The sequence below is a fragment of the Duganella sp. Root1480D1 genome (assembly GCF_001427305.1).
GTDB lineage: Bacteria > Pseudomonadota > Gammaproteobacteria > Burkholderiales > Burkholderiaceae_D > Rugamonas.
The window spans coordinates 111,652-169,322 of record NZ_LMFZ01000003.1; the positions used below are offsets into that span (position 1 = coordinate 111,652).

At 63.2% G+C, this 57,671-nt stretch carries 46 protein-coding genes and 1 pseudogene (1 of these 47 running past the window's edge); 26 read left to right on the forward strand and 21 right to left on the reverse strand.

Annotated elements, in window-relative coordinates:
• The 3 genes from ASD58_RS05160 to ASD58_RS05170 all read left to right on the forward strand — a co-directional run.
• On the forward strand, positions 1 to 471 hold the 3' portion of the coding sequence (locus ASD58_RS05160; protein WP_057260035.1) for a hypothetical protein. Its footprint begins 21 nt before the window's first position; 471 of the gene's 492 nt are visible here — the last part of the coding sequence; its start codon lies beyond the left edge, outside the window; the stop codon is at positions 469 to 471.
• A 165-nt stretch (positions 472 to 636) separates the two neighbouring features.
• A complete protein-coding gene (locus tag ASD58_RS05165) occupies positions 637 to 1,716 on the forward strand; it encodes a hypothetical protein (protein ID WP_057260036.1) in 1,080 nt (359 codons plus the stop codon).
• Between the two features lie 18 nt (positions 1,717 to 1,734).
• On the forward strand, positions 1,735 to 2,238 hold the full coding sequence (locus tag ASD58_RS05170; RefSeq protein WP_057260037.1) for a hypothetical protein: 504 nt from the start codon (positions 1,735 to 1,737) through the stop codon (positions 2,236 to 2,238).
• On the opposite strand, the pseudogene ASD58_RS05175 reads toward ASD58_RS05170, so the two are convergent.
• A pseudogene (locus tag ASD58_RS05175) lies at positions 2,235 to 4,304 on the reverse strand (TonB-dependent receptor). The gene ASD58_RS05170 and the pseudogene ASD58_RS05175 sit on opposite strands and share 4 nt — an antisense overlap.
• 273 nt (positions 4,305 to 4,577) lie before the next feature.
• Between ASD58_RS05175 and ASD58_RS05180 the strand changes: the two are divergent.
• From ASD58_RS05180 to ASD58_RS05200, 5 genes are all read left to right on the forward strand, one after another.
• Positions 4,578 to 6,245 (forward strand): sodium/solute symporter, encoded by a 1,668-nt coding sequence (locus tag ASD58_RS05180; RefSeq protein ID WP_057260038.1) that lies wholly within the window; start codon positions 4,578 to 4,580, stop codon positions 6,243 to 6,245.
• A 44-nt stretch (positions 6,246 to 6,289) separates the two neighbouring features.
• A complete protein-coding gene (locus ASD58_RS05185; protein WP_057260039.1) occupies positions 6,290 to 8,875 on the forward strand; it encodes a TonB-dependent receptor in 2,586 nt (861 codons plus the stop codon).
• 43 nt (positions 8,876 to 8,918) lie between these two features.
• Complete coding sequence (locus tag ASD58_RS05190) at positions 8,919 to 11,336, forward strand: beta-galactosidase (protein WP_229209898.1); 2,418 nt, start codon at positions 8,919 to 8,921, stop codon at positions 11,334 to 11,336.
• A gap of 12 nt (positions 11,337 to 11,348) precedes the next feature.
• Positions 11,349 to 12,275: a Gfo/Idh/MocA family protein gene (locus ASD58_RS05195; RefSeq protein ID WP_057260040.1), complete on the forward strand. Its 927-nt coding sequence runs from the start codon at positions 11,349 to 11,351 to the stop codon at positions 12,273 to 12,275.
• A gap of 112 nt (positions 12,276 to 12,387) precedes the next feature.
• Entirely contained in the window at positions 12,388 to 12,699 is a 312-nt protein-coding gene (locus tag ASD58_RS05200) for a hypothetical protein (protein WP_156401168.1), read from the forward strand.
• Here the strand turns inward: ASD58_RS05200 and ASD58_RS05205 are convergent.
• Positions 12,645 to 13,280 carry a cysteine hydrolase family protein gene (locus ASD58_RS05205; protein ID WP_057260042.1) on the reverse strand — a complete coding sequence of 212 codons (636 nt, stop codon included), beginning with the start codon at positions 13,278 to 13,280 and terminating at the stop codon, positions 12,645 to 12,647. The two genes, ASD58_RS05200 and ASD58_RS05205, sit on opposite strands and share 55 nt — an antisense overlap.
• Positions 13,281 to 13,378: 98 nt before the next feature.
• Here ASD58_RS05205 and ASD58_RS05210 point away from each other — a divergent pair, with 98 nt between their 5' ends.
• Positions 13,379 to 14,320, forward strand: a complete 942-nt coding sequence (locus ASD58_RS05210) for a GlxA family transcriptional regulator (protein ID WP_057260043.1) — start codon at positions 13,379 to 13,381, stop codon at positions 14,318 to 14,320.
• Here the strand turns inward: ASD58_RS05210 and ASD58_RS05215 are convergent.
• The 14 genes from ASD58_RS05215 to ccmA all read right to left on the reverse strand — a co-directional run bounded on the left by ASD58_RS05215 (position 14,306) and on the right by ccmA (position 24,939).
• Complete coding sequence (locus ASD58_RS05215) at positions 14,306 to 14,887, reverse strand: cytochrome c3 family protein (protein ID WP_057260044.1); 582 nt, start codon at positions 14,885 to 14,887, stop codon at positions 14,306 to 14,308. The genes ASD58_RS05210 and ASD58_RS05215 overlap by 15 nt on opposite strands.
• Positions 14,888 to 14,898: 11 nt before the next feature.
• The gene (locus ASD58_RS05220) at positions 14,899 to 15,378 is read right to left on the reverse strand and encodes a nitrate reductase cytochrome c-type subunit (protein ID WP_057260045.1); all 480 of its coding nucleotides are present in this window, start codon (positions 15,376 to 15,378) and stop codon (positions 14,899 to 14,901) included.
• A 5-nt stretch (positions 15,379 to 15,383) separates the two neighbouring features.
• A complete protein-coding gene (napA, locus tag ASD58_RS05225) occupies positions 15,384 to 17,879 on the reverse strand; it encodes a periplasmic nitrate reductase subunit alpha (RefSeq protein ID WP_057260046.1) in 2,496 nt (831 codons plus the stop codon).
• Positions 17,876 to 18,145 carry a chaperone NapD gene (locus tag ASD58_RS05230; protein WP_162252986.1) on the reverse strand — a complete coding sequence of 90 codons (270 nt, stop codon included), beginning with the start codon at positions 18,143 to 18,145 and terminating at the stop codon, positions 17,876 to 17,878. The genes napA and ASD58_RS05230 overlap by 4 nt, the downstream gene beginning before the upstream one ends.
• 2 nt (positions 18,146 to 18,147) lie before the next feature.
• Positions 18,148 to 18,309: a periplasmic nitrate reductase, NapE protein gene (locus ASD58_RS30395; RefSeq protein ID WP_082565240.1), complete on the reverse strand. Its 162-nt coding sequence runs from the start codon at positions 18,307 to 18,309 to the stop codon at positions 18,148 to 18,150.
• Positions 18,310 to 18,380: 71 nt separating this feature from the next.
• Entirely contained in the window at positions 18,381 to 19,448 is a 1,068-nt protein-coding gene (locus tag ASD58_RS05235) for a hypothetical protein (protein ID WP_057260048.1), read from the reverse strand.
• Positions 19,445 to 19,768, reverse strand: coding sequence for a cytochrome c-type biogenesis protein (locus tag ASD58_RS05240; RefSeq protein WP_057260049.1), 324 nt, complete (start codon positions 19,766 to 19,768; stop codon positions 19,445 to 19,447). Before ASD58_RS05240 ends, ASD58_RS05235 begins: the two co-directional genes overlap by 4 nt.
• The gene (locus tag ASD58_RS05245; protein WP_057260050.1) at positions 19,761 to 20,288 is read right to left on the reverse strand and encodes a DsbE family thiol:disulfide interchange protein; all 528 of its coding nucleotides are present in this window, start codon (positions 20,286 to 20,288) and stop codon (positions 19,761 to 19,763) included. The genes ASD58_RS05240 and ASD58_RS05245 overlap by 8 nt, the downstream gene beginning before the upstream one ends.
• The gene (locus ASD58_RS05250) at positions 20,285 to 22,258 is read right to left on the reverse strand and encodes a heme lyase CcmF/NrfE family subunit (protein ID WP_057260051.1); all 1,974 of its coding nucleotides are present in this window, start codon (positions 22,256 to 22,258) and stop codon (positions 20,285 to 20,287) included. The genes ASD58_RS05245 and ASD58_RS05250 overlap by 4 nt, the downstream gene beginning before the upstream one ends.
• Entirely contained in the window at positions 22,255 to 22,704 is a 450-nt protein-coding gene (ccmE, locus tag ASD58_RS05255) for a cytochrome c maturation protein CcmE (RefSeq protein ID WP_057260052.1), read from the reverse strand. The genes ASD58_RS05250 and ccmE overlap by 4 nt, the downstream gene beginning before the upstream one ends.
• Positions 22,701 to 22,874: a heme exporter protein CcmD gene (gene ccmD, locus ASD58_RS05260; RefSeq protein ID WP_082565249.1), complete on the reverse strand. Its 174-nt coding sequence runs from the start codon at positions 22,872 to 22,874 to the stop codon at positions 22,701 to 22,703. The genes ccmE and ccmD overlap by 4 nt, the downstream gene beginning before the upstream one ends.
• Entirely contained in the window at positions 22,871 to 23,641 is a 771-nt protein-coding gene (gene ccmC / locus ASD58_RS05265; RefSeq protein WP_057260054.1) for a heme ABC transporter permease CcmC, read from the reverse strand. Before ccmC ends, ccmD begins: the two co-directional genes overlap by 4 nt.
• Before the next feature lie 15 nt (positions 23,642 to 23,656).
• The gene (gene ccmB / locus ASD58_RS05270; protein ID WP_057260055.1) at positions 23,657 to 24,325 is read right to left on the reverse strand and encodes a heme exporter protein CcmB; all 669 of its coding nucleotides are present in this window, start codon (positions 24,323 to 24,325) and stop codon (positions 23,657 to 23,659) included.
• Positions 24,319 to 24,939, reverse strand: coding sequence for a cytochrome c biogenesis heme-transporting ATPase CcmA (gene ccmA, locus ASD58_RS05275; protein ID WP_229209899.1), 621 nt, complete (start codon positions 24,937 to 24,939; stop codon positions 24,319 to 24,321). The genes ccmB and ccmA overlap by 7 nt, the downstream gene beginning before the upstream one ends.
• Positions 24,940 to 25,083: 144 nt before the next feature.
• On the opposite strand from ccmA, the gene ASD58_RS05280 reads away from it, so the two are divergent.
• A complete protein-coding gene (locus ASD58_RS05280; protein ID WP_156401169.1) occupies positions 25,084 to 27,282 on the forward strand; it encodes a carbohydrate binding family 9 domain-containing protein in 2,199 nt (732 codons plus the stop codon).
• 175 nt (positions 27,283 to 27,457) lie between these two features.
• Here the strand turns inward: ASD58_RS05280 and ASD58_RS05285 are convergent, their stop codons facing one another.
• Positions 27,458 to 29,584, reverse strand: a complete 2,127-nt coding sequence (locus tag ASD58_RS05285) for a TonB-dependent receptor (RefSeq protein ID WP_229209900.1) — start codon at positions 29,582 to 29,584, stop codon at positions 27,458 to 27,460.
• Positions 29,585 to 29,680: 96 nt separating this feature from the next.
• On the opposite strand from ASD58_RS05285, the gene ASD58_RS05290 reads away from it, so the two are divergent.
• The 5 genes from ASD58_RS05290 to ASD58_RS05310 all read left to right on the forward strand — a co-directional run bounded on the left by ASD58_RS05290 (position 29,681) and on the right by ASD58_RS05310 (position 35,172).
• A complete protein-coding gene (locus ASD58_RS05290; protein ID WP_057260058.1) occupies positions 29,681 to 30,937 on the forward strand; it encodes a PepSY domain-containing protein in 1,257 nt (418 codons plus the stop codon).
• 20 nt (positions 30,938 to 30,957) lie between these two features.
• Positions 30,958 to 31,962 (forward strand): sensor domain-containing diguanylate cyclase, encoded by a 1,005-nt coding sequence (locus tag ASD58_RS05295; RefSeq protein ID WP_057260059.1) that lies wholly within the window; start codon positions 30,958 to 30,960, stop codon positions 31,960 to 31,962.
• A gap of 75 nt (positions 31,963 to 32,037) precedes the next feature.
• Positions 32,038 to 32,802, forward strand: a complete 765-nt coding sequence (locus ASD58_RS05300) for a TorF family putative porin (RefSeq protein ID WP_057260060.1) — start codon at positions 32,038 to 32,040, stop codon at positions 32,800 to 32,802.
• 10 nt (positions 32,803 to 32,812) lie between these two features.
• Complete coding sequence (locus tag ASD58_RS05305) at positions 32,813 to 34,801, forward strand: methyl-accepting chemotaxis protein (RefSeq protein WP_082565241.1); 1,989 nt, start codon at positions 32,813 to 32,815, stop codon at positions 34,799 to 34,801.
• Positions 34,798 to 35,172, forward strand: a complete 375-nt coding sequence (locus ASD58_RS05310; protein WP_057260061.1) for a four-helix bundle copper-binding protein — start codon at positions 34,798 to 34,800, stop codon at positions 35,170 to 35,172. The genes ASD58_RS05305 and ASD58_RS05310 overlap by 4 nt, the downstream gene beginning before the upstream one ends.
• Here the strand turns inward: ASD58_RS05310 and ASD58_RS05315 are convergent, their stop codons facing one another.
• Positions 35,173 to 36,852 (reverse strand): sensor domain-containing diguanylate cyclase, encoded by a 1,680-nt coding sequence (locus ASD58_RS05315; RefSeq protein ID WP_229209901.1) that lies wholly within the window; start codon positions 36,850 to 36,852, stop codon positions 35,173 to 35,175.
• Between the two features lie 263 nt (positions 36,853 to 37,115).
• On the opposite strand from ASD58_RS05315, the gene ASD58_RS05320 reads away from it, so the two are divergent.
• The gene (locus tag ASD58_RS05320) at positions 37,116 to 39,422 is read left to right on the forward strand and encodes an FdhF/YdeP family oxidoreductase (protein WP_057260062.1); all 2,307 of its coding nucleotides are present in this window, start codon (positions 37,116 to 37,118) and stop codon (positions 39,420 to 39,422) included.
• On the opposite strand, the gene ASD58_RS05325 is transcribed toward ASD58_RS05320, so the two are convergent.
• Positions 39,406 to 41,022 carry a sensor histidine kinase gene (locus ASD58_RS05325; RefSeq protein ID WP_057260063.1) on the reverse strand — a complete coding sequence of 539 codons (1,617 nt, stop codon included), beginning with the start codon at positions 41,020 to 41,022 and terminating at the stop codon, positions 39,406 to 39,408. The two genes, ASD58_RS05320 and ASD58_RS05325, sit on opposite strands and share 17 nt — an antisense overlap.
• The gene (locus tag ASD58_RS05330) at positions 41,019 to 41,762 is read right to left on the reverse strand and encodes an ABC transporter substrate-binding protein (RefSeq protein ID WP_057260064.1); all 744 of its coding nucleotides are present in this window, start codon (positions 41,760 to 41,762) and stop codon (positions 41,019 to 41,021) included. The genes ASD58_RS05325 and ASD58_RS05330 overlap by 4 nt, the downstream gene beginning before the upstream one ends.
• Before the next feature lie 227 nt (positions 41,763 to 41,989).
• Here ASD58_RS05330 and ASD58_RS05335 point away from each other — a divergent pair, with 227 nt between their 5' ends.
• The 10 genes from ASD58_RS05335 (at position 41,990) to ASD58_RS05380 (ending at position 57,303) form a co-directional block, all read left to right on the forward strand.
• A complete protein-coding gene (locus tag ASD58_RS05335) occupies positions 41,990 to 42,256 on the forward strand; it encodes a hypothetical protein (protein ID WP_057260065.1) in 267 nt (88 codons plus the stop codon).
• 18 nt (positions 42,257 to 42,274) lie between these two features.
• The gene (locus ASD58_RS05340) at positions 42,275 to 42,781 is read left to right on the forward strand and encodes a phage tail protein (protein ID WP_057260066.1); all 507 of its coding nucleotides are present in this window, start codon (positions 42,275 to 42,277) and stop codon (positions 42,779 to 42,781) included.
• Between the two features lie 12 nt (positions 42,782 to 42,793).
• Positions 42,794 to 43,321 carry a phage tail protein gene (locus tag ASD58_RS05345; RefSeq protein ID WP_057260067.1) on the forward strand — a complete coding sequence of 176 codons (528 nt, stop codon included), beginning with the start codon at positions 42,794 to 42,796 and terminating at the stop codon, positions 43,319 to 43,321.
• Positions 43,322 to 43,331: 10 nt separating this feature from the next.
• The gene (locus tag ASD58_RS05350) at positions 43,332 to 43,859 is read left to right on the forward strand and encodes a phage tail protein (protein WP_057260068.1); all 528 of its coding nucleotides are present in this window, start codon (positions 43,332 to 43,334) and stop codon (positions 43,857 to 43,859) included.
• Complete coding sequence (locus ASD58_RS05355; RefSeq protein ID WP_057260069.1) at positions 43,859 to 44,332, forward strand: N-acetyltransferase; 474 nt, start codon at positions 43,859 to 43,861, stop codon at positions 44,330 to 44,332. The genes ASD58_RS05350 and ASD58_RS05355 overlap by 1 nt, the downstream gene beginning before the upstream one ends.
• Positions 44,325 to 44,741, forward strand: coding sequence for a hypothetical protein (locus ASD58_RS05360; protein ID WP_156401170.1), 417 nt, complete (start codon positions 44,325 to 44,327; stop codon positions 44,739 to 44,741). The genes ASD58_RS05355 and ASD58_RS05360 overlap by 8 nt, the downstream gene beginning before the upstream one ends.
• 9 nt (positions 44,742 to 44,750) lie before the next feature.
• Positions 44,751 to 52,505, forward strand: coding sequence for a YDG domain-containing protein (locus ASD58_RS05365; RefSeq protein ID WP_057260071.1), 7,755 nt, complete (start codon positions 44,751 to 44,753; stop codon positions 52,503 to 52,505).
• Between the two features lie 19 nt (positions 52,506 to 52,524).
• The gene (locus ASD58_RS05370) at positions 52,525 to 54,231 is read left to right on the forward strand and encodes a ShlB/FhaC/HecB family hemolysin secretion/activation protein (RefSeq protein WP_057260072.1); all 1,707 of its coding nucleotides are present in this window, start codon (positions 52,525 to 52,527) and stop codon (positions 54,229 to 54,231) included.
• Between the two features lie 120 nt (positions 54,232 to 54,351).
• Positions 54,352 to 56,541 (forward strand): NHL repeat-containing protein, encoded by a 2,190-nt coding sequence (locus ASD58_RS05375; protein ID WP_156401171.1) that lies wholly within the window; start codon positions 54,352 to 54,354, stop codon positions 56,539 to 56,541.
• Between the two features lie 27 nt (positions 56,542 to 56,568).
• The gene (locus ASD58_RS05380) at positions 56,569 to 57,303 is read left to right on the forward strand and encodes an ABC transporter substrate-binding protein (RefSeq protein WP_162252987.1); all 735 of its coding nucleotides are present in this window, start codon (positions 56,569 to 56,571) and stop codon (positions 57,301 to 57,303) included.
• Here ASD58_RS05380 and ASD58_RS05385 read toward each other — a convergent pair whose 3' ends face one another.
• Entirely contained in the window at positions 57,304 to 57,603 is a 300-nt protein-coding gene (locus tag ASD58_RS05385; protein ID WP_057260075.1) for a putative quinol monooxygenase, read from the reverse strand.
• Positions 57,604 to 57,671 lie beyond the last annotated feature (68 nt).

Consider the following 57,671-nt stretch of genomic DNA (forward strand, 5'->3'; position numbering starts at 1 on the left):
GAGGAAGTGCTGGTACAGGAAGACCGCGTCTGGCAAGACAATGGCTGGACCGCGCGCGTCATCAAGAATGAAGACGATGATGGCTGGGCCGTTGCGATGATCAAGGATGGCGAGGCGGAACCTGCGTTGGTTGGTCCCTGGACCATGGGCCGCGACAAGAAGAATCCCAAGCCGCTGGACGTGAATGCCTTCAACACCCTGGTCAAGACCGCCAGCGAAGTCATTCGTCGCCATGAGCAGCAGCTGCACGCGCAATTGCACCGCAGCGTGCGCGTTCATACCGAAGGCGCCGCCTACATCACCGTCAACCTCGACATCACCCCGGACGAGGACGATCCCTATGCGACCCTGACTGCTTTCGATCCGTTTGGCGAAGAACAGGCGCAAGTGCGCGTGGCGCCAAATTTCAAGCTGAGCGTCGCCAGCGCGACTGCGTGGATGGAAGCAGGCTACCGCAAGCCGTCGACGTGAAAAAAGATCATGTGCACATAAGGTCAATCGTGACAAAGTGCGCACTTTGCAGGGCCTTGCACGGCTAAGCTGAAAGGGTTTGCGCGAACTCAATTGCAGACGATCTTCGTGACGATATAGTCGCCTGACGCCAGCGTGGCGTTCCCTTTCAATAGGAGGCACAGCATGATCGCAAGCTCCAGCAGCAAGGTCGTCCAACTCGGTTCGTACAAGGCTTCAAGGCGCAACAACTCGATCTCCGGCCTTTCATCCGGGGCGTTCATGACAGTGCAGCTTCACCTGGCCCATTCGGCCAGCTTTGCGGGAGCGGGCATCATAGCCGGAGGACCGTTTCGCTGCGCTGAAATTTTCCGGCCGGACGATGTGATGACCGCGGAAGACGCTTGCATCGAGAATTCGCTGTATATCTGCATGAATCCACTGATCCCGCAGGTTTCACCGGACGCGCAAACGCTGGCGGCCATGGCCCAGGAGACCGCCAGGGCAGGGCGGATCGATGCGGTGACCAACCTGGCCGACGACCGCCTTTACATCTTCACCGGCAGCGCGGACGACGTGGTGGATTCGGACGTGGTAGCGCGGACCCGCAAGTTCTATGAGCTGCTGGGTGTGAACCCGGCCAATATCCATTATGTCGACAGCGTGCCGGCAGGGCATAGCATCATTACCGACAATCCCGAAGATTCGGAACTGGCCACCAACCAGCCGCCGTACATCAACAACGGTGGCTTCATGCAATCGCACGACATCCTGCGCCACATCTACAGCGACCTGCAGCCGGCGGCGGAAAGCCTGGCGGGGCAGTTGCTGCGTTTCGACCAGAGCGAATTTTTTGCCGATGCGAAGGACCGGGCCAGCATGAGCCAGTTTGGCTACATCTATATCCCTTCCAACGTGGCCGCGGGTCGCGTGAAAGAGCCGCGCGTGCACATCGCACTGCACGGCTGCAAGCAAGGCTACAACTACACCGACTACGTCAACGGACGCGCCGACATCGCCAACCAGCCGCCCTACGGCAACCGCTATTTCACCACCACAGGCTACAACCACATTGCAGAGAGCAATGACATCATCGTGCTCTATCCCCAGGCGGAAGGAATGGACAATGACACTGTCCAGAACCCCGACGGGTGCTGGGACTGGTGGGGCTATACCAGCCAGGATCCGCAAGCTCCCGACTATTATTCGCACGAAGCGGTCCAGATCAAGGCGATCCATGCCATGCTCGACCGGCTGTGCGCCTGAGTTCCATTGGAGGACGATATGAGCAAACTCCCCGTTTCTGTCGGCTTGAAGACCATTGATAAACCAGGCGTTCCAGCCTTGCGCGAGGCGCCGGCCAGTGCGCTGGCACCGCTGGAAAATGCGATGAAGGCAAATACGCTGGTGCAGCGGCAGGCCGCGCGCATGCTGCATAACAGTGTGCTGTCGGCTGGCCTGGCGAGCCGCCTCGCCGATCCGCAAGTCTGGGGCGAGTGGATCCAGCTTCAGGCGGCGGTCATGCAGCGCCTGCACCAGCAACATCTCGACTGGCGCCAGGGTTGCGCGATCCTGGCCGAGGATTTCGCCCTGATCCGCAATGCCAACACCATGTCCAAGATGGCGGAAAAGCAGGGCAACTTCTTTTCGCAATGGATGCTTTTGTTGACCAACCAGGGAACCAGCCTGTTCGAACTCATGGAAAACATCCATGTCGATTACGGTTACTGGGCCAGCCAGAAGATTCCAGTCGAAGCGAGTTTGCCTGTCCCGGCGCGCACTGCTTAGAGGTCGAGCGAATAGCCCAGCGTGACGCTGCGTCCGCGGCCCGCGAAATAGCGGGCCGGTTCAACCAGGGCGCTTTGCGAGTAGTAAGTGATGTAGTCCTTGTCGAACAAGTTGCCTATGCCGATACGCAGTGCGCCTTTGCCCAGCTTGTAGCTGAGGGATGCGTCGGCCAGCGTATAGCCGCTGAACTCCTTGGCTGGATCGTCAAAATCCTGGCTGAAGGCGTGCTGCACCTGGATGAAGGAAGAAAGCTTGTCGCTCCAGTTGGCGTTCCAGCTTGCGATCAGCCGGTTCGGCGCCACGTTCAAGCCATCGAGCCTGGCATCCAGGCTGCCGTCGCCATTGCTGTCGTAGCGGCCCTTGGTATAGGCATAGGCCAGGCTGGCGCGGTGCGCCTTGCTGATGCGATAAGTTGCACTGGCATCGTAACCCTCCAGGCGGGTCTTCTCCCGCGCCATCATGAACACGCCGTTGGCCGATATTACGCGCGCCCCGAAATCCGAATCGGAGCGGTAGTAGGCGGCGTCCAGGGCTCAGTCGCCCTTGCGCACGCGGGTGCCGAGTTCCATCCCTTCGGTCAGTATCGGCTCCAGGTTGCGCATATTGCCAATGCTCTGCCCCGGCGTATTGATGGAGCGCAGGGTGCGGCCGATGTCAGGCAGGCCGAAGCCTTCGGAATAACTGGCGTACACGGTGACGTCTTTGACGGGCGTGAATACCAGGCCGGCATTGGCCAGCGTTTCGTTGAACTTGGTCTTGCCGCCTTCGACCAGGGTGTTGTTGTATGCCGCCAGCGTGCGGTAGCTGTCCACCTTCAGGTCGGCCTTTTCGCGGCGCACGCCGGCGTGCAGGGTCAGCTCGTCGAATACCTTGTACTCGCCCTGCGTGAACAAGGAGAGGTTGCGGTATTTCGACTCGGGTACAAAAGTGCGCCCGGTCAGGTACATATCCTGTTTGCCTTTATCTGATAGCGCGTCGAAGCCCGCGGTCAGTTTCAGGCGGCCATCCAGCAGGCCCGCCTTGGTCAGGCCGACTTTGCTGCCGAACTTGGAAGCGACCGCGCGCGACTGGTCGTACAGGGTGCCGCGCGGGGCGATTTTCACGTCCTGGAAGGTGGCCGATTTGTCGGCGCCGAACAGGCCCACGAATTCCTGGTTGAACACCATGGCAGACAATTCCATCCCCGCCAGGTCGTAATGGTTGTAGCTGGCACTACTGGTCCACACATCGTTCCAGGCCGGTACGCCGGGCGGCGTGCCTTCGATCGAGGTGGAGGGGATGCCGCGCGTGCGGTCGCCCGCCACGCCTAAGTAGTTGGCTTTGGACTTGATGCGGTAGCGGTTGACGGAAAGCTGCAGTTTTTGCTGGTCGTCCGGCCGGTAGCCGATCTTGGCCAGCATATCGTAGCTGCGCGAGTCCATCAGGTCGCCCTGGGTCACGTCGACGCCGATGGCGCGGCCTTTGCCATCCAGGTAGAGGCCCTGGTCTTCATAGGAAACGGCAAGCAGGTAGTCCAGCTTGTCCAGGCGGCCGTCCATGCGGTAGCTGGTCTTGTAGCTCAGGGTGTCGCCCTTTGTGCCGGTGGTAGGCGCGGTGACCTGCATGTCGGCGTGCTGGTTCATCGTTCCTTTTTCCGGACGGCGGGTGATGATGTTGATGGTGCCGCCGGTGGCGCCCAGGCCGTTGATGGCATTCGGACCCTGCACGATCTCAATGCGCTCCACCATCGAGTAGTCGATGGTGTGTGCTTCGCGCCCGGTCGGCCGCACCGGATTCGATTGCGGCACGCCGTCGACCAGGATCACGGGTGTGCGGCCGCGCAGCGTTTCGCCGGAACCGTTCATCTTGCCGCGGCTGGGCGTGTAGGAGGGCAGGATGCTGCTCAATACATCGGATGAATTGCCCGAGATGGCCAGTTGCCGTTCGATGGCTTTTTTGTCGATCACGAGCACCGTCAGTGGCGCCCGGTCCGCTTCGATATTCGAACGCGATGCCTGGATGATGACTGGTTCGATCACCAGCCCCACCTGTTCCTGGGCTTGCGATTGCGCCGATATGCCCAGCATGAGGGCTGCTAACTGATATGACTGCACGGAGAGCTCCTTGATTGACCGGGGCTGGCTCTCCACGCATCGGGTGCACGACTGGCTGGCTAGTTGAGAATGCTTCGCATTATCATTGTGTGAGGTGCCAGTGTCAACGATGTCCCGCCTCAGCTATTCCATAAAATCATAGCTCAATGGTTATTCCTCATAACTACGGAATAGCCAATTCGTTAATCTACCCGTATTAATGATAAGCAAATGTTTCCCGTGCATTTGCAAACCGAGACACACGTCATGAAAATCACATCGCTGGACTCTATCGTCTTCCTTATTTATTTCGCCGTGGTCGCGGCTTACGGCGTCTGGGTCTACCGCCGCAAGAACAGCAGCTCCGGCTCTGCCTCGCGCGACTACTTCCTGGCTGAAGGCTCGCTGACCTGGTGGGCGATCGGCGCCTCGCTGATCGCCTCCAATATCTCCGCCGAGCAGTTCATCGGCATGAGCGGCTCCGGCTTCAAGATCGGCATGGCCATTGCAGTGTATGAATTGATGGCGGCGGCAACGCTGATCATCGTGGCGGTGTTCTTCATGCCGGTCTACCTGAAGAACCACATCTACACCATGCCGCAGTTCCTGGAGCAGCGTTACGGCAAGGGCGTGGCGATGACCATGGCGCTGTTCTGGCTCGGGCTGTACATCGTGGTCAACCTGACCTCGATCCTCTACCTCGGTGCGATTGCGATCAGCAGCATTTCCGGCTTGAGCGTGGGCGCCTGCATGCTGTTCCTGGCGGTGTTCGCGACGGTCATCACGCTGGGCGGCATGAAGGTTATCGGTTACACCGACGTGATCCAGGTGGTATGCCTGGTGATTGGCGGCCTGGTGACGACCTGGATCGCGCTCGACCTGGTGGCGAGCCTGGGCGGAGGCAAGGGCGCGTTGCACGGCACGACCGAACTGTTCGCCCGTGCCCGAGGCCATTTCGACATGGTGCTGACGCGCGACCATCCAAGCTATATGGACTTGCCGGGCCTGAGCATCCTCCTGGGCGGCATCTGGATCGCCAACCTGAATTACTGGGGCTGCAACCAGTACATCACGCAGCGTGCGCTGGGCGCGGACCTGCCGACTGCGCGCAAAGGCCTGCTGTTTGCCGCCTTCCTGAAATTGCTGATGCCTGTGATCGTGGTGTTGCCGGGCATCGCTGCCTTCGCACTGGACCAGGCAGGCGCACTCGGCGGAGCCCTGCGCCAGGGCGGCGAGCTGAATCCCGACCGCGCTTATCCAACGCTGCTGGCATTGCTGCCGGATGGCTTGCGCGGCGTGGCGTTTGCGGCCCTTACCGCCGCGGTGGTGGCCTCGCTGGCCGGCAAGGCAAACAGCATCGCCACCATCTTCACGCTGGATATCTATCGTAAAAAATTTGCACCCGCAGCGAGCGAAGAGCGCATGGTGTGGGTCGGCCGCCTTACCGTGGTGGCGTCGATGGCAATTGCGGTGCTGATCGCGCCGATGCTGGGCATCGACAAGAAGGGCGGTTTCCAGTACATCCAGGAATACACCGGCTTTGTCTCGCCGGGCATCCTGGCCATGTTCCTGCTTGGTTTCTTCTGGAAGAAAGCGACCAACGCAGCCGCCATGTTTGCAACCGTGGGCGGGCTGGTGTTCTCGATCGTCCTCAAGTTCCTGCCAACGATGATGGACCTGCACTTCCTGGCACCTATCGGTTTTGCTGCCGACAACGGCAGCGGTGTCTACGAAATCCCGTTCATTGACCGCATGTTCCTGGTGTTCTGGGCTGTGGTGGCCGGCATGGTGCTGATCAGCCTTATGGGAAGGCGTGATGGCGAGGCGAAGGCCATGGTAGTGGATCGTCAACTGTTCCGCGTAGACCGTGGCTTTGCCATCGGATCGGCAGTGGTGTGCGTGATGCTGGCCGTGATCTACGGGGCACTCTGGTAACACAACGAATCACATAAAAAAACTACGGAGAAAATGAAAGAATCATGAAGCAGAAGAAAATCAGTTTGCTGGTGAAGTCGCTGTTCCTGCTCCCTGCAATCCCTGCCGCCTTTGCGCAGCAAGCGGAGGAGCCATCGGTCCAGAAGGTTACCGTTTCCGGCATCCGCGCTTCGGTGCGCAGTGCCCTGAGCGTCAAGGAAAACTCGAACAGCATGGTGGAAGTCGTGGCGTCCGAAGACATCGGCAAGCTGCCGGATACCACTATCGCCGAATCGCTGGCCCGGCTGCCAGGCCTGGCAGCCGGCCTGGATCGCGGCAATGCCAGCCAGATCGTGGCGCGCGGCATGGGCGAGCGCTTTATCGGCGCCACCCTGAACGGACGCGAACTGGCGTCGTCCGAGCCGAATCGTGCGGTGCGCTTCGAGCAGTTTCCGTCGGAATCGCTGTCCGGCGCCATCGTCTACAAGACCCAGAATGCCGACCTGGTGGAAGGCGGCGTCGCCTCCAGCATCGACCTGCAAACCGTGTCTCCGCTCAAATACAACGGCCGCCAGGCTTCGCTGAAGGCCGATGCCCTGTACTATCCGGAAGCGCGCGACCTCGATGCCAAGGCAGTTCGTCCCCGCCTGGGCGGCATCTATATCGACCAATACGCGGACAAGAACGTTGGCGTGGCGCTGGCCTTCAGCTACCAGAAGCAGCCCTCGGTGGAAAAGCGCAAGAACCACTGGGGCTTCAACGAAGACCATTCGGCCGACATCGATGGCGACGGCAAGGTGGACAAGACTCCGTGGGGCTTCGAAACTGAACTCAAACGCGGCACCAATGAGCGCGGCAGCGTGCTGGGCAAGGTGGAATGGAAGGCCAGCCCGGATGCGCTGATCACCGCCGACGTGTACTACGCCAAGAACAAGATCCGCGAACCGGCCATGTCGCACTGGACCGGCGACCTCGGTAACTGGGATGGCTGGCAGAGCGCGAACTATTCGAACCTCGACATCCGCAACGGCTACGTAGTCGGCGCTACCGTGAACAACGTCGGCCTGACCACCAACAGCACGCTGTGGACGCAGGACATGGACAACCTGGCTGCGGGCCTGAACGGCAAGTTCAATGTCGGCGAATGGAAAATCGATGCCGACATCGCTACTTCGTCGGCTGGCCGCGACAGCGCCTGGCGCGACGTGCGACAGTTCTCGCTGAACCCCGGCACCATCAAGTGGGCCTTCACCGGCGATGAAACGCAGGACTTCAGCTTCAGCCACGATTCGGGCAACCCGGCCGCCTTCGGCAATCCGACCCTGTACGTGGATACCGACGGCCATGTCGACGACCGCCTGAGCTCTGCGCAACTGAGCGCCTGGCGTCCACTGGATGCCGGCATGGTAAGCCGCATCAAGTTCGGCGCGCGCTTTGCCGACCGCGAGAAAAAGTACCACCAGACGACGTGGAACCTGCCTTCCAATAGCGCCATCCCGGCCTCGGCATATGAAACGGTGAACGTATCGGGCTTTGCACCGTTCATCGTGCTGAAAGACTTCATGGGCGCTGCCACCGCGCTGTGGGGCGCCGACGCCTTCAGTCCGGATGGCCGTACCCCGACCGCGAACGACCTGCTGGCCGGCTGGAAGGTCAAGGAAAAGAACAGCAGCGTCTACGCCCAGGCCGACCTGGAAGGCGAATTGTTCGGCAAGACCTTCCGCGGCAATGCCGGCGTGCGCGTGGTGCATACCAAACAGACCGGCAGCGGCATGGAGTCGATCAACGGCGCGGCGCCAACCCCGGCGGAGGGCGGTGCATCGTACACCCGCGTGCTGCCTAGCGTGAACCTGATCTTCAACCTGGACCAGGCACAAAAGCAGCAGGTGCGCTTCAGCGTGGCGCGCGCCATGTCGCGTGCGCCGATGGATGAAATGCGCGCATCGCGCCAACTGGCGATCGATACCAACCCGGGCTCGCAGCAGCCGATCACCGGCAGCGCAGGCAATCCTGGCCTGTTGCCGATGATGTCGAACCAGGTTGACCTGTCGTGGCAGTATTACTTCGACAAGGGTTCGCTGCTGTCGGCCGGCGTGTTCTACAAGAAGGTGTCGGACTATATCGGCATCACCACCGACAACACCACCGTCAACGGCCGCGCCGCAACGCTGACCCGTTCCGTGAACGGCAAGGGCGGCAACGTGCGCGGCCTGGAACTGGTGGCGCAGCACGCCTTCACCAGCCTGCCGGCGCCGTTCGACGGCTTGGGCGTGGCGGCGAACTTCTCGTACAACGACAGCGACATCAAGGAGTACACCAACGACTACCCGATGGTGGGCCTGATGAAGCGTAATGGCGGCCTGACCCTCTGGTACGAAAAGGCAGGTTACGAAGCGCGCCTGTCGGCCAACTACCACAGCGCCTTCGTGCGCATGCCGCGCTGGACCGCCGGCTACATGATCGAGAACCCAGCCGAGACCTATGTCTCCGCCAATTTCTCGAAGTGGCTGACCCCGCAGTTGCAACTGCGCCTCGGCCTGGACAACATCACCAACCAGAAAGTGGTGGAAACCCAGTCCAATAATCCATACATGCAGAATGTGATGGAATATGGCCGCCGCTACAACCTGGGCCTGAGCTACAAGTTCTGATTGGGGCATGCCGATGATCCGTAACACACTTTGCCTAACTGCGATGGCGTTTGCCCACGCTGCCCAGGCCGGGCAAGTGCTGGCAGTCGATGCCAGCGCGCCCGCACCGGCGCCTTTGTCCGGTCATATCAAGATGGGAACGGCCGTGGCCCCCGGCGGCCATGTCCTTGGCATCAATAGCCAATACCTGACGCGTGACGGCCAGCCCTGGCTGCCTGTGATGGGCGAATTCCATTATTCGCGCAGCCCGGCCGAAAGCTGGGAATCCGAACTGGCCAAGATGAAGTCGGCCGGCATCAATGTGGTGGCCAGCTACATTATCTGGAACCACCACGAGGAAAAGGAAGGTAAGTTCAACTGGAGCGGCAACCGCGACCTGCGGCGCTTCATCCAGTTGGCCAACAAGGCCGGGCTGGAGGTGTGGATACGCGTTGGCCCCTGGTCGCACGCGGAAGTGCGTTACGGCGGCATTCCGGACTGGGTGGTCGACGCCATGCCGACCCGCCAGGACGACCCGCAATACCTGAAATACGTGGACCGCTTCTACCGCGAGATCGCGAAGCAGGTGGACGGCTTGCAGTGGAAGCAGGGCGGCCCTGTGATCGGCGCGCAGATCGAAAACGAGTACAACCTGGCCGGGCCGGGGCGCGGCGCGCAGCACATCGCCACGCTGAAGGGCATGGCGGTGAAGGCAGGCATCGACGTGCCGTTCTACACCGTCACCGGCTGGGACCAGACCTTGTATCCGTCGGGCGAAGTAGTACCGGTGTTTGGCGGCTACCAGGACGAACCCTGGGCCACCAGTACTGGCGAGCTGCCGCCGAAGGAAACCTACGCTTTCCGCTTCGACACCCGTGTCAGCGGCGACCTCGGTGCTCAAACGCGCGCCACGCAGCAGGGTACGGCGGAAACCGATATGGACCGCACGCCTTTCCTCGGCGCGGAATACGGCGCCGGCCTGCCGGCCATGTATCGCCGCCGCACGCTGGTGTCGCCCGACGATATCGCCTCGACCCTGCCGGTGCAGCTGGGCTCCGGCGTGAACCTGATGGGCTATTACATGTTCCATGGCGGCCGTAACCCGGCCGGCATGACGACGATGGAAGAGAGCACGCGCACTGGCGGTTACAACGATACGCCCGCCATCAACTACGACTTCAACGCGCCGCTTGGCCCGGATGGGCAGCAGCGGGAAGTACTGGCCTACCTGCGGCCGTTCCATTACTTCATGAACGACTTCGGGACGCGCCTGGCGCCAATGACCGTGCGCAAGCCGGCCGTGGTGCCAGCCGATCCAGGCGACCTGTCGGCGCCGCGCTGGTCGGTGCGCAGCAAGGGCGATCAGGCCTTCCTGTTCTATAACGGCCATATCCGGCAGTATGCGCTGCCGGCGCAAAAGCAGGTGCAGTTTGCGGTAAAGCTGGCCGGGCAGACCGTTACGCTGCCGCGCCAGCCGGTGGATATCGCGGCGGGCAGCTATTTCTTCTGGCCGATCAATTTCGACCTGGACGGCTACCGCCTGCAATACGCTACCGTGCAACCGGTGGCGCGGCTGGAGCGCGGCAAGGCAGGCAGTGTGTACGTGTTCGCTGCGCAGGATGGCGTTGCCCCCGAATTCGCGCTGGACGGCGCGGTACGCGGCTGCGTGAAGGCGCCGCAGGGGCGGGTGTCCGATGCGGCGGCAGGCTTGCTGGTGGACGGCATCCAGCCTGGCCTTGACGCCGCGCTCACGCTGGACTGTGCCGGCAAGCGGCCGGTAACGGTGCTGGTCCTGTCGCAGCAGCAGGCGCGCCGACTGGCGATCGGCCAACTGCAGGGCGAGCGCCGGCTGGTCGTCAGCGACAGCCAGGCGCACTTTGCCAATGGCAAGCTGGTGTTACGCTCGGCGGGCAAGCCGGCCTTCCGTGCCGCCGTGTTCCCGGCTTTGCCGTTGCCGCTGAAGGGCAGTGCGGCGCTGAAAGCGAGCGGCAAGGATGGCCTGTTCCAGGTGGTTGAGGCAACGCTGCCGGAGCAGCCGCTCGCAGTTTCGGTCCGCGAGCTGCGCGCCGCACAGCCCGTGCCACCGATTAAAATTGGCGGCAACGCCAAGGCTGCAATCCTGCCGGATGCGGAAGTCTTCGGCAATTCCGCTGCGTGGGAGTTGTCGCTCGGCCCAACCCGTCCGAAAGGCGTGGATGCAGCACTGCTGGAGATCGATTTCACCGGCGACGTGGCGCGCCTGTTCGATGGCACCCGGATGGTGGATGACTGGTATTACAACGGCCAGCGCTGGCAGTTCGGCCTGAACAACCTGCCTGCCCGCGAGCATGGCGCGTTGACACTGACCGTGCTGCCCTTGCGTGCGGACGCGCCGATCTACCTTCCGAAGGAACATCGTCCGGCATTCAACGGGCAGGCGCAGGTGGCCGAACTGCGCGGCGTAAAAGTAACGCCGGTGTATCGTGTCGACATTGGCCGCTAAACGGAGTTTGAAATGGCATTGAAAATTGGATTGGTTGGCCTGGGCAAGATCGCAGTCGACCAGCACATCCCCGCAATTCGCGGCAACAAGGGCCTGGAACTGGTGGCGGGCTGCTCGCCAGCCAGTGCGCCAGACGGCATCCTGCGCTATCCGGACATGGGGAGCATGCTGGCGGCGCATCCTGAAATCGAGGCGGTGGCAATCTGCACGCCGCCCCAGGTGCGGCACCAGCTTGCCTGCGAAGCGATTGCGGCCGGCAAGCACGTATTCCTGGAGAAGCCTCCGGCAGCAACGCTGGGCGAGGCTGCGTCCATCGCGGCGGCGGCGGCCAGGCATGGCGTGACAGCCTTGGCGGGTTGGCACTCACGCTTCGCGCCCGGCGTGGAAAGTGCGCGCAACTGGATGCTGGCGCGGCCCATCAAGTCGATCCAGATCCGCTGGAAGGAAAACGTGCGGCAATGGCACCCGGGCCAGAAATGGATTTTCGAGGCAGGCGGCATGGGCGTGTTCGACCCCGGCATCAATGCCTTGTCGATCCTGACCCGGCTGCTGGGCGGCCATGCGCTGGTGCGCAAGGCTGCCTTGCACGTTCCCTCCAATTGCAGCGCGCCGATCCAGGCCGAGCTGGATATGGTGAGCGAGCGCGGCGTCCCGATCGACGCCGAGTTCGATTTTCTGCAAGTGGGCCAGCAAACCTGGAGCATTCTGGTGGAGTCGGTTGCCGGCGACACCATGGCCCTGCACCTGGGCGGCCGCATCATGGAAGTGAACGGCAAGGCGGTGCTCGACGAACCGGAGCGTGAGTACCCCGCGATGTATGAGCACTTCCGCCAACTGGTTGCCGAAGGCCGTTCCGACGTCGACCTCACTCCGCTGCAAGCGGTCGCCGACGCTTTCCTCGTCGGCAAACTCCATAGCGCAGAGCCATACTACGAGTAAGGCAATCTCCTACAACGCCTGCTCCCCAGGGCCGATACAGGCAATCGGGCAACGGGCGCACCATGGCAGCATCCATCAGCAGGAGGACATTGCCATGGTCAGCAAGGAGAAAATGAACCCCGTCGCGCCCGGCAGCCTGAAAGCGCGCGCACCCGGAGTGGAGCCGGGCAACGAGCAGCGCGGCAGCGGTACCCGGCAGCCCGGTACCACCGGCGCAGGTGAGCGCGGCGGCCTGGCCAGCCAGCAAACCGGCTGGGCAGCGCGTCAATCGGCGCAACGGATGCGCCAACGTACCGAGGGTGGCGCCAGCATGCAGCAGGACCAGCACGCCGGCTCGCAAGAGTCGGCGACCGGCCCTGCAGGCAAGCGTCAGACCGACGAAGCGCGGCCCAAGCTGTCACGGGCGCGCGAATTGGACAAGTAGATATTGTCTTTCGCCAGTGCCTGCTTGGTGCTGACTGCATCGGCCCATTCGCGCGTGGTCGTCACGGCCGCAAAATTGGAGTGGAACACCACGCTGAAGATGCGATGGATTTCTTCGGCCGTCGCGCGGCCTGCCGCGTTTTCATACGGCAGCGAGCCGGTAGCGTCGGACAGGTATTCCACCGCCAGCCCCATATGCGCCGCTTCGATGATGGTGGAAGCATTGCAGTTGTGGGTCATATAGCCGGCGATGGAAAGCGTGTCGATCCCATTATCGGCCAGCCATTGGGCCAGGCCAGTGCCGGTGAAGCTGCTGGCCATTTTCTTGTTGACGACATAGTCGGCGCCCAGCGCAGCCACTTCAGGATGCAGTTGCCAGCCATCCGAACCGACTGCAAACACAGGCGCGCCGGCCGGCGTGTCGTGCTGCACCACCACCACGGGTACGCCGCTTTCGCGTGCCACCTTCATGGCCTGGACTATATTCGGCAGCGATTGCTCGACCGGCGGGTATTCGATCGGCAGCTTGCCGGTGAAATATTCGTTTTGTACGTCGATCACGATCAGGGCGCGGCGTGGCATGGTGTTTCCTCCATTTGGGTTGTTGATGGAAGAGATTTTGCGCCCGGCGCCGGAATCGCAACAGTGGCCCAAGAGACAATGTGCGATATAATCGGGCCATGCGTAAAAAAGTGGCCATTATTGCCTTCGACGGCATCACCCCGTTCCACCTGTCGGTGCCGTGCCTGGTGTTCGGCGGGCCTCATGCCGCGCATTTGTACGATGTGACGGTCTGCGCCGCCGAAAAGGGACCCATGCGCACCACGGCGGGCTTCGAAATCGCTACCAGCAAAAGCCTGCGTGCCCTGGATGGGGCAGACATCGTCATCATGCCGACCTGGCACGACGACTGCCGGCCGTCGCCGCCCGTCCTGTTGCAGGCGCTGCGGCGGGCCCACGCGCGCGGCTCAACCATCGTCGGCCTGTGCCTGGGCGCGTTCCCGGTGGCGGAAGCGGGCCTGGTCGATGGCCGCACGGTCGCCACGCATTGGGCGTTTGCCGCCCAGTTGGCAGAACGCTGCCCGCAGGTGAAGGTCGATGAGGAAGTCCTGTATGTGGATGAAGGCGACGTGCTGACGTCGGCCGGTGCGGCAGCGAGCCTGGACTGCTCGCTCTACCTGCTGCGCAAGCTGCAGGGCGCCGATTACGCGAACATGGTGGCGCGCCGCCTGCTGGTGGCGCCGCACCGTGAAGGAGGGCAGGCGCAATTCATCAACCGCCCGGTACCGGTCACCGCCAGCGATAGCCGCCTGGCGCAAGTGCTGGACTGGGTACAGTACCGCCTGGCGGAAGAACACAGCCTGGATGCGCTGGCGGAACGTGCCGCCATGAGCCGCCGCAATTTCACCCGCCATTTCCGGCAAGCCACCGGCACCTCGTTCAAGCAATGGCTGCTGAACCAGCGCCTGGCCCATGCCCAGCGCATGCTGGAAACCAGCGACGCATCGATCGAAGCGGTGGCGCAGGCGGCCGGCTTTGGCAGCGCGCTATCGTTAAGGCAGCACTTCCGTGCCGCCTTCCATAGCTCGCCCTCGGCTTACCGCAAGCTATTTGACGCCTGACATATCGGGCAGGGTATGCGCAATGCCCTTGTGGCAGTCGATGCAGGTCTTCTCGCCGCTGGCAAGCTGGGTCGAGTGGGCGTCCACCGCGCGCTTGCTCTGGCGCGTGAAGTCCATCGAATCGAACTGGTGGCAGTTGCGGCATTCGAGCGAATTGTTCGCCTTCATCCTTCGCCACTCATTGCCCGCCAACTGGATGCGGTGCGCCTCGAATTTTTCGCGGGTGTCGATGGTGCCGAACACCTTGCCCCACACTTCCTTGGAAGCCTGCATCTTGCGGGCGATCTTGCTGGTCCACTCGTGCGGAACGTGGCAATCGGAGCACTTGGCGCGCACCCCGGTGCGGTTGGCGAAGTGGATGGTGCGCTGCAATTCCGGATAGACGTTGTCGCGCATTTCATGGCAGCCGGTACAGAATTTTTCCGTGTTGGTGGCTTCCATGGCGGTGTTGAAGCCGCCCCAGAACACCACGCCAGCGACGAAGGAACCGATCACCAGGAAGCCCAGGCTAAGGTGCATGCTTGGGCGGCGCAGGACGTTCCAGTAGTTTTTAATCAACTTGAACATGACGTCACCCTTTATTTATGCTTGGCCGGCGCGGCCGGCGCCTGGTTCAGCATCGTGTCGACGTCCTTGAACTGGTTGGGCACCAGCGGCTCAAGGTTCGCTTGCGGCACGTGGCATTGCAGGCAGAAATAGCGGCGTGGCGACAGCTCGGCGAGGAAATTGCCGTCACGGTTCTGGAAGTGCGTCACGCTGATCATCGGCGCCTGGCTTTCCTGGGTGCGGGTACGGGCGTGGCACATCATGCAGCGGTTGGCGCTCTTGTCGGTCTGGTACCCCTCGATCTTGTGCGGGATGACCGGCGGTTGCATGGAGTAATTGCGCACGCGCCGGATATCGCTGTTATCCGGATTGACCATCGGTGCCGGCTTGGTGGTTTCGGCCAGCGGCGTCGGGCCGCGCATATTGTCGAGGGCGCGCGGGGCCGGCGTTTGGGCGAACAGCGACAGCGGCAGCAGGAAAGCGAGAAGGAATGCAAGTTTTTTCATGGCCATGGCTCCTAGACCTTGCGGATGCTGACAGCGCACTTCTTGAAGTCAGTCTGCAAAGAGATTGGGCAGGTAGCGTCCAGCGTCACCTTGTTCACAAGCTGGCTGGCGTCAAAGAACGGAATGAAGACCAGTCCGCGCGGCGGCCGGTTACGGCCGCGCGTCTCAACGCGGGTCTGGATCAGGCCGCGCCGCGACTTGACCTCGATCAGGTCGCCGCGCCGCGCGCCTAGCTCCTTGGCGTCTTCCGGATGCATGAAGCAGACCGCATTCGGCACGGCGCGGTACAACTCGGGCACGCGGCGCGTCATGGTACCGGTGTGCCAGTGCTCCAGCATGCGGCCGGTGGACAGCCAGAACGGGTATTCCTTGTCCGGCGACTCGGCCGGTTTTTCGTAAGGCAGCGCAAAGATCACCGCCTTGCCATCCGGATGGCCGTAGAAGCGCACGTCTTCGCCTTTCTTGACGTAGGGATCCAGGCCTTCACGGTAGCGCCAGCGGGTTTCCTTGCCATCCACCACGGGCCAGCGCAGGCCGCGCGCTTCGTGGTACATGTCGAATGGCGCCAGGTCGTGGCCGTGGCCGCGGCCGAAGCTCGCATATTCCTCGAACAGGCCTTTTTGCGGGTAGAAGCCGAAAGCCTTGGCTTCATCGTTCTGGTAACCCGCTTCGACCTGCGAGACAGGGAACTTGTCGACCTGGCCGTTGCGGTACAGGACATCGAACAGCGTCTTGCCCTTGTAGGCCGGCATGGCAGCCAGCAGCGGGGCCGGCCACACTTCTTCCATCTTGAAGCGCTTGGAGAATTCCATGAGCTGCCACAGATCGGAACGTGCATCGCCCGGCGCGCTCACCAATTGGTGCCAGAACTGCGTGCGGCGTTCCGCGTTGCCGTAAGCGCCTTCCTTTTCCACCCACATGGCGGTCGGCAGGATCACGTCGGCCGCGGTGGTGCTGGCGGTAGGATAGGGATCGGAAACCACGACGAAGGCGTCCGGGTTGCGCCAGCCGGGCAGGATCTCGCCCATCACGTTCGGGCCGGCCTGCATATTGTTGTTGCACATGACCCAATAAGCATTCAGCTTGCCGTCCTTGAGCATGCGGCTTTGCAGGACCGCGTGGAAGCCAGGCTTGTCAGGAATGGTCTCCGGCGGCAGCTTCCAGATTTTCTCCGCGATCTCGCGGTGCTTGGGATTGGCCACCAGCATATCGGCCGGAAGGCGGTGCGAGAAAGTGCCGACTTCGCGTGCGGTGCCGCAGGCGGAAGGCTGGCCGGTCAGCGAGAAGGGGCTATTGCCTGGCGAGGAGATCTTGCCCGTCAACAGGTGGATGTTGTACAGCAGGTTGCTGCACCAGGTGCCGCGCGTATGCTGGTTGAAGCCCATGGTGAAGAAGGAGGTCACCTTGGTCTTGGGATCGGCATACAGCTCCGCCAGGCGCTCCAGGCGGTCGCGCGGTACGCCGCTCAGCTTCGATACGGATTCCACGTCGTAGGCGCTGACGAACTTCGCGAATTCTTCGAACGTGCTTGGCTTGCCGCCGCCGACATCGCCGGCATTGGCGGCGGCCTTTTGCAGCGGATGTTCGGGGCGCAGGCCGTAGCCAATGTCCTTGTTGCCCATCACGAAGCGCGTGTGCTTGTTGACGAAATCCTTGTTCACGCGGTTGTTCTTGATGATGTAGTTGGCGATGTAGTTCAGGATCGCCAGGTCGGTCTGCGGTGTGAAAATGATAGGCTGGTCGGCCAGCTCGAAGCTGCGGTGCTCGTAGGTCGACAGCACGGCCACTTTCACGTTCGGGTTCGACAGACGGCGGTCGGTGATGCGGGTCCACAGGATCGGGTGCATCTCCGCCATATTGGAGCCCCACAGCACGAAGGCATCGGCCACCTCAATATCGTCGTAGCAGCCCATCGGCTCGTCCATGCCGAAAGTGCGCATGAAACCTGCTACGGCGGAAGCCATGCAGTGGCGTGCATTCGGGTCGAGGTTGTTGGTGCGGAAGCCTGCCTTCATCAGCTTGGAGGCTGCGTAGCCTTCCCAGATGGTCCATTGGCCGGAGCCGAACATGCCGACCGCGTTCGGGCCTTTTTCGTTCAGCACTTTCTTGAACTGCCTGGCCATTTCATCGAAGGCTGCATTCCACGACACTGGCTGGAATTCGCCATCCTTGGCATATTTGCCGTTCTTCATGCGCATCAGGGGCGTGGTCAGGCGGTCGGCGCCGTACATGATCTTCGACAGGAAGTAGCCCTTGACGCAGTTGACGCCGCGATTGACTTCGGCGTTGATGTCGCCATGCGTTGCCACCACGCGCCCGTCCTTGACGCCGACGTTGACGCCGCAGCCCACGCCGCAGAAGCGGCACGGAGCCTTGCTCCATTTGAGCTGGGTCTTGGTGGCGTCGGTGACGACGTTGGAGGCGGCGGCAGGCAACTGGATGCCGGCGGTGGCGGCTGCCGTCATTGCGGCAGTCTGTGTGATGAAATCACGGCGAGTTTGTTTCATTGTAGTTCCTCGTCCATTGAGTTGGCGGGTTCGGCATGCTGGTAAACCAGGGCGACATTGAGGACGCCGGGCAGGGCCCGGATGGCGTCCATCGCGTCGAGTGTGCGGGGCGCGCTTTCCGCTTCGAGCGTGACGATCAGTCGACCGTCCGCTTCAGCGGCATGCACGATGCAGCGGGGAAGGATGGCTAGCTGGGCACGAACCTGCGCAACTTGTGCGGGAGTGACGTGGACGATGATGCCGGCGATGTGGATTTCGGCGGCCATGATCATGCACCTGGCAGGCGACCGGTGAGCAACTGGTACATCCAGACGATGAATCCATAGCCGCCTACCGTTGCAACCGCGAGGACCGGGGCAAGGAGCACCGTCATGAACAGGAAGACCTTCAATTCTTGCGCCTTGCTGGCGACTGGTTCTTTGTTTTCCATTTGTTCACCATTTTACGGAGAAAGGTGCTTCATAAAATTAGCGCAGGTTAAGCGCTTTGCCTGACACAAAACTATTTGCCTTCCCGGCGCCGCGAGGCGAGTTCAATCACCAACCCGCCGGCGCCGGCAGCAACCGGTCCGGTCTGTCCTTCCAGGTCTCCCGCTTGCGCGGTGGCGCTGCCGTTCGTCGAGATGCGTGCGCCTACAATCAATTGCCCCGCGTCGGACAGCTGCGTGCCGGCTGCCAGTGCGTTGCTGTCGTCCAGCGCAAACTGCAGCGGCAAAGCGCCAACCTCCCGTTTGATGGCGGCCAGTGGCATCGGAGATCCGTTGGCGGCACGGGCATAGATGAACAGCGTCTGGCCGGGCGCCGGCGCCGCGCTGCCGGGCGCAAGACGGATGGTGCCGGACAGGCGCGCGGATGGCGCAGTGGCCGGGATACCCTGGCGCGCCCGTGCTTCGGCGATGCCCGCTTGCGTCGAGCGGGCAAATTCAGAATCTGCGGGAACCAGCGGCAGCACGGCGTGCCATTGTTTCTCAGCGCGGGCAAAGTCGCCGCGGGCAAAGGCAGCGCTGCCTGACAGGGCAAGCGCTTTCGCTTGTTGCGGATCGATGGCCAGGGCGCGTTCGACCAGGCGTTCCGGCTCGCCCGCCAAGGCACCGTCCTGGGCGGTGGCCAGGGCATCGGCGTAGTCGGCCAGCACGCCCGCGTCCTGCGGCAAAAGCGTTGCCAGGTGGCCGTAGGCCTTGGCCGCATCGGCATAGCGGTTCATGGCGCTGTACGAGCGCGCCAGCATATGCCAGCCTTCGACATCGTCGGGTTGCCTGCGCAGGCGTTCGGCCAGGCGTTCAACCATGGCGGGAATGTCTTCTTCCGACGGCCCGTGGTCGGTGGGCGTGGCTGCTGCGGCCAGCAGTTCCGGTGGCATGGCCAGCGCGTCCGGCCGGCCGACCTGCATGTAAAGCGCGACGGCCGCTGCGGGCAGCAGCACGGTAAGCAGCAAAGCAAGCCGCGTCTGCGGCAGCCCGCCTGCTGGTGCCGCATGGCCTGGGCTGGGCGTGCGGCGCAGCAGCGGCGGCACAACGCAGGCAAGGGCGAGGGCGGACATGATGCCGATAATGGCGATGAACAAATTCATTGCTTGACCTTCCAGAATCCGCGCAGCGCCAGGACACCGGCCGCGAGCAGCAGCAGGGGCCCGAACCAGAGCAGGGCGGTGCTGGCGTTCAGCGGCGGCTCATATAGAACGAAGTCGCCATAGCGCTGCACCATGAAGTCCACCACCTGCTGTTCGCTGCGGCCCTGGGACAATTGCTGGTGGATCTGCTGGCGCAGGTCGAGCGCCAATGGCGCATGCGAGTCGGCCAGGCTCTGGTTCTGGCATACCAGGCAGCGCAGCTCGCCGGCGAGTGCCATGGTGCGTGCGTCCAGCGAAGTAGCTCTTGTGACGTCAGCCATTGGCCAGCTCCTTCACCATGCGGGCAACGCGCTCGCGAGCTTCAGGCGCGGACAGCGGGCCGATATGCTTCATGCGGATGATGCCGTGGCGGTCGATGACAAAAGTCTCAGGCACGCCGTAGACGCCGAAATCAATGCCGATGCGGCCGTCATGGTCGAACGCGATCTGGCGATACGGGTTGCCGTTGTTTTGCAGCCAGCGCAGGGCATCGTCGCGCTGGTCCTTGTAATTCAAGCCAATGACTGGCGCGTCGACGGCGCGCGACAGGTCCAACAAGTCCTTATGCTCGATGCGGCAGCCTTCGCACCAGGAAGCCCAGACGTTCAGTATCCACACGCGGCCCTGCATCCTGGCCGGCGACACCGTGTCGGCGGGATTGTCCAGCAGCTGGGCAGAGAATTGCGGCACCGGTTTGCCGATCAGGGGCGATGGCAGTTCGCGCGGATTGCGCTGCAAACCGACGCCCAGGAACGCAAGCAATACCGCGAATAGCGCAACTGGAAGGATGAAGCGTTTCATTGGGGTTCCTGCAGCAGGGAGGCAACGGCCAGCGCGGGCACCGCCGCTGCGGCCGCCGGCACGGCTTCACGCGTTGCGCGATAGCGGCGGTCGGATGCTGCCAGCAGGCCGCCGATGGCAAACAGCACACATCCGCCCCAGATCCAGCCGACAAAAGGCTTGAGCTGGACGCGCAGCAGCCAGCGGCCGTCGCCGGTCGAATCGCCGAGCGACACGTACAGGTCGCGCAGCAGGCCACGATCGATCGCGGCTTCGGTCATGGTGTCCTGCGCCACCGTATAGCGGCGCTGCTCCGGATAAAGAAGCGCCAGGGTCTGGCCCTCGCGCGCAACGCTTACGCTGGCGCGCAGCGCCGTGTAGTTCGGGCCGCGCGTATCTTCCAGTTTCTGCAAGGTGAAGCTGTATTGGCCAAGCGACGCTTTTTGTCCTGGCGCCAGCACTATGTCCTGAACCAGTTCGTGCCCCTTGACCATGGTGACGCCGATCACGAACACGCCCAGGCCGGCGTGTGCCGCGAGCATGCCCCACCATGAACGCGGCTGGCGTGCCAGCTTGCCGCGCTGCTGCAACAGTTGCCAGCCGCTGCCGAGCAGGATCCAGGCCGCCAGCAAGAGGCCGAGCGAAGACATTGCAGACCCGTGCATCAGCAGCGCCGCGCCGATGCCCAAGCCAAGCGCAATGGAAGCAGGCCAGCGCAGACGGCGTACCAACTGGGCCAGCGTGCCATTGCGCCAGCCCGCGAACGGGCCGGCAGCGACCAGCAACAGTACCGGCAGCATCATCGGCACAAAGACTTTTTCAAAGTAGGGCGGGCCAACGGAGATCTTGCCCGCGCCAAGCGCATCCAGCACCAGCGGGTATAGCGTGCCAAGCAGCACTGTGCCCGTCGCGGCCAGCATCACCACGTTCTGCAACAGCAGCAGCGACTCGCGCGACAGCGGCGAGAACACGGTACGCTGGCGCAGGCGCGGCGCGCGCCACGCGTACAGCAGCAGCGAGCCGCCGACCACCACCGCCAGGTAGGCCAGGATAAAAGCGCCGCGGCGCGGATCGGTGGCAAAGGCGTGCACGGAGGTCAGCACACCCGAGCGCACCAGGAAGGTGCCCAGCAGCGACAGCGAGAACGCCAGGATCGCCAGCAGGGCCGTCCAGCTTCGGAAAATGCCGCGCTTTTCCGTCACTATCAGCGAATGCAGCAGCGCCGTGCCGACCAGCCAAGGCATGAAGGAAGCATTTTCCACCGCATCCCAGAACCACCAGCCGCCCCAGCCCAACTCGTAATAGGCCCAGAAGCTGCCCATCGCGATGCCAAGCGTCAGGAAGCTCCACGCAGCCAGCGCCCATGGCCGCGACCAGCGCGCCCACGAGGCATCAAGCCGGCCGCCCAGCAGGGCAGCAATGGCGAAAGCAAAGGTCACCGAAAAACCGACGTAGCCCATGTACAGCAAGGGCGGGTGCGCGATCATGCCGGCATCCTGCAGCAGTGGATTCAGGTCGTTGCCGTCCGGCGCCGCGGGCAGCATGCGCAGGAATGGATTGGAAGTCAGGATCAGGAACAGCAGGAAGCCGACCGCCACCAGGCCAAGCACCCCGACCAGGCGCGCCTGCATCTCGCGCGGCAGTTGCTGCGACAGGCTGGCAGCGGCAAAGGTCCATGCCGACAGAAGCCAGGTCCACAGCAGCAGCGAACCCTCATGACCGCCCCAGGCAGCGCTCAGGCGGTATTGCCACGGCAGCAGGGAATTGGAATGCTGCGCCACATAGCGCAGCGAAAAATCGTTGGCGTACAGTGCATAGAACAGGCAGCCGAAAGCGATCGAGCTGAAAATGAATTGTCCCGCCGCCGCTGGCCGCGCCAGCGCCATCCAGCGCACGTCGCTGCGCAGTGCACCGGCCAGCGGCATGAAGCCCTGGACTGCGGCCAGCAGCAAGGCCAGCACCAGCGCGAAATTGCCTGCTTCCGCAATCATGGCAAGCCTTTCAGGGAAGCCGGCGCGCGTCCTTGTTCCAGCGCATGGGCCGCTTCCTTCGGCATATAGTTTTCATCGTGCTTGGCCAGCACTTCCTGCGCCAGGAACAGTGCGCCCTGGCCCAGTCGGCCTTGCGCCACGGCGCCTTTGCCTTCCTTGAACAGGTCGGGCAAGGTGCCCTGGTAATGCACCGGCACTTTCTGCACATTGTCGGTGATGACGAAGCTGACGGTCAGGCCGTCGTTCAGACGCCGCACGCTGCCTTGTTCCACCAGGCCGCCAATGCGGAAGATGCCGTTGCGCGGCGCTGCCCCGGCTACCACTTGCGAGGGAGTGAAGAAGAACACCAGGTTGTCGCGGAAAGCTGACAGTACCAATGTCGCTGCGATGCCGCATGCAGCCAGGCTGGCGCCGATCAGGGCAAGGCGTTGATGGCGCGGCTTCATGCTGCACCTTCGTCGTCGTGATTGTCGACGCTGGCTTGCGCCTGGCGTTCGTGCTGTCCAAGCAGCCGCACCTCGAGCATCATCAGCCCGAAAACCGCACCAAACGAGCCCCACACATAGGAAGCGTAACCACCCATGGCAAGGAAATCCTGCAAACTATGCCAATTCATTTCGTCCTCCGGCGCAGCCATGCGGCGCTGCCGTGCCTTTCCAGCACGATGCAGCGTGCGCGGCGCAGCGCGACTGCAATCCCGTAACACCAGAACGCTGCCACCATCAACAGCATTGCAGCCAGCATGGCAGGCGCCATGCGAGGAGCGTTGCCTAAGGTGACGGACGGCCCCTGGTGCAGGGTGTTCCACCAATAAACCGAGAAATAGATGATCGGGATGTTCACCGCGCCCACCAGGGCCAGTACCGCAGCGGCGCGGTCGGCGCGGCGCGGGTCGGCAATGGAAGCGTGCAGGCCCATGTAGCCCAGGTAGAGGAACAGCAGGATCAGTTCCGACGTCAGGCGCGCATCCCACACCCACCAGGCGCCCCAGGTCGGCTTGCCCCACAAGGCGCCAGTCCACAGCGCGAGGAAGGTGAACAGGGCGCCGGTGGGCGCCAGCGCGCTGGCCATGATGGAAGAAACCCCGGTGTGGTAGGCCAGCCCAAAGCCGGCCCATCCCGCCATCGCCATGTAGATCAGCATCGACATCCATGCCGCAGGCACGTGGACGAAGATGATGCGGTAAGCGTCGCCTTGCTGGAAGTCGGTTGGCGCGAACAGCAGGCCGATCGCCAGGCCGGCCAGCCCCGTGAGCACGCCGAGCGCGGTGAACCACGGGATCAGGCGGCCGGCTAAATAATAGAAATTGCGGGGGGAGGCAAAAGTGAATACCGTGAGCCGGCGCCGTGCGCCGTTTGCGGTGGAATAATACGGTTGATCCATAAGCTCAACTCCGTCCTACTCGTGTGCAATCCGCAGCGCTGCAGCTGTAGCCCATGGCGAAGCAGCCAGCGACCCGGCCAACAGGGCTCCCAGCAACATCAGGTGGGGCGCACTGCCGGTACCATCACTGGCGGCTACAACGGCGGAACTACCAAGAATTAATAAGGGAATATACAGGGGCATCAATATCAGTGCAATAAGTACGCTGCCTCCCCGTGCTCCCAACGCCAGGCCAGCGCCGATGCTGCCCAGGAGGCTCAGGACCGGGGTGCCAAGCAGCAGGCCAAACCACAGCACGCCCATCGCTTCGGCATCGAGGCCGTACTGCAGTGCGACCAGCGGCGCCAGTACCAGCAGGGGCAGGCCGGCGGTCAGCCAGTGCGCCAGCACCTTTGCCAGCACCAGTATTTCCAGCGGCTGCGGCGACAGCAGGAGTTGCTCCAGCGAGCCATCGGCATGGTCGTCGGCGAACAGGCGTTGCAGGCCAAGCAGCGATGCCAGCAAGGCCGCCACCCACACAATGCCGGGTGCAACGCTGCGCAGCAATTTGGTGTCAGGCCCGATCGCCAGCGGAAACAGCGTGGTCGTGACAAGGAAGAAAGCCAACGGCATCAAGGCGTCGCTGCGCCGTCGCAAGGCCAGCAACAGGTCGCGCTGCATCAATTGGCGGGCCGCTTTCAGCATGGGGCTCCCAGTTGCAAGTGGCGCGCGCCCGGCAGCGCAGGGTCCTGGTGTGTGGTCAGCACCAGCATGCCCCCGCGCGCGCAATGCGCCTGCAGGATCTGTCCGACCTGGGCGGCCGCAGCCTGGTCCAGCGCTGCCAGCGGTTCATCGAGTATCCATAAGGGGCGGGAAGGCGGCAGCAGCAAGCGGGCCAGGGCCACTCGCTTGCGCTGGCCCTGCGACAGCAGGCGCACCGGGCGCCCGGCTTCCGCCTTCAGCCCGATTTCTTCCAGCGCCTGCAAGGCTTGATCACGGCTGCATCGTTCACCGGGCAAACCGCCCAGCGCCAGGTTTTCCCACGCCAGCAAGTCAGGCTTCAAGCCGTCTGCATGGCCAATGTGGAGCAGTTGCGAATGGAACTGGGCGCGTGTGGCGAGGATAGGCTTGCCTTGCCAATGCACGGTGCCGCGGTCCGGCAGCGCGAGCCCGCAAAGCGAACGCAGAAGGGTGGTCTTGCCGCTGCCGTTGCGGCCCTGCACCCAGAGCGCTTCGCCGGCTTGCAGCGCAAAGCTGACGCCCGCGAACAAGGTGCTGCGGCCGCGCCGGCAAGTGAGCTGTTGACAGGTCAATCCCATGAATCCCCTCATCGAAGTGGCCATCATCCTATCACCCGTATGTTCGCTTGCCAGGGCCAAATTGGCAAATCTATAATCTAGATCATGTATGCCCGAAATTTTTTACGCGTCCTGGTTTTTTCCCAGTTTGCTGTATCCATCCCATTGTTTGCCGCCGAAAGCGAGGAGCCGAAACGCCGCAGCATCGCTGCGCATGTGGCGCCGCAAGCGCTTGCGCTGCAGCTTGACGGCCGCCTCGATGAGGCGGCCTGGGAACACGCGCCCGTCAACACGCGCTTCTACCAGTTCCAGCCGGAAGATGGACGCGACGCGCCGGAACATTTGCGCACCACGGTACGCGTGCTGGTGGACCAGGACGCCCTGGTGTTCGGCATCCGTGCCTGGAATGGCGGCCCGAAGACCCTGAACGGCACCCTGGCGCGGCGCGACAAGGTGGACCGCGACCAGGATTTCATCGGCATCTGGATTGATCCGAGTGGCCATGGCCGCTCGGCGCAATTCGTGCGGATCAATGTGGCGGGCGTCATGAGCGACGGCATCTATCGCGCCGACGAAGACGAAGAAGACCTGGGACCTGACTACCCGGTGGAGAGTGCAGTCCACCTGCTGGACGATGGCTACACGATGGAAGTGCGCTGGCCGTTATCGAGCCTGCGCTTTCCGTATGGCGAAGGCAAGCCGTGGCGCCTGATGGTAGAGCGCAGCGTGCCGCACGAAGACAATATGCTGTTGCTAAGCGTTCCGCTGAAAAAAGAGTCGCTGCACTTCATCGCGGAGATGGAGGAGATCGAAGGCATGGCGCAAGTGCTGCCGGCGGTGCAGGACAAAGCCTTCCTGGAATTGCGTCCCGAACTCACGCAGCGCTTCAATCGCGGCTACGGCCAGCGCAGCAATGAGACCAGCCTTGGCCTGGACATCAGCGCCCGCCCGCGTGCCGACTGGGTTTTCAACGCCACGCTGAATCCCGACTTCTCGCAAGTGGAGATCGACGCCCCCACCAGCAACGGCACCAGCCGCATTGCCCTGAGCCTGCCGGAGAAACGTGGCTTCTTTCTTGAAAGTGCAGATGTGCTGGGCATGCGCCTGCCGGCCTTCTACTCACGCACTGTAGCCGATCCGCGCTGGGGCGTGCGCGCCACCTGGCGCGGCGCCGATGCCGATGCAACCGCCTTGGCGCTGGACGACCGCGCCGGCGGCATCGTCATGCGCGGCAGCCCGTATGAAACGCAGGAACATGCCAGCGCCGGCAACAGCAAGGTGACGCTGCTGCGATCCCGGCGCCATGGCGAACAAGCGGTGAGCGGAGTATTCCTGTCCGACCGCGATTATGGCGACGGCGCCCGCAATACCGTGCTTGGGACGGACGGACAGTGGCGTGCCCCGGCCAATGGCGATGGCCACATCCAGCTTGCGTGGGCCGCCATGGCCTCACGCACCACCGCCCAATTCGATCGCGAAGGCCGTGCCCTGGCCAGCGAAGCGCGCGACAGCGCCTATGGCTACGGCAGGTTGAATTACAGCTCCGACGACTGGCTGAATATCGCGCAGCTTGAGGTGATCGGCGGCAGGTTCGCCAACGATAACGGTTTCGTGCCGCAGGCAGGCATCGTCAAGGGCGACGTTGAAATCAACCGCCGCACCGGCGCGCGCAAGCTGGCGCTGTTCGAAGCCTACGAAACCGAACTGCACCTCGGCCTGCACGAAATCCGCACGCTGGCGCACGAAACCGTGCAGCGCTGGATCCGGCCCGGCATCTGGTTCTACGCCGGCCGCCAGACCCGCTTCTGGGCGGACCTTGGCTTCGACCGACAGCGCGGGCGCACCGGCGCCAGGCTGCACAAGACGCCGGCGGCGCACATGGGCATTGAAAGCACGCCATCTTCCTGGTTCGTGAAGCTGAAAGGCGAACTGACGTTGGGCCGCCAGTTCGACGTCGAAGCAGACCAGGCAGGCAAGGGCGGCAACCTGGAGCTGGAAGCGAACCTGCGCTTCCCGCTTGCCGGCGGATGGAGCCTGGAGTCGGACCACCGCTGGAACCGCTCCTGGGTCAAGCACCGCAAGCTGCAGGATTTCAGCGACACCGGTTGGCGCTGGGTCGGCACATTGCACGCTACGCCACGCGACGCGCTGCGCATGATCGTGCAGAACACTTCATCGGAACGGCAAGACTTGCCGCCGCAAATGCTGGAGCCATGGAGCGAGCGATACCGCCATCGCTCGCTGCTATACAAGCGCACCACGCGCCACGACCGCATCGTCTCCCTCGGCGCCACCACGGACGCCAACGGCGCCTTGCCGGGCTCCAGCAAGGGCGTGACGCTCAAGGTCCAGTGGGGAATCTAAATTCGGGGTCAGGTCTGTCATTCGGACATCGATGCCGCACTTTTGCGCCAGATCAAAGCCCGACGTTTCTTGCGGAGGGCGCAATTGGGCAGTGTGGCATTTTCGCGCGTATTGAGAAAGATCAAAGGTCAGGCCTGCGTGTCCAAATGACAGACCTGACCCCGACTTTACGACTTTAGAAGCTGCGGGTCAGGCTGACCGAGAGGGTGCGGCCGCGGCCGGCGAAGTGCGAGACCGGGTCTTTGTAGCTGACCGATTGCGGGTAGTAGCCGATGTATTGGCGGTCGGCCACGTTTTCGATACCCACGCCCAGCTTGCCCCATGGCGTGTCGTAGCTGCCGGCCAGGTCCACCAGGGTGTAGCCGTTGAAGTGCTCTTCCAGGTTGGTGGTGCCAACGGTGCGGCCGATATTGATATCGCGGTCGAACAGGGTGGTCGCCTGCAGGCGCACGGTCGCTTTCGGCATGAGTTGCCAGTTGGTGCCGGCCACCAGCTTGCCCGGGCCTTGCGAGCGGGCGCCCAGTTCGACGTCCATCGGCGCCCCGGCAGCAGTGGCGGTCTTGCCCATGGTGCGGGCGAACGAGCCGAAGGCCGACAGCGTTTTCGTGGCGCGCAGTTCACCGGAAATTTCCCAGCCGCGCACGGTGGTCGGCACCCGGTCCAACTGGCCAATGCCGGCGGAATTGACGCGCAGCGCGGTGCCCAGCTTGGAACGCGAATCGTAGAACGAGGCGCCCAGGCTGCCCTTGGCGCCGCGCCAGTTCACCCCGATCTCGTTGTTGCGCGTGATGACCGGTTCCATGTCGAACAGTTGGTCGACCGATTGGCCGGCCTTGTTCACGGCGCGCAGCACCAGGCCAACGTCCGGCAGGCCAAAGCCTTCAGCGCTGGAGACGAAAGCCGACCAGTTCTGGTTGAAGCGCCACACGGCGCCGATGTTCTTCACGTTCTTGGTGAAGGAGCGTTCGCCGCCTTGCACCAGGCGATTGCCGTAGGCGGCCAGGGTTGTGTAGGTGCCGACATTCAGCTTGGCGTCTTCATGGCGGATGCCGCCACGCACGGTCAGCGGGCCGATTTCGTATTCGAGCTGGGTGAAAGGGGCCAGCGAGGTGAAGTCGAGGGTTGGCACCCAGGTACGGCCGGTGCCGGCCAGCCATTGTTTGGTGCGGTCGCGCAGGTAGTCCAAGCCGGCCGTGAACTCCAGGCCGTTGACCAGGGTGTTCGGGCGCACGTAGGTCATTTTGGCGCCGTATTTGTCGGCCACGACTTCGGACTGGTCGTACAACGTGCCTTTCGGTGCAATCGCCACGTCCTGGAAGGTGGACGTATTGGTTGCGCCATACAGCGAGGCGAAGTCCTGCTTGAAGACCTGGGCGTTGAAACTGCCGCCCAGCAGGTCGTTGTGGCGGTATTCCAGGCTGCTGGTTTCCACCTTGTTGCGTGGCGGCGCGCCCGGGGGCGTGCCCGGCGTTGCGCTGGTCGGGGTGCCGGTGGTGAAGTCGGCATTGACCGGTTTGTAGTCGCCATCGCCTTCCATGCGGAAGCGGTTGATGGTCAGTTGCAGGCGCTGGTCGCCAAAATTCTTGCCGATCTTGAAGAACAGGTCGGTGCCTTCGGAATCCATGGTGTCACCTTGCACGGCCTCGATGCCGAGCGGGCGGCCCTTGCCGTCGTAGCCCAGGCCGCGCTGCTGGATGCTGCCGAATGCGACCAGGTCGAAGTCGCCCGACTTGTGCTGCAGGGTGTAGCCGGTCTTCCAGTCCAGGCTGTCGTGCCGCAGTTGGGACGACAGGCGCACATTGACCGACTGGGTGGTGCCTTCCGCTTTCGGCGATTTGGTGATGTAGTTGACGATGCCGCCGGTGGCGCCCATGCCCTGCATGGCGGAGGCGCCGTTGATCACTTCCACGCGTTCGATGATGGCGGTGTCGGCTACATAGCCTTCACGCATGCCGCCGCGCAGTGGGTTGGTTTGCGGGACGCCGTCCAGCAGGATCAGGGTATTGCGCCCGCGCAGCGATTCGCCGGTGGAGCTCATTTTCTGGCGGCTTGGGGCGTAGCCGGGGATGTAGGTGGCCAGCGCGGCGGAAGGATCGTCGGCCAGCAGGTATTGGGCTTCCAGTTCCTTTTGCGAAATCACGGTGACGGCGCCCGGGATCTTGTCGACGCTCTTGCTGTTGCGGGTTGCCGTTACGACCACTTCCTTCATCGGCTCCTCGGCGCTTTGTGCCAGTGCTGCGCTCCCGGACAGGGTGAGGCAGGCCAGTGCTACGGCACGGGTGAGGGGATTCAGCGCGGTCATACAGTGACTCCTAAACAGAAAGATACAAAAAATAGAACAGCAATGATAATCATTCTCATTTATAATTTCAATTACTTTATTGCTGACATATAAAAAATGCTGACCGGTTTGCTGCGTGCGCGGCTGCGCGATATCCACCTGTATGTGTCCCTGGTGTTCGGGGCGATTTTTGTCGTGGCCGGCCTGACCGGCGTGGTAATCGCCTGGACGCATGAGCTCGATGGGGCGCTGAATCCGGGCCTGCTGCATTCGCGCGAAGCTGCCGGCCGGCCCGATGCCGCGCCTTCGCCGGCCCAGGCGCAGGCCGCCGCCGACCGCCTGGCCGCCGCGCCAGGCTATGGCAAGCCAAGCATGCTGATGCTGCCGTATGAGGCCGATGATGTGTACGTCGCCTGGTACCGCAAGCCGAACAAGGACAAGGGCAGGTTCGATACCGATATGTCGCGCCAGGTCATGCTGGATCGCTACACGCTGGACATCCTGGGCGAACGCAACTACGGCGAATTCGGCCTGTCGCGCGAACTGCTGATGCCGACGCTGTTTCATCTGCACCGTTATATGTTTGCCGGCGAGGTGGGCAAGACCGTGATCGGCATCGCCGGCTTGCTGCTGACGATCACCTCGCTGCTGGGCTTTGCGCTGTGGTGGCCTAAACACACCCTCGCCAGCATGCGCAAGGCGCTGGCAGTGCGCGGCGCCATCACTTCGCGCCAGTTCAATTACAGCTTCCACCGCTCGGCGGGCTTCTTCATGACGCCAGTGCTGGCCGTGCTGGGCTTCACTGGCCTGGCGATGAACCTGCCGGACTGGGTGCGCCCGGTGGTGGGGGCGGTGGCGACGCTGGAACACAATGGCAAAGTAGCCAATGGCCCGGCCGGGGGCCGCAAGCCGATCAGCGTGGCGGCGGCAATGGAGATCGCCCAGCAACGCGTGCCGCAAGGCCGCCTGTCGCGCGTCTCGCTCGGCTCGGCCAAGGCGCCGTATGAAATCCGCCTGCGCCAGCCCGGCGAAATTCGCGAAGGCGACGGCAGCACCCGGGTCAGCGTGGATGCATTCAGCGGCGCCGTGCTGCGCGTGCGCGATCCATTGAACGCTGCTAGCGGCGACACCTTCATGAACTGGCAGTTCCCGCTGCATACCGGCGAGGCTTTCGGGATGGCGGGCAGGGTGCTGGTGTCCTTTAGCGGACTGGCGCCGCTGGCCTTCATGATTACCGGCCTGGTGTTATGGCTGGGCCGCCGCGCGATGCACCGCAAAGCGCGTGCCGTTGCTGCAAAAGCTAGCAACAATGAAGCTAAAAAAATTGCCAAACGGTCACAAATGCATCACACTGAAAGCTGTGAAAATGTGTGAGATTTTGTGGTTGCGGCACGATGAATGCACTGAACCTGAATCCGGCGGTATTGCTGGAGATCATCAATCTTCAAACTGATATTGCCCGCCAGGGGCTGGACCTTGGCGGCGTGATGCAGCTGGTCTGCCAGCGCGCCGGTGCCCTGTGCGGCGCGACTGCCGCCGTGGTGGAACTGGCTGAAGGCAGCGAAATGGTGTACCGCGCCGCTGCCGGGGTGGCGGAAGGCGCGCTTGGCCTGCGCCTGAAGCGGGACGGCAGCCTGTCCGGCCTGTGCGTGGCGCAGGACAAGATCCTGCAATGCGACGATGCCGAAACCGATGCCCGCGTGGATCGCGCTGCTTGCCGCAAGGTAGGCTTGCGGTCGATGCTGGTGGTGCCTTTGCGCCATGAGGGCGAGACTGTCGGCGTGCTGAAAGTCGGCGCGCCGCATGTGAATGCCTTCGATGCCTACCAGGCGCAGATCCTTGGCCTGCTGTCGGAATTGATTGGCGCCGCCATCTACCACGCGGTGCAGTACGAATCGAGCGACCTGTATTACCGTGCGACGCATGACGCACTGACCAGCCTTGCCAACCGGGCGCTGTTCTATGACCGCCTGCGCCAGCAGCTGGCCCAGGCCAGCCGTGCCGCCAGCAGCGTGGCGGTGGTGAACGTCGACATGGATGGCCTGAAAGCGATCAACGACAACCTGGGCCATCGTGCCGGCGATGCAGCCATCTGCCAGGTGGCGCAACGCATTGCGCGTGAGTTGCGCCAGGAAGACCTGGCGGCCCGCCTGGGCGGCGACGAATTCGGCATCATCCTGTGCGGCGTGAGGGACCGCGACGGCGTGGGCAACAAGTGCAACAGCATCACCAATGCCATCGGCGCACCGTTCGAGTTCGAAGGGCGCGCGCTGCGGCTGGGCGCCAGCATCGGTTACGCCATCAGCCCGGAGGACGGGCAGGACATGGACAAGCTGGTCGAGCTGGCCGACCAGGCCATGTATCGCGTAAAACACGCACGCAAAGCTGTTGCAGCTTAGTATCGTTTGGAGTTGTCGCGCATAGCCTGATAGTATTGTTTGCATCTCCCCGAACAATAAGAAAGCGAGGGTGTGATGAAACGCTGCTTATGGTTGGCGGTCTTGCTGCCGCACGCTGTCATGGCGCAGGAGGCACCTGCTCCCGTGCCATCCCTGACCACCACGGTTACTTTTGCCAGCCAATACGTCTCGCGCGGGATCCGCCAGACCTGGGACAAGCCGGCGCTGCAACTGGGCGTCGACTATGTGCATCCCAGCGGCCTGGTGGCCGGCACCTGGGCGTCCAACGTCAGCGACAAGTTCGTCGAGGATGCAAAAGTCGAATGGGACTTGTACGCGGGCTACTCGGCCAGCACGGGCGATATCGGCTACAGTCTGATTCTCTACGAGTACCTGTACCCCGGCGCCAAAGTCAGCGCCACCGACACCACGTTCAACTATACCGAGCTGTCGCTGGGCCTGACCTACAAGTCGGCCTACGTCAAATATAACTACACCATCAGCCCGCATTTCTTCGGTATCACGCACGGACGCGGCACGCGCTACCTCGACATCGGCCTGAACCAGGACCTGGGCAATGGCTACACGCTCAACCTGCATGCCGGCGACGCGCGGGTCGGCGGGGCCGGCAACGATATCTGGGACTGGCGCGATGCCAAGGCCGGCGTCACCAAGACGCTGGAAGGGGGCTGGTCGGTCGCGGCTGCCGTGACGCGCGGCTGGGGCGCCACCAATGTGTATCGCGACTACACCAACGGGGTAGCGGACGCCAATGGCCAACTGGCTTTTTCAAATACGGAAAAGGCCACCTTTGTGCTGACGGTTGCCAAGACTTTCTGAGGAGCGCCGCATGTTGTCGAACCTCTCGCTGAATGCCAAGATCAATGTCACGGCCACAACGCTGGTGGTGCTCAGCCTGGCCATTACCGCAGCGGTGACCGGCTTTGAAAGCAGCCGCACGGCCGAACGCGATGCCATGAACCTGGCGCGTACCCAGGCTGCAGCGGCGGCCTCGGCGCTGCAATCGCGCATCGGCCGCAACCTGGCATCGGTCATCCAGCTTGGTGCGACGCAGCGCGCCACGCGCGGCGGCAACCTGCCGCTGTCGCGCGAACAGACCGGGGAAATTACCAAGACCGTGGTACTGGGGTCGGAAGACCTGATCGGCGGTGCGGTCACCTGGGAGCCCAATGCACTGGACAACAAGGATGCCGAGTACGCCAACAAGCAGCCGGAGTTCGATGCCAGCGGGCGCTACATGCCTTATTACACCAAGGCTGCCGGCGGCGGCACCAATGTCGAGCCTATCGTGTTCGATCCGAAACCGGGCGCCAACGACTGGTACGACATTCCCAAGCGCACCGGCAAGGTGTTCTTTACCGAGCCATATTCCTATCCGGTCAACGGCAAGGACGTGCTGATGGCATCGCTGGTGGCGCCGATCATGATTGGCGGTGAATTCCGCGGCACGGCCAGCGCCGACTTCATGCTGACGCGCCTCGGTGAAATCCTCAAGGGCTTGAAATCGATCGAAGGCGGACGGCTTTCGCTGGTGTCCAACGGCGGCCTGTATGCCAGCAGTCCCAGTGAAGCCTTGATCGGCAAGCCTGCCAGCGATATCCCCAAGGAAGGTCTGGAAGCCATCCGCACCGGCCAGCCTTACGAGTACACCGACAAAACCGACATGGTGCACTTGCTGCAGCCATTGACCCTGCATCCGGATATCGCGCCATGGGCGGTGAAAATGAGCTTCCCGCATGCGGTGGCGGTTGCGCCTGCGCGCGAGCTGATGAAATACACCTTGCTGGTATCGCTGGTGTGCGCGGTGGCGATGGGACTGATCCTGGTGACCGTGCTGTTCCGCCTGATGCGGCCGGTGCGCGAGCTGGCCGATGCAATGAGCGGCCTGGCCAGCGGCGATGCGGACCTGGGCGCGCGGCTGGATGTGCGCGGCAAGGATGAACTGGCGATCATCGGCAGCGGCTTCAATTCGTTCGTAGGCAAGATCCATTCTGTCCTGGCGCGGGTGCGCGAATCGTCCGAGAGCGTGGCCACCGCCAGCACCGAAATCCGGCAGGGCAATACCGACCTCTCGTCGCGTACCGAGCAGCAGGCCAGTGCGCTGGAAGAGACGGCTGCCACCATGGAGCAATTGACCAGCACGGTGCGCCAGAACGCCGACAATGCGCGCCAGGCCAACCAGCTTGCGGCGCAGGCGTCGGAAGTGGCCGCGCGCGGCGGGCAGGTGGTATCGCAGGTGGTCGATACCATGGCCTCGATCAATAATTCCTCGCGCAAGGTGGTGGACATCATTTCGGTCATCGACGGCATCGCCTTCCAGACCAATATCCTGGCCCTGAATGCAGCGGTGGAAGCGGCGCGCGCCGGCGAGCAGGGCCGCGGCTTTGCCGTGGTCGCAAGCGAAGTGCGCAATCTTGCGCAGCGCAGCGCAGCGGCGGCCAAAGAGATCAAGGAATTGATCGGCAGCTCGGTGGGCGAAGTTGAAGCGGGCAGTGCGCTGGTGGCGCAGGCCGGCACCACGATGGACGAGGTGGTGGCCAGCGTGCGCCGCGTGAGCGATATCGTCAACGAAATCAGTGCCGCCAGTGGTGAGCAGAGCAATGGCATTGGCCAGGTCAACCAGGCCATCAGCCAGATGGACGGGGTAACGCAGCAAAACGCTGCGCTGGTCGAGCAGGCTGCCGCGGCAGCAGAAAGCTTGCAGCAGCAGGCGGCAACGCTGGTGGCACTGGTCGGCGAATTCCGCATGGAGCAAGCTGTGCGCGCTCCAACCAGGGTGAGTGCTAGTCTGGCCCTTTCCGAAAGGAGGCCATCATGACCCAGCAACAGTACCAGAGCTGTATTGAAGCCTGCAATGATTGCGCTGCCGCCTGCGACCACTGCGCAGCCAGTTGCCTGCAGGAGCAGGACGTGGCCAGCCTGGCCCATTGCATCGCCAGCGATATCGATTGCGCCCAGGTATGCCGCGTATGCGTCGGCCTGATGCAGCGCGGCAGCAAGCTGTCGTCAAGCCTGTGCGAGGCTTGCGCCGATATTTGCGATGCCTGTGCCGATGAGTGCGAACAGCATGCGCATGAACATTGCAAGGAGTGCGCAATCGCCTGCCGCCGCTGCGCCAGCGAGTGCCGCAGCATGGCTGGCATGGCGCAATCTCAAGTGCGGGCGGCAGTAATTCCTCCGCGCCACTAATCAGAAACGGCTGGAAGGCCAGTTCCTCTTTTCGCCCTTGTCGGCTTTGGCCGGTGCGGCGAACTCGCGCACCGACAGCATGCGTTCGGCGCCGACCGTGTTGACGGCAAAGCCATTGCGGCCGGCCGCTTTGACGCAGTAGAGCGCCTGGTCCGCGGCCAGCATCACCTTGTCGACGTCGGCCGGCAGTTCGGTGGTCAGGGCGATGCCGATGCTGGCGGTGACATTCAGGGGGCGGCCGTTGATGTCGAACGGTTCCTGCATTGCCGCGACGATCTTCTGGCCCAGCAGGTTGATGTCGTGGCCGGCTTCCAGGTGTTCGAACACGATCACGAATTCGTCGCCGGCGATGCGCGCCACGGTATCTGTGCTGCGCACGGCGTTGCGCATGCGGTCGGCAAACTGCACCAGCACGGCGTCGCCGGCCTGGTGGCCGAAGTTGTCGTTGATCCCTTTGAAGTAATCGATGTCCAGCACGGCCAGGCCGATCTGCTGGCCGGCGCGAATGGCGCGCTTCAGCGCCTGCGGGAAGAATTCATCGAACATGCGGCGGTTGTGGGCGCCAGTCAGCGGGTCGGTGGTGGCCAGGCGCTGCAGGTTGCGTTCGGCCATCTGCTGCTGGCGGGCGACCTGGTAGAAGGCGCGGCTCAGGTGGCCGAATTCATCGGGATTGCCCGAGTTGAATTGTTCGATATCGATATTGCCGCGGCCGAAGGCGCGCACCTGGCCATACAAGCGGTACAGCGGTGCCAGCAAGGCACGCAGCAAGAGCCAGATTGCCAGGCCGGCCACCAGGGCCACGATCGAAGCGGCAAGCAGGGCGCGCCAGCGCAGGCTGGCCATGGAGGCGAAGGCATCGCGGACAGGGAAGGAGACTGCCAGCGTCCAGTCGGCCTTCTGCAAGCGCTTATGCGCCAGTAGCACCGGTTTGCCGTCGTCAATGGCGTCGTCGCGCCAGCCATCCGCACTGGCCAGCACCGAGGCGCCCAGCGTGCCGGGGCCGGCACCCGGGGTCAGCACGCGATTCTGGTCGGGGTGGTAGAGCACGGTGCCGTCGGCGGTCAGGATGAACAGGTAGCCCTCGGCCTTGCCGCGCAGGGCGTTCAACTGGCCGGCAAACGCCGGCCGCTGCAAGTCGATGGTGCCGACCAGGATGTAGTCGATGAGGCCATCGCGGCCGAATACGGGTTGGGTGATCGCCAGCACCGGGCGGCCGGATAGCACGCTGCGGAACGGGGCCGAAACAATGCCTTCCTGGGCCGCGACGGTATCGCGGAAGTATTGCCGGTTTTTGCTGTTGAGCTTGCCGATCATGCGCCGGTCCTGCAGGTTGGCCAGCAGCTTGCCGTCCGGATCATAGGCGGTGACATTGAAGAATTCATCGCGCAAGGCCCCGCGCAGTTCGAGCTGGGCCTGGATTTTCGATGGCGCCATCGGCTCGGCCTGCATGCTTTCGGCCAGCACGCGTAAGACTTGCTGTTTGGAAGTGATGTCGCGGTCAAGATAGGCTGCTGCGCTCGACAGCATGGACATTTCCTGCGCCGCAATGACCTTGCGCATTTCCTGCTCGGCCACCAGCAGGGAGACGCCGGCAATCAGGGCAGTGGCGAACATGACCATCAGCACCAGCAGGGCTGTAATCTTGAACTTGAAGGTATGAAGTTTGGGAATTTGGCGCACAACCATCTCCTGAAAGGGAGAATGCCAGGCGAGGGTTTGGCCAGGGGGAAACGTTGCGCGAGTGTAAGGCGCAGGCGAAGTATAAATCAAGGCCGCGCGACTAGCTACAGCCGCGTGCCCATCGTTGTCGCGAGGCAACTCAGCAATAGCAGTTTGAAAGTCGGGGTCAGCTCCGGCAATCGGACAAAATGTCCGATTGCCGGAGCTGACCCCGACTTTCATATGTTAACATCGCGGCCTCGACAGAATGGCCGGAGATCCCTGTGCAGCATCCGATTCGCTTCTATACCAAACCCGCCGGCGGCCTTGGCTCGCTGCACGGCACCGCCAAAGCCTTGCGCAGCAACAGTCTGCTGCCGGCTTTGAAGGTGCTGCCGCAGTTGAACCAGCCGGGCGGGGTGGATTGCCCGGGCTGCGCCTATCCGGATTCGCCCAAGGACAAGACGGTCGATTTCTGCGAGCAGGGGGCGTGGGCGATTGCACATGAATCAACATCGCGCCGTGCCACGCCGGAATTCTTTGCGGCCAATCCGCTGGCAGCGTTGCGCACGCGCGCAGAGTGGGAACTGGAAAGTTTCGGCCGCCTGACCGCACCCATGCTGTACCACCCCGCCAGTGATACCTACCGTGAAATCGGGTGGGACGAGGCCTTCAGGCTGGCGGCCGGCGCGCTGCAGGCGCTCGATGCGCCAAGCCGCGCCGTGTTCTACGCCTCCGGGCGCAGCAGCAATGAGGCGGCATTCCCTTACCAGTTGTTTGCGCGCGCTTTCGGCACCAACAACATGCCCGACTCGTCGAACTATTGCCACGAATCGTCCGGCATGGCGCTGGGCACGACGCTGGGCGTGGGCAAGTCGACCGTGACGCGCGAGGATTTCGAGCACGCCGAGGCGATCTTCGTCTTCGGCCAGAACCCGGCCACCAACCACCCGCGCATGCTGGGCGACTTGCGCGAGGCTTCGCTGCGGGGCTGCCGCATCGCTGCCTTCAACCCGATGCTGGAGCCGGGCTTGCGCGGCTTCGCCGATCCGCAATCGCCGGTCGAGACCCTGACCGGCCGCGGCACGCGCATCGCCAGCGAGTATTTCCAGGTGCGCGTGGGCGGCGACCTGGCTGCCATCACCGGCATGTGCAAGGCGGTGCTGGAAGCGGAGGAGGCGGGCGGCAAGGTGCTGGACCGCGACTTCATTGCGCGCCATACCAGCGGCTTCGAGGACTTTGCTGCCGCCGTGCGGGCGCAGCCGTGGCAGCAGGTCGAGCACGAAAGCGGCCTGTCGCGCGAGCAGATCGAACAGGCGGCGGCGATCTACATCGCTTCCAGGGCCACCATTGCCACCTGGTGCATGGGCCTGACCCAGCACGAGTATGCGATCGAGACCATCCAGATGCTGGTCAACCTGATGCTCTTACGCGGCAACGTCGGCAAGCCGGGCGCCGGCCTGATGCCGGTGCGCGGCCATTCGAACGTGCAGGGCGACCGCACCGTCGGCGTAACCAACCGGCCCAAGAAGGAATGGCTGGAAGGGCTGCAACGCGTGTTCGGTTTCACGCCGCCGGCCGAACATGGGCTCGACGCGGTAGCGGCCATCAAGGGCATCATGGATGGTTCGGTGCATGCCTTCCTTGGCCTGGGCGGCAACTTCGCCGTGGCCGGCCCGGATTCGCCGCGCGTGCTGCATGCGATGGAAGGCCTGCAATTGACCGTGCATATCGCCACCAAGCTGAATCGCACCCACCTGCATCCGGGCCGGGTCGGCCTGCTGCTGCCTTGCCTGAGCCGCACCGAACGCGATGAGCAGGAAGGCGGCCGCCAGTTCGTCAGCGTGGAAGACACGGCCAGCATGGTGCACGCGTCGACCGGGCGCGGCGACCCGGCCAGCGCCAAGTTGCGCTCGGAGCCGCATATCGTGACCGAGCTGGCGCGCCATACGCTGGCCGCAGGCGCCGCGCTGCCAGGCATCGACTGGCAGGCCATGGGCCGCGACTACAGCGTGACGCGTGCGTTGATCGAACAGGTTGCAAAGACTGCCGTGGCAGGCTTCGAAAAATACAATGACCGCATCGCGCAGCCGCGCGGCTTCCACCTGCCGAACAGTGCCCGCAACCGCGACTGGAAGACGGCCAGCGGCAAGGCGCAATTCACCGCCATCGCACTGCCGCAGGACAGCATCATGGGCCGCGCCCGCGCTGCCTTTGGCGACGAAGTGCTGTGCCTGGCCACCGTGCGTGCGCACCGGCAGTACAACACCACGGTGTATCGCGACACCACCGGTGAGGTCGACCGCTACCGCGGCGTGCACCATACGCGCAAGGTGCTGTTCATCGCTGCCGCGACGATGGCGCGCCTGGGCCTGCGCGACGGCCAACTGGTCGACGTGCATGCCGCCGCGCCGGACGGCATCGCCCGCAAGTGCAGCGGCTACCAGCTGGTGCAGTACGACGTACCGGAGGGCGATGTGTTCGGTTATTTCCCTGAACTGACGCCATTGATCTCGCCGGCGCTGGTGGCGCGCGGCTCGGCCACGCCGGCTTTCAAGGAAGTGCCGGTGCTGCTCAAGCCCGCGGAATAATCGGTTCTTCGTGGTGCATCGGCGCATCCAGCGGGATCGTGATGCGGAAGGTGGTGCCCACGCCCGGCATGCTGTCGACGTGGATCTTGCCGCCCAGGATGGTGGTGACGATGTTGTGCACGATGTTCAGGCCCAGTCCTGAACTGCCTTCGCTCATGCGGGTGGTGAAGAAGGGATCGAAGATCCGGTTGAGGTGGCCAGACGCGATGCCGGCGCCATCGTCGCTGATGATGATCTCGGCGTGGTCGCCGGAAGGAACCGGCACCGTGATCGACAAGCGGCCATGGTCCCGATTGCCGAAGCCGTGCGTGATGGCGTTGTTCACCAGCGCCGCCAGCACCTGGCCAAGCGGGCCGGGGTAGCTGTCCATCGCCACCAGCGTTGCCACGTCCACGGTGACCTCGTAGGGCGTCTTGCGCAGCACGGGCGACAGGGTATTCATGTTTTCCTGGATGACGGCGCCCAGGTCGAACCTGCGCCGCTGCGAGCTGGCGCGGTCCACCGCGACCTGCTTGAAGCTTGAAACCAGGCTGGCCGAACGTTCGATATTGCGCGTCAGGAGCAGGCCTATGCCGTCGGCTTCCTCGAGGAATTGCTGCATGTCGGAGCGGCGCAAGCCGCCTTCGAAACGCTGGCCCAGCGCGTGGATCTTGTCGTGCATTGTGCTGGCGGCGACCAGGCTGTTGCCGATCGGGGTATTGAGTTCGTGTGCAATGCCGGCCACCATTGAGCCGAGTGCTGCCAGGCGTTCACTGCGCGCCAGTTCATCCTGAGCATGGCGGGCGGCCTCGGTGCGTTCGGCGACGCGCCGTTCCAGCGACTCGTTGAGGACGGCCAGTTCTTCATACAGTACGGCCCGTTCCGACAGCCCGGCCAGGATGTTTTCCCGCATTTCGTTGATCTTGTTGGCCAGCAGATCCAGCTCCGTATTGCCGCCATGCTGCAGTTCCAGCGGCTTGCTGCCCAGGTTGTCGATATTCAGGTGGCCCACATAGTCGCTCAGTTGCTGCAGCGGCTTGCCCAGCCAATGGCGAACCACCAGCACGAAGATGAACCACAGCGCCAGGGTTTTGATTACCGAGTTCACCAGGATCAGGAAAAAGCCGTATTCGACCTGGCCGAGGATGATGCGGCGGTTGGAATAGACGGTCCATTTGCCGATTTCCTGCGGGGTACCGTTTTCGAGCTGGTAGGTAATGGGGAATTCGCGACTGAAGATCTGGCCGAACAAGCCGTCGTCGCCCAGCGGCGGAGTCAGGCGGCCGTCGGGCTGGGCGTGCATATGCTTGCCCTGTTGATCGAGCACGGTGCCGACGGCCCTGACCAGCTTGCCCTGGTCGTCCACCACCTTGATGCCGACCACGATCGGCAGCTCTTTCATGCCGGCCAGGATGCCGCGCATGATGTCATCGTTAAAGCGCCACATGGCGTCGGCGATGCCGGGGCCGAAGGTGTGCTGCATGGCTTCGATCTCGCTTTCGACGCGGCTGCGGGTGTGTTTGTATTCTGCCGTGAGCTGGATGACGGTTACCACGACCGTGACGATGAAGTAGCAGCCAAAGATGATGCGTAGCAGGCGGGCGGCAATCGAGCGGGTCATTTGAACCACCGGTCTTCGATCTGCTTGTAGCGCGGCGAATTGAGCAGCTTGTCGTAACCCTCGTTGAATTTGCCCAGCATCTCGCGGCTGTCAGGTGCAGACTTGCTGAAGGCGATGAACAGGTCTGGCGTAGCGACCGTCCCCACCAGCGTAAAACGGCCGGCAAATTCATCGGGCTTGCTGCGGAACAGGGCGCGGGCGATGCGTTCTTCAGCCGCCATGTATTCGATGCGATCGGCCATCAGCATGCGGAAGCCGTATTCGTTCTTGTCCACCACCCGGCGCCGGATCTGCGTATTGACGTCGAATTCCTCGCCGTATTCATAGTCGCGCTGCACGCCGACAGTGTGCCCCTCCAGGTCTTTGGTGCGCAGCCCGCGCTGGCGCGAGCCCGAGCGCGCGTAAATATTCATGCGGGTTGAAAACAGCGGCATGCGCGGCCACAGGTAAAAGGGCCTGATCAGGCTGTTCGGGACCGCGTCAAAGCATGCCGTCAATTGGCCGGCACGCGTTTCAGCCATGCAGCGGGAATAGGGAAGGGCCCTGAATTCGGCGCGCACACCTGCAAGGGCAAAGGCTTCGCGTACCACGTCGACGGCAAAACCCTGGGGATGCTGCTGGGGCGCCGACGAATATGGCGCCCAATCATCTTCCGCTCCGATGACCACCGTGGGGCCGGCGCATGCGTGCGATACGGTAAGCAGTACCGCAAGAATTGTTAAAAGAAGCACACGGCACATGTTGAGTGACACCGTAGGGAAAGCGGGCTGCATTGAGGCAAGTATAAACTTTGCGTTCGCTAGCGTTTAACTATTTGGCGCGCCTGTTGTAGCCGAACCATAGAACCCGGCCGACCTGCAGTGGAATTTCTAATGTTTCAGGTTTATTGCAAAAATGTAATACAGATCAAGGAAATTTAATTGTACAATGTGAAATTTTTCACCGATAGAAAAGTTTTAAGTTTGCCGTGTCGACAGTTGTTTCCTATTTCCAGGCCCGCCTCGGGGCCGAGTTCCTCATCGCCGGTTCAGCCTTGTCGCTGGTCTTGACTGAAGTCCAGCCAACGGCCAATCCATGCGCGTTTGCGCTGACTTTCCAGGGTCCTGCCACGCCGGAACTGGAGCAGCAAACCATCATCCTGGAACGTAACGGCGATGACGCTATTGCAATTTTCATCGTCCCTGCAGGCTGCAACAGCGCCGGGATGCTGTACCACGCCGTATTTAACAATTAACCCTCAACAGGAGACCATATGGCAGAGCCATACTTGGCCGAGATCAAGCTCGTCTCGTTTAATTTCCCGCCGAAAGGTTGGGCTTTTTGCAATGGGCAGCAGTTGCCGATCAATCAGAACCAGGCCTTGTTCTCCTTGCTGGGAACCACCTACGGCGGGAATGGACAAACCACGTTTGCGCTGCCGGACCTGCGCGGCCGCGTCCCGGCCCATGCCGGCATCGGCATCATCCAGGGCCAGGCCGGTGGCGCGTTCGAGCACACCTTGTCCCAGGCTGAAATGCCAGGCCACAGCCACCGCCTGAACGCCAGCACGGCAGTCGCAACGACCAATGACCCGAACGGCGCACTACTGGCGCGCAAGGGCCGGCTGACCGCGGATGTCTTCAATGGCTCGCCAAACGTGGGCCTGGTGTCGACGCAGGTCTCCAGCATCGGCGGTTCGCAGCCGCACGAGAATACCCAACCCTACCTGGCGCTGAATTTCATCATTGCGCTGCAGGGCATTTTCCCTAGCCAGAATTGAGTGGAGCCAACCATGTCTGATCCTTATATTGGCGAAATCCGCATGTTTGGCGGTAACTTCGCGCCGGCCGGATGGGCTTTTTGCGATGGCCAACTGCTGCCCATTTCCGAATACGACACCCTGTTTACACTGATCGGCACCACCTATGGCGGCGACGGGCAGTCGACTTTCGCGCTTCCTGATATGCGCAGCCGTGTGCCGCTGCATTGCGGCAGCCTGCAAGGCCGCAGCTTCACCATCGGCGAAATGGGTGGGGCAGAGAGCGTCACGCTGACTTCGCAGCAAATCCCGAGCCATACCCACACCATTATCGGCAGCACCGAACGCGGTAGTGGCGCCTTCACCAACCTGACCGGTTATCCGGCAGCGACGGTGAGCGCCGGCACGGCGCTGTACGGCACCTCCGACAATAATGTGCAGCCGATGGCGGCAGGGGCCATCACAGCGGCGGGCGGGTCGCAACCGCACGACAACATGGCGCCTTACCTCGGCGTCAATTTCATCATTTCGCTGTTCGGCATATTCCCGCAGCAGGCTTGAGGACCTTTCGATGAGTTCACCATTTGTTGCGGAAATCCGCATGTTTGCATGCAACTTCGCGCCGACCGGCTGGGCCACCTGCGATGGGCAGCTGCTGCCGATCTCGCAGAACACGGCGCTGTTTTCCCTGCTCGGCACCACTTATGGCGGCGATGGCAAATCGACCTTTGCCTTGCCCGACCTGAACGGACGCACGCCGCTGCACCCGGGGCAAGGGGCTGGCCTGTCGCTGCGCGACCTGGGTGAGCAGGGCGGCAGCGACACCGTCAGCCTGCTCGAATCGGAAATGCCGGTGCATTCCCATAACCTGCAAGCGACTACCGTCACCGCCAACCAGCTGGCGCCAGGCGCCTCGAGCGGCTTTGCCAAGTCCGGTTCGATGAACCAGATCTACAGCAAGACCACCGCCGGCATGTCGCCAATGCGGCCTGAAGTATTGGCCGTAGCAGGCAGCGGCCAGCCGCATAACAACCGCCAGCCATACCTGGGCATGTTGTTCTGCATCGCGCTGCAGGGTGTTTTCCCCCCGCGTTCGTGATGAAGGTCACCCTGCGCAGTGAGGCTGCGCTGGACCGCGCCTTCCTGCGCGCGCTGTTCGGCGAAGTCCGTGTGCGCGAACTAAGGCTGGCCGGCATGGATCAAGGCCTGCTGCAGCCACTGCTTGACATGCAGTTCGAGGCGCAGCGGCAGTCGTACCGGCAAGCCTATCCGTTGGCGCGCTTCGACATCATCGAAGTCGACGGCCTTCCTGCCGGGCGGCGCATCGTGGCGCAAGCGGGGGATGCCCTGCATCTGGTCGACCTCGCATTGATGCCGGCATGGTGCGGGAATGGCATCGGTAGCGCGCAACTGCGCGGCCTGCAGCGGGAAGCAGCCGGCGCAGGCATGCCGCTGCGCTTACATGTAGCACTGAATAATCGGGCCGAGGCGCTATATCGCCGCCTCGGCTTCAAAGAAACTGGGGTGTCCGGCATGCGCCGGGCCATGGAATGGGAGAACGACAATGAATGATCGAGTAACTTCGCGACGCACCTTGCTGAAAGCAGGTGGCGGTTCCTTGCTGGCGGCGGGCCTGGGCCTGCGCACGCCGGCGGCGCTTGCCGATGAAACCGGCAACCGCTTTGGCTGGAGCCGTGCCGCTGCCGAACGCCTGGTGGGCCAGGTCTTCTGGCTGAACCACCCGGAGCATCGCGCTTTGCAAATCAAGCTGGAACGGGTGCAAGCCTCCAAACTCGCACCTGATGGCGCGGCAGCAAAACAATTCACGCTGGTGTTTTCGGCCGCTGCGCAGCCGGCCATCCAGGCCGGCAGCTACGAAATCGAAAATGAAGCCATGGGCCGCCAGTTGGTGTTCCTTCAGCCAGGCGCCCGCCAGGGTGCGCTGATCACGCTACGCGCCGACTTCAACCTGCACGTTTAAGGAAACACAATGCACAAACACGCCTCCGCCAACCGTTTTTATCGCCTCGTCTGGAGCACGGTGCATCGCTGCTGGGTGGCCGTTGCCGAGGGCACGCGCAGCCACGGCAAGGGTGGCGTGCGCCGCCGCGCCGCCGCCGTGCTGGCGGGCAGCCTGGCCATGGCGGGAGCGGCTGCAGCCGGCGCGCCGCCAGTCAACGCGCTGCCAACCGGCATGCAGTTGGTGGCAGGCCAGGCTGGCGTGAATGTGCAAGGCGGCAGCATGACGGTCAGTCAGGCCACGCAGCAGGCCATCATGAACTGGCAGGGTTTCGATATCGGCGCCAATGCGCAGGTGCGTTTCAACCAGCCGGATGCGTCGGCGGTGGCGCTGAACCGGGTGGTGGGCGGGGAGGCAAGCGCCATCTTCGGCAAGCTGTCGTCCAACGGCAAGGTATTTCTGGTCAATCCGCAAGGGGTGCTGTTTGGCACCAGTGCGCAGGTGGATGTGGGCGGATTGGTCGCATCGAGCCTTGGCATCACCGACCAGTCTTTCCTGTCCGGCAGCTATCGTTTCAGCGGCAGCGGTGCCGGCGCGGTACGCAATGAGGGCCGCATCAATGCTGCTGGCGGCGTCGTGGCGCTGCTGGCGCCAACCGTATCGAACCAGGGCAGCATTTCGGCGCAAGGCGGCAGCGTGGCACTGGCGGCCGGCAGTGCGGTCGGCATGGACTTGCGCGGCGACGGCTTGATCATGCTGCGTGTGGAACAGGGCGCGCTCGATGCGCTGGCCGAGAACAAGGGCCTGCTGCAGGCCGATAGCGGACAGGTTCTGCTGACGGCCAAGGCGGCCGATGCGCTGGCGCGTTCCACCGTCAATAACGCTGGGGTTGTGCAAGCGCGGGGACTGGTGGCCGATGGCGGCACGATCCGGCTGGTGGGCGACGGGCTGGTGCAGGCAGGCCAGCTTGACGCTTCATCCAGCAAGGGCCGGGGCGGCAGCGTCAGGATCGCGGGCGGCTTCGTTGCGCTCGATGGCGCGGTGCGCGCGGACGGCGTGCGCGGCGGCAGCGTGGACGTGGGAGCGGCCGGCGACCTGTCCGCTGCTGCGGCGCTGTCGGCAGCCGGCACGGCAGGCAAGGGCGGCAGCATCAAGCTGGTCTCCGGTGCCGGCCTGGCGGAGAATACCTCGGCTTCCACCAATGTGAGCGGCGCCACCGACGGCGGCGCTGTATCGCTGCAAGCCGGCGGCAGCCTGCTGTCTTCCGGCCGGCACGATGCGCACGGCGCGGCGGGGATGGGCGGGCGGGTCGACATCAGCGGCGCCGACGTGCGCCTGATGGCCGCGAACGTCGATGCTTCCGGAGCTACCCAGGGTGGCCTGGTACGCGTGGGCGGGGCTTTCCAGGGCGGTGCACAGCGCGCCGATGCGCCGGACGCAGACCGCTTCGCTGCACGCTGGGGCGTCATGGCCAATATCGCCAATGCCGATGCCACCTTCATCAACGACAGCACCACGCTGGACGTCTCGGCGCGCGGCGCAGCAGGACAAGGCGGTACTGCTGTCGTGTGGTCGCAGCAGCAAACCACCATGCTGGGCGCGGTCAAGGCCACTGGTGCCGCACGTGGCGGAGCGGTCGAGATCTCCTCGCACGAGGATTTGCGGCATGTGGGCCTGGAACGGCTGGACATCGGCGCCGGCGGCCGCCTGTTGCTGGACCCTAAGAATATCGTGATCGGCAGCTTCGCCAACCAGTGGACGTATGACGCTGTCATCGGCAAAGGCTTCAGCGGCGGCAAGAACCGCGACGTGGCCAGCCTGAAGGAAGGCGACTGGTTCGGCTACGGCGTAGCGCTGACTTCCGACGGCAAGGGCCTTGCGGTCGGCGCGCCGCTCGACGACGGCGTTGCCGGCGCCGCCGATGCCAATTACGGCGCCGTGCGCCTGTTTACGTTCAGCGACGGCCAGTTCAACGGCGGTGCGCTGGTCGGCACCATCGGTCATGGCTACACCGGCGGCAACAACTTCAATATGTCGGCCCAGTTGACGGGCGGCGACGCATTCGGCAGTTCCGTCGCATTGAGCAGGACCGGCGACGTGCTGGCCGTCGGCGCGCTTGGCAGCGACTACGCCGGCAAGGTGTACACCTTCGGCTTTGGCACCGGCTTCACTGCACCGGCATTGACCCAGACGATTGCCAGCAGCGCCGGCGGATCGAATGGCTTCGGCGTCGCGGTGGCCCTGAATGGTGACGGCGACAAGCTGGCAGTGGGCGCATTGTTCGACAGCAGTGTCGAACTGTTCACCAAATCGAATGGCAGCTTCTCAAGCCTGGCCACCCTGAACGGTACCGCAGACACCCAGTTTGGCAGCGCCGTGGCGCTCAATGACGCCGGCACGCAACTGGCGGTCGGGGCTCCGGCCGAGAACAACAGCAAAGGCATGGTCTACCTGTACTCCACGCCGTTCACTTCGCTGGCCGGCCAGGGCTCGATCGGCCAGGGCGGCAGCAAGCTCAATATCAACCTGAATGACGGCGAGTTGTTCGGTTCGTCGCTGGCGATGAACGATGCCGGGACGCGCCTGGCAATCGGTTCGCCAACGAACGGCGGACTTGACAGCGCGGGCACCGGCCCTGGCGCGGTGCGTATCATCGACTATACCGGCACCTTCTCGGCGCCTGCGGTAACGGCGGTGATCGGCCGCGATTACACCCAGGGCGCAAACGCCAGCCTAGACATCAACGACTATGGCAATTTCGGCTTTGCCGTAGCCATGAACGGCGCCGGTGACAGCCTGGCGGTAGCCCAGCCTTTCGCCGATTCGGCCGATGGCAGCACGTTCCAGACCGGAGCGGTCAGCTTGTTCCGCCTGCTGCCGGCCCCCGCAGCCGCTTCCTTGTCGTTCGGCCAGTCCTATCCGCAAGCGAACGTCAACGCCTCGGTGGACGCGCAGAAGCTGGCCGCCGCCCTGGCTGCGGGCACCAGCATTACGCTGCAAGCCAATAACGACATCACCTGGCAGGCCGGCAACGCCATCAACGCTGCCGGCACCGGCGACCTGTCGCTGCAGGCCGGCCGCAGTGTCGAGCTGAACTCGAACATCGCCATGGGCGGCAAGCTGAGCGTCACCGCCAATGCCGGCACCGGCGCCGGCGTGGTGAGCGCCTATCGCAGTGCCGGCAACGCGGCCATCACGGTTGCCAACGGTACTGCCATCAATGCCGGCGACGTCAGCCTGACCATCGATACCGGTGCCGGCCAGGCGGAATCCGCCAGCGGCGATATCGCCATCGCAGGCGCAGTCAGCGCCAAGACGATCACCATCATCAACAAGGGCCCAACGGCCGGAAGCGACGTCGTGATCAACACCGGCGGCAGCCTGGCTGGTTCGGGCGGCGGCGGTGCAGCCACGGTCGTTGTGGCCTCAGCGGGCGCCAATGGCGGCACCTTTACCAACAATGCCGGCAGCAATGCGCTGCGGGGCGGGGCCAACGGCTATTACCATGTGTATGCGGATGCGCCGGCCAATGCCCTGGAAGGGATGAGCGGCTACAACAAGCATTACAACCAGTCGTACACCGGAGCGTCTCCTGCGTACACCGCCGCGGGCGGCAACTGGTTCATGTACAAGCTGGCGCCGACACTGACCGTCACCGCGCAGAACGCCAGCAAGGTCTACGACGGCACAGGATCGCTGCCGGCGTTCAGCTATAACGTCACCGGCTATATCGATGGCGATGCGGGCGGCATCTCCGGCTCGGCCGCCGCGACGGAATTCACCAGGAACGTCGGGACCTATAGCCTGAACAAGGGCAGCCTGCTCAGCGACCTGGGCTACAACATCAGTTTCGCCACCGGCAAAACCCTGACCGTCACGCCGAAAGCGCTGACCGTCACCGCGACGGGTATCGACAAGGTGTACGACGGCCTGGCAAGCGCGAGCGTGACGCTGGGCGACGACCGGGTCAGTGGCGACCAGTTGACCGCGAGCGCAACGTCGAGCACTTTCGCCAACAAGAATGCCGGCAATGGCAAGGCGGTCACCGTGAGCGGCATTGCGCTGTCTGGGACCGATGCGGCGAACTATTCGCTGGTGTCGTCAATGGCGGCGACTACTGCGAACATCAGCCAGCGCACGCTCAATGTGAGCGCGACGGCCTCCAACAAGGTTTATGACGGTTCGCTCAGTGCCAGCGCAACCCTCGGCGACGACCGTGTGGCCGGCGATACGCTGACGGTCAGCCAGGCCGGCGCCACGTTTGCAGTCAAGGACGTGGGCGTCGCCAGGACGGTGCAGGTGACCGGGCTTTCCCTGTCGGGCACCGATGCGGCCAACTATGCGCTCGGAGCCACTACGGCTTCGACTGCAGCCGATATCACCCAGCGCCTGCTGACGGTAGGCGTGAACGCAGCGGACAAGGTCTACGATGGCGCACTGGCTGCGACGGTCGGCTATACGGACAATCGCGTAAGCGGCGACGTGTTGACGATTTCGAGCAGCGCCGCGTTCGCAGACAAGAACGTCGGTAGCGCGAAATCGGTCACGGCAACGGGCCTGGCTCTGTCAGGTGCCGACGCGGGCAATTATTCGCTGGCTTCGACCACTGCCGGTACCACGGCGTCGATCACGGCGCGCACGCTGACTGTGACGGCAAGCGGCAACGACAAGGTGTACGACCGCTCCCAGGCGGCAACAGTGAGTCTCAGCGATGACCGCGTGGCGGGTGATGTGCTGTCGGTCAGCGGCAGTGCATCCTTCAGCGACCGGAATGCCGGCATCGCCAAGGATGTCAGCGTAACCGGAATCGCCATCACGGGAGCCGATTCAGGCAATTACGTGCTGTCGTCGACCCAGGCTGCCACCAAGGCAGATATCGGCAAGCGAGCGCTGACGGTGACCATGACCGGAGGGAATAAGACCTATGACGGCACGACCAATGCGACGGTCGGCCTGGCAAGCGATGTGCTGGGCGGCGACAGCCTGTCGCTGGGTAGCGCCAGTGCCAGCTTTACCAGCAAGGATGCCGGCAACGGCAAGACGGTGAACGTCAGCGGCATTTCCATCGTTGGCGGCACGGACGCGGACAATTACGCGCTGGCCTCCAGCACCATCAGCGGAACGGCCGATATTGCGGCACGCACGCTGGTGGTGACTGCGACCGGGGGCAACCGGGTTTATGACGGTAGCCGCAATGCCGTTGTGACCCTGGGCGATGACCGCGTCAATGGCGATGCGCTGTCGGTCAGCGGCAATGCCTCGTTCGCCGACAAGAACGTGGGCACTGCCAAGGATATCAGCGTGACGGCAGTTTCGCTGTCCGGCGCCGATGCGGGCAACTACGTACTGTCGGCCAACCCGGTTACCACCAAGGCCGACATCAGCGCACGCACCTTGAATGCCACGGCGACCGGCGCGGACAAGGTGTATGACCGCGGCACCACGGCATCCGTGACGCTTGGCGATGACCGTGTCGCCGGAGACGTCCTGTCGCTTGCCTTTGGCGCCGCAAACTTCACCGACAAGAATGCCGGCATTGGCAAGACGATCAATGTCAGCGGCATCTCCGCAACGGGAACGGATTCCGGCAATTATGTGCTGGCATCGACCAATGCGACTGCCAGCGGCAACATCACGCCGCGCACGCTGGTGGTCGGCGCACAGGCTTCCAGCAAGGTGTATGACGGTGGCCTGTCCGCCAGCGCGAGCTATACCGACGACCGACTGGCTGGCGACCAGTTGTCGGTCAGCGGTAATGCCAGCTTCGCCGACAAGAACGTGGGCAACGGCAAGACCGTGACTGCCAACGGACTGGCGCTGTCCGGTACTGATGCCGCCAACTATGCCCTGGCGGCGAACAGTGTCGCTACGACGGCCAATATCACGCCGCGTACCCTGAACGTCAGTGTGCAAGGCAATAAGGTCTATGACGGCAGCACTGCGGTGTCGGCAAACTTTAGCGATGACCGCGTGGCGAACGACGTGCTGACCGTCAGCGGCACCAGCAATTTCAGCAACAAGAATGCCGGCAATGGCAAGGTGCTGACAGCAACCGGCCTTGCCTTGTCTGGAGGCGATGCGGGCAACTACCAACTGTCGTCGACGACGGCAGCAGGCTCGGGCTCCATTGCAGCGCGCGCGCTGACCGTCACCGTGACAGCCGCCGACAAGGTCTACGACGGCACGACCACGACCTCGGTCGTGCTGCTTGGCGACGATCGCGTCGCGGGCGACCAGCTGGCGCTGACCGGCGGCACAGGCAGCTTCCTGGACAAGAATGCGGGCCACAACAAGGCGGTCTCCTTGTCCGGCCTCGGCGTCGGCGGCGTGGATGCTGGCAACTACGATGTGTCGTTCGTTGCCAATGGCACAGCGAGCATCACCCAGCGCGCCCTGCAGGTAAGCGTCAGCGGCGTGGACAAGGGGTATGACGGCCTGGTCGCCGCAGGCGTGACTTACAGCGACGACCGCCTTGCCGGGGACCAGTTGCAAGTCAGCGGCAACGCCAGCTTCGCCGACAAGAATGTCGGCAACGGCAAGGCGGTTTCCGTTTCGGGTATCGCCCTGGCCGGCGCAGATGCGGGCAATTACGCGGTCAGCAACGGCACCGCAAGCACCACGGCATCCATTACGCCGAAGGTCCTGGCGGCTGTCGCGAATGGGGTTGTGGGCAAGGTATATGACGGCAGTACAACGGCGAACGTCGCGGCAGGCCAGGTCGGCTTGACCGGCTTCGTGGCGGGCGAAGGTGCTTCCGTAGGCGCGCTGCAAGGGCAATATAACAGCGCCAATGTCGTGGGCGCCGGCAGTGTCAAGGCCGGCCTGGATGTCGCCGCGGTGAACGCCGATGCCGGTACCGCGCTGTCGAATTATGTGCTTCCTGCGGATGTTGCGCTGGCCGGCAGCATCAGCGCGCGCCAGCTGACAATCAACGGCGTCAGCGTTGCGAACAAGACCTACGACGGCAGCACCAATGCCACCCTGTCGAATGGCGGCAGCTTGTCTGGCCTGGTCCATGGCGAAAACCTGGTGCTACAAGGCCCTGCCAGCGTGCAGTTCGATAACCGCAACGCTGGTGCCGGCAAGCAAGTCATTGTCAGCGGCTACAGCCTGGCGGACGGCAGCGGCCTGGCGTCGAATTATGCACTGGCCAGCAACAGCGTCACCGCCAGCGGCTCCATCACCCAGGCGAAGCTGCTGGTGAAGGCTGACGACCTGGCGCGCGCATACGGCGCCAGCAACCCGGCCCTGACCTGGACTGCCAGCGGTTTCGTTGGCGGCGATACCTCAGCGCTGTTAGGCGATGTGCAGGCATCCACCACTGCAGCCAGGGACTCGGTGCCCGGTACTTATGCCATCGTCGTTCAAGGCAACAGCCTTGCCAACTACACAGTCGATTACATCAACGGCGTAATGACCGTGGCGCGCGCCCCGCAGCAGTTTGAAAACGTCATAGGCAACGCCGTGAATCCGGTATTGCCAGGGCAGCAGGATGCGATGGGACGGGGTATGAACGTGTGGATGCAACTGGCAGGTGACGGCGCTCCGCTGGTCGGCGTACCTGCGGAAGTTGCGGCAGTCAATGGCGTTGCCGGCCCGGCCACCTTGAACGGGTGGGGCTGGCTGTCAGACCTGCTGCAGCGCGCGAAAGTGCGGTCCACCAACAATGCGGCTGCAGCCATGCCTCAACAAAGCATGGGTGAGACGCGTGAGTACAGCATTGGCGGCGGCAGCCGCGTAAAAGTACGCGACGGCGGTGTGAACGGCGCCGGCGCACCTAACTGACAAGAGCAGGGAATACGAAGTGCAGAAACATACCAAGAACAGCCTGGCGCTTGCCATCCTGGGCGCCCCAGCCCTCGCGTTCGCGCAGGCCTTGCCGGACGCCGGCCGCATCCTGGAGCAGAATCGCCCGCCGGCGCTGGTTCGCCAGCCGGCAGCAACCGGGAAAGTGGTGCCTGATGCGGCACCCGTGCCGGGCCTGGCACTGGAAGGCGCGCAGAAAGTGATGGTGCGCCGCTTTGCACTGCAGGGAGTGGGCGCGTTCGACCCAACTGCCTTGCAGGGCGTGCTGGCGCCATTTACCGGGCGCGAATTGACGTTCGCCGAGTTGCAGCAGGCCTGCAACGTGGTGACGGACTACTACCGTACTCGCGGCTATTTCGTGGCAAGCGCAGTGCTGCCGGCGCAGGAAATCGGCGATGGCGAAGTGACCATCCAAGTGCTGGAAGGCCGGATTTCCCAACTGCGGCTGGTGCCGGCCGGCGAGGTACGCCTGCGTCCGGAGGTGGCACGGCGCTACCTCGACGCATTGGTGCCGCAGGGCCAGCCGGTGCAGGAGGACCGCCTCGAACGTGCGCTGTTGTTGACGCAAGATTTGCCTGGCATGGGCGCCCGCGCCGAATTGAGCCAGGGGCAGGGCCTTGGCGAGTCGGAGCTGGCCGTGCAATTGAATGAAGGGCCGCTGGCCAGCGGGTCCGTGAGCCTGGACAATTCCAGCAACCGCTATACGGGCGCCACACGCCTTTCCGGCAGCCTCGCATTGAACGACCTGGGCGGGTATGGCGGCCAGTTGTCGCTGCTCGCTTCCAGCGCAGGTGACGGCTTCCGCTACGGCCGCGCAGGCTATGTCGCACCGATGGGCTTCAAGGGCCTGAAAGCCGGCGCTGCCATCTCGCGCATGCGCTACAAGCTGGGCGAGGAATTCAAGTCCCTGGACGCGCACGGCACGGCATCGGTGGCGCAATTGATCGTCACCTATCCACTGCTGCGCACCCGCAGCACCAACATCCAGCTGCGCACCGGCTACGACGATAAGCGTTACGAGAATTTTGCCAACGGGATTCAGACCAGCGACAAGCATGTGAAAGTGCTGCCGATGGCCGTAAGCTTCAGCCGCCAGGAGCCGGACGCCATGACCCAGGCCAGCCTGGAGTTGAGCCTTGGGCATCTGGACCTCGGCGGCAACGCGGCGTCGGCGGCAGCCGATGCCGCAGGTGCCCGCAGCGACGGCCGTTTCTCCCACTTGGCTTATTCGCTGGGCCGCTTCCAGCGCCTGGCCGGCAATTTCGGCCTGCTGCTGAACGCCAGCGGCCAGTTCGCGTCGCGCAACCTGGAGTCGGGCGAGAAGATTTCGCTGGGCGGCTCGGGCCGCGTGCGTGCCTATCCGGCCGGCGAAGCCACCGGCGATGAGGGGCACGTGCTGACCACGGAACTGCATTATGAATTGCAGGAGCTGCATACCGACCTGTCGGCGTTCCTGGATGTCGGCCATGTACGCCTGAACAAGGGCTTGTATGCCGGCGCCCTGGCGCAGAACGGGCCGGGCAACAGCTACACCGTCAAAGGTGCGGGCCTGGGCGCGAGCTGGCGTGGCGCAAACGGTACCGTGTTACAGGTGCAGGTGGCGCGCAAGATCGGCCACAACCCGGCGCCGGGCGCCAGGGGGGAAGATGCGGATGGCAAGTCATCCAAGGCACGCGCCTGGTTCACCGCTACCGTGCCATTTTGAAACAGTTCTGCTAGCCATTTGATAGCTCGCCGTCCCTGCCATTAAGGGCTTTCCTGCCACTGTTGCCTATTTTTCGGGCCGAACGGATACTGGAATGCTCCATAACAGGCAGGGATGGCCATGAGCAAATTTCATCATATTACGCACTACGGTGAACTCGTCATGCCGGGCACTACGGCGCGCGGCGAACTGCCGGACGACTTCACCATGAATTCCCCGGTCGGCATAGCGCGCGACCATTACGACCATGTCTGGGTGTGCGATACAGGCAACAGCCGCCTGCTGGTATTCACGGCCGACCTGAATACGCTGCTGCACGTGATCGACACGCCGGGCGAGGGTTCGGAACAGGCGCGCCGCCTGATGATGCCTTTCCACCTTTGCCCTCACCCGGAGCAGGACCTGATGTACTGCAGCGACATGGGCAACGGCCGCATCGTGGTGTTCGAATATGACGAGCACTCGGTCGATTTCCAGTTTGCCTTTGGCGACGCGGCCGATGGCATCAACGGCAAGGGCTTTGCGCCTCTGAGCGACCCGAACGGCATCACCATCGTCAAAGAGGCCAGCGGCGATCATTTTGTTTACGTGTGCGATGAATTCTTCCACACCGAAGGCGATGACCGCAGCCGCTGCGTGAAGTTCACGCCGGAAGGCAAGTTCGTGCTGCAGTTCCGTACCATCGACGATGCCAACAGCGTGCACGACCTGTTGTGGCCGCAGGGCCTGGCATCGGATTCGCACGGCAACCTGTACCTGGCCAACACGGGCCACTATGAAGTGCTGAAGATCGATACCGCCTGGCCGATCAAGAATGAGCGCGTGCAGTGTCCCGGCGAGACTTCGCTGTTGCATAGCTTCGGCAACCCGGCCGGCATCGGCAAGTTCAATGTCATGCGTTCGGTATGCGTGATCAACGACCGCATCTTCGTGCCAGGCCAGGTGGAGGATTCGATCACGGTCTACGATACCGACGGCAAGCTGCTGACGGTGGTGGAGGGCATGCTGCCGTTGTGGAACCACAAGCCGCAAGCCATGCATTCGATTTCCGACCTGGTGTACGGTTCGCTGGAAGACGCGGTGTTTGTCGGTCCTTACCAGATCTGCGCGGCGGCCGAGGCCAATGTCTACTACGTGACCGAGCCGTTCGCCTCGACGGTGCTGAAGATGCGCATCGCGCCCGACCGGGACGGCGGCGACCAGGACGCGATCCTGCTGGACGCCGTCGGCCACCGGCGCGACCACCAGGGGGCAAAGGCCGTTACCTCGCAATTCAACTGCATGACGGCGGTGATCGGCGTCGATCCCAAACGCGAGGGCAGTGGTACCTTGCCGCAGTCAAACTGGATCGATAGCTGGGCCAGCGCCACGGCCAATATCTACAAGTACTGGTACGACCAGTTGAAGCACCATGCGCGGCTCGATCCGCTGGCGGGGGCGGCCACCTCGTCCTACAACATCGATTCCGGCAACTGGTGCATGAAGACTTTCAACACCTCGGCCGATCCGATCGCCCAGTTGCAGGACATGATGCGCGGCTTCTTCATGCCGGGCGGGCTGGCGATGGCCGTGTATTACCCTTCGCAGCCGCTGCTCGGGCAAATCTGCCCCGGCACACCGCTGGTGTTTGTCACCAACTTCAACGCCTGCACGGTGTCGATGTTCCAGTTCGGGCCCGGCGGGCACTTGCTGAACTACGGCTTGCCGTTCGGGCGCGAAGGCCTGGGCGGCAATGGCACGCTGAAGGCCCCGCAGGGGCTGGAAGTCAACAGCCATGGTGAAATCTATATCGCCGACTCGCTCAACAACCGCATCTCGATGTGGCAGTTGCAGCCTTCGGGCCTGGTCTCCTTCGTCAGGAATTTCCAGTGGGTGGAGGACGGCGAACCGCTGGCCAGCTTCGCTCCCTGCGACGTGGCGATCGATGCCCAGGACCGCGTCTTTGTGTGCGACCAGTTCAACAACTGCATTCGCGTCTTCGACCGGCAGGGCAACAGCCTGTGGAGCTATGGCCGTGCGGGCTATTGCGACAATCTTGAGAAAGATGCCGACAAATTCTACCTGCCGGCCAGCCTGTGCGTGGACCAGGAGGGACACCTGATTGTCAACGATTTGGTAAACCGTGCACTGAAGATCTTCCGCATCGGCGAGGACACGCTAGAATACGTAACGGGAGAGCTTGTATTTAAAAAGTATCCCGAAGTAGGCGGCGTCTGGATGCCGTTCTTCATCTACGCGCGCGACCGGCGCGTGTACGTGCCCGACACCACTTTTAACGTCGTCAACATTTACGCCTACCAGCTTGAATGACGGGGGTGCGCCATGTGGAGAGGTTTGTTGGCCGGATTGCTGGTCATAGGCGCCGTGCAGGCGGCCGATAAAAAGACCTTCTCCATAGGCGTTGAGGATTACAAGAACTGGCTGCCGTATTCCGAGGTGAGGAATGGCGTGTACGGTGGCCTGGGCCGGGACATCCTCGACGCCTTCGCCCGGCAGATGGGCTATACCTTCACCTACGAATACTACCCGCTGAAGCGGCGTGATCGCCTGTTCGTCGACGGGCAGGTCGACCTGTCCTTTCCGGACAACCCGAACTGGGTGGTGGAAATGAAAAAGGAGCTGAAAATCAGCTACGCTCCGGTACTGGAATTTACCGATGGCGTGCTGGTACGGCCCGAGAACATGGGCAAAGGCGTGGGCCGCCTGAAAACCCTTGGCATCCCGCTTGGCTTCACGCCTTATCCTTACCAGCAGCTGATGTCGGCCGGCTCGCTGCGCATCGAGGAAACTGCCGACTACGATGCCCTGTACGAAAAGCTGATCATGCGGCGCGTCGACGGCGCCTATATGAACACGCGTATCGCCCGCCATTACTGGACCAAGATCCGCAAGCTGCCGCAGGTGCCGGTGTCCTACGATCCGGACCTGCCGCATGCCTCCGGCCAGTGGTACCTGTCGTCGCACAAATATCCGAAGGTGGTGGAGGAATTCCGGCGCTTCATGCAGACCAATAAGGCGGAAGTGGAGGAGCTGAAGAAAAAGTACAACTTCGTCTCCTCCGACGACCAGTAACTACGCGGATTTCAGGCCCAGTACCTCGATCGGCTCGATGCTGGGCGGGTTGGCGAACAGCTCGGGCGCCTGCGCCATCAGGGCTTGTGCGATCGGACCGTTCAGGTGGCCCTGGCGCGCCTCCTCGGTTTCGAAGGCGTCGAACACGCCGAACACGCGCTCGGACAGGCGCAGGGCGAACCAGTACTTGGTGCCCGGTTCCTGCCTGGCCAGCGCCAGGCCGGTGTGGAGGAAGTCGGCAACGGCGGATTCCTTGCCCGGCTTGGCTTCGAAACGGGCGAACAGTGCGTACTTGATCATGATTATCTCCTGGTTGGATTGATCGCGAAACTGCGATGGAGCTACTTTACCGGCGCCACGCCAGCGGT

Coding starts and splice junctions, on each gene's coding strand:
- ASD58_RS05165 (WP_057260036.1), top strand. CDS start 637: ATGATCGCAAGCTCCAGCAGCAAGGTCGTCCAACTCGGTTCGTACAAG.
- ASD58_RS05170 (WP_057260037.1), top strand. CDS start 1,735: ATGAGCAAACTCCCCGTTTCTGTCGGCTTGAAGACCATTGATAAACCA.
- ASD58_RS05180 (WP_057260038.1), top strand. CDS start 4,578: ATGAAAATCACATCGCTGGACTCTATCGTCTTCCTTATTTATTTCGCC.
- ASD58_RS05185 (WP_057260039.1), top strand. CDS start 6,290: ATGAAGCAGAAGAAAATCAGTTTGCTGGTGAAGTCGCTGTTCCTGCTC.
- ASD58_RS05190 (WP_229209898.1), top strand. CDS start 8,919: ATGGCGTTTGCCCACGCTGCCCAGGCCGGGCAAGTGCTGGCAGTCGAT.
- ASD58_RS05195 (WP_057260040.1), top strand. CDS start 11,349: ATGGCATTGAAAATTGGATTGGTTGGCCTGGGCAAGATCGCAGTCGAC.
- ASD58_RS05200 (WP_156401168.1), top strand. CDS start 12,388: ATGAACCCCGTCGCGCCCGGCAGCCTGAAAGCGCGCGCACCCGGAGTG.
- ASD58_RS05205 (WP_057260042.1), bottom strand. CDS start 13,280: ATGCCACGCCGCGCCCTGATCGTGATCGACGTACAAAACGAATATTTC.
- ASD58_RS05210 (WP_057260043.1), top strand. CDS start 13,379: ATGCGTAAAAAAGTGGCCATTATTGCCTTCGACGGCATCACCCCGTTC.
- ASD58_RS05215 (WP_057260044.1), bottom strand. CDS start 14,887: ATGTTCAAGTTGATTAAAAACTACTGGAACGTCCTGCGCCGCCCAAGC.
- ASD58_RS05220 (WP_057260045.1), bottom strand. CDS start 15,378: ATGGCCATGAAAAAACTTGCATTCCTTCTCGCTTTCCTGCTGCCGCTG.
- napA (WP_057260046.1), bottom strand. CDS start 17,879: ATGAAACAAACTCGCCGTGATTTCATCACACAGACTGCCGCAATGACG.
- ASD58_RS05230 (WP_162252986.1), bottom strand. CDS start 18,145: ATGGCCGCCGAAATCCACATCGCCGGCATCATCGTCCACGTCACTCCC.
- ASD58_RS30395 (WP_082565240.1), bottom strand. CDS start 18,309: ATGGAAAACAAAGAACCAGTCGCCAGCAAGGCGCAAGAATTGAAGGTC.
- ASD58_RS05235 (WP_057260048.1), bottom strand. CDS start 19,448: ATGAATTTGTTCATCGCCATTATCGGCATCATGTCCGCCCTCGCCCTT.
- ASD58_RS05240 (WP_057260049.1), bottom strand. CDS start 19,768: ATGGCTGACGTCACAAGAGCTACTTCGCTGGACGCACGCACCATGGCA.
- ASD58_RS05245 (WP_057260050.1), bottom strand. CDS start 20,288: ATGAAACGCTTCATCCTTCCAGTTGCGCTATTCGCGGTATTGCTTGCG.
- ASD58_RS05250 (WP_057260051.1), bottom strand. CDS start 22,258: ATGATTGCGGAAGCAGGCAATTTCGCGCTGGTGCTGGCCTTGCTGCTG.
- ccmE (WP_057260052.1), bottom strand. CDS start 22,704: ATGAAGCCGCGCCATCAACGCCTTGCCCTGATCGGCGCCAGCCTGGCT.
- ccmD (WP_082565249.1), bottom strand. CDS start 22,874: ATGAATTGGCATAGTTTGCAGGATTTCCTTGCCATGGGTGGTTACGCT.
- ccmC (WP_057260054.1), bottom strand. CDS start 23,641: ATGGATCAACCGTATTATTCCACCGCAAACGGCGCACGGCGCCGGCTC.
- ccmB (WP_057260055.1), bottom strand. CDS start 24,325: ATGCTGAAAGCGGCCCGCCAATTGATGCAGCGCGACCTGTTGCTGGCC.
- ccmA (WP_229209899.1), bottom strand. CDS start 24,939: ATGGGATTGACCTGTCAACAGCTCACTTGCCGGCGCGGCCGCAGCACC.
- ASD58_RS05285 (WP_229209900.1), bottom strand. CDS start 29,584: ATGACCGCGCTGAATCCCCTCACCCGTGCCGTAGCACTGGCCTGCCTC.
- ASD58_RS05290 (WP_057260058.1), top strand. CDS start 29,681: ATGCTGACCGGTTTGCTGCGTGCGCGGCTGCGCGATATCCACCTGTAT.
- ASD58_RS05295 (WP_057260059.1), top strand. CDS start 30,958: ATGAATGCACTGAACCTGAATCCGGCGGTATTGCTGGAGATCATCAAT.
- ASD58_RS05300 (WP_057260060.1), top strand. CDS start 32,038: ATGAAACGCTGCTTATGGTTGGCGGTCTTGCTGCCGCACGCTGTCATG.
- ASD58_RS05305 (WP_082565241.1), top strand. CDS start 32,813: ATGTTGTCGAACCTCTCGCTGAATGCCAAGATCAATGTCACGGCCACA.
- ASD58_RS05310 (WP_057260061.1), top strand. CDS start 34,798: ATGACCCAGCAACAGTACCAGAGCTGTATTGAAGCCTGCAATGATTGC.
- ASD58_RS05325 (WP_057260063.1), bottom strand. CDS start 41,022: ATGACCCGCTCGATTGCCGCCCGCCTGCTACGCATCATCTTTGGCTGC.
- ASD58_RS05330 (WP_057260064.1), bottom strand. CDS start 41,762: ATGTGCCGTGTGCTTCTTTTAACAATTCTTGCGGTACTGCTTACCGTA.
- ASD58_RS05340 (WP_057260066.1), top strand. CDS start 42,275: ATGGCAGAGCCATACTTGGCCGAGATCAAGCTCGTCTCGTTTAATTTC.
- ASD58_RS05345 (WP_057260067.1), top strand. CDS start 42,794: ATGTCTGATCCTTATATTGGCGAAATCCGCATGTTTGGCGGTAACTTC.
- ASD58_RS05350 (WP_057260068.1), top strand. CDS start 43,332: ATGAGTTCACCATTTGTTGCGGAAATCCGCATGTTTGCATGCAACTTC.
- ASD58_RS05355 (WP_057260069.1), top strand. CDS start 43,859: ATGAAGGTCACCCTGCGCAGTGAGGCTGCGCTGGACCGCGCCTTCCTG.
- ASD58_RS05360 (WP_156401170.1), top strand. CDS start 44,325: ATGAATGATCGAGTAACTTCGCGACGCACCTTGCTGAAAGCAGGTGGC.
- ASD58_RS05365 (WP_057260071.1), top strand. CDS start 44,751: ATGCACAAACACGCCTCCGCCAACCGTTTTTATCGCCTCGTCTGGAGC.
- ASD58_RS05375 (WP_156401171.1), top strand. CDS start 54,352: ATGAGCAAATTTCATCATATTACGCACTACGGTGAACTCGTCATGCCG.
- ASD58_RS05385 (WP_057260075.1), bottom strand. CDS start 57,603: ATGATCAAGTACGCACTGTTCGCCCGTTTCGAAGCCAAGCCGGGCAAG.